This window comes from Actinomadura hibisca NBRC 15177 (assembly GCF_001552635.1).
Lineage (GTDB): Bacteria > Actinomycetota > Actinomycetes > Streptosporangiales > Streptosporangiaceae > Spirillospora > Spirillospora hibisca.
Genome location: NZ_BCRO01000010.1, coordinates 54,885 through 110,645, shown reverse-complemented (window position 1 = coordinate 110,645; position 55,761 = coordinate 54,885). Strand labels below are relative to the sequence as shown.

Here is a 55,761-nt window from a genome sequence, read left to right as displayed (position 1 = left end):
CCCTGCTGAGAGCGGCCCTCGCCCCACTCATCGACGTCGCGACACCGGTTCCGGTTCCCTGTGGCCGCGCAGCCGCCCGGATCCACCCGCACACCGAACACTTGGCGCGCGGACGCTGAGCCCGCACCTCCCGCGACGACGGCCCCGACTGATTTCCGCGGCCGACCAACTCGCTCACCGCAGCGGCATACTCCTCTTCAGGCCGCGCCACTACTCCGCCCGGCGCGACGACCACGAACCCGCAGCACAGCGTCACCTTATGCTCGGTGCCTGGTGTGAGGGCAGCAGGCCGGTGCCTCACCTCGGGGTTCGGTGCGTCAACTCCAGCGGACTCACGGCCAGGGTTCGCAGCCTGACATCTCGAGGAGGGATGACGGGCACTGCGGTCCTGCACGGCCGGGTCACCTAGGAAGATCGCTGACCATGGGTGCATGAGGTCGGATGAGTACTACCTTCTCAACGCCGTCAAAGTCCGGATCGACGACGGCACGGCGATCTGCGCCGCCGCCAATGACGAGTTGAACGCCCTCCGGCGCACCCATGGCCAGGAGCCAGACCTACAGCCGTTCCTGGACGCCCCGCCCAGCAGCCCGGCAGCGGCCCTGATCTGGTTGACCAGCGCCGTCCGGCTCAAGTACCTCTATGCCGGACTGGAGATCCGAGCCGACGGCAGGTTCTTCGCCCGAGCCGATGTCCTCACCTCGTTCCCTCCCGACGACCCGCTGGAAGCCTTCTGGGCTCAGGCCGGTGAACGGCTTGACCACGATGAACCGTTCTCAGGCAGCCCTGCGATGCGGCGGGTCGGCGTGGCCCAAGACGACGAGAGCTTCACCGTCGGCCTGGCCGAGCACGCTGACGGCACTGGCGCGGCCCTGCTGTTCAGTCACGGACTTGCCCCAGCTCCAGCCCGCCCCGGCAGGAAGGCTGCCCCTAGCGAGCCCTACAGCTTGTCCACCCACACTGGAGCCACCTACTACGGTGGCGTGCGTACATGCGTTCTGCGCGAAGGCACGCTGCACATCACCCTGTCGCGAACCGCCTCCCAGCGACTCGGTGTCAGCCCCGAACTGGTTCTGCCAGTGCACGTCAGCGAAGACGACCTCGACGTACTTCGGAACGGCTTGCGCCAAGTCCTCACCTCTGGGCCTCGCCGCAGCAGGCCCCACACGTTGGAACTCTAGGAGTCCTGCCCTGCCGGGCTAGCGACCCATTCAGCAGGGGCGGGCTGCTTACTTGCTTTGGATCTGGCCCAGCGGGTGGGGGTCTTTCTCCAGCGTCGCGCGCGCTTCGTGCCAGGCGGGGTCTTCGGGGTGGAGAGCGCTGCGCAGGTAGGCCCAGGTCAGTTGCTGGAGCAGGGCGACTCGTTCGGGGCTTTCGTCGGTCGTCTCCGCGACGTTGTGTCCGGGGATGCCGCCGAGCGCGTGTTCCGCTCCGAACAGGGTGAGCAGGCTCTTGTCCCCCGGGCTCAGGAAGTACGGGTCGGTGAACCAGTCCGGGCCTCGGACCGACAGCGGGGAATCGTCCTTGTCGCCCGCGACCACCAGAGCCGGTGCGGTCATGCCGTCGAAGGACGGATTCATGAACGGGAAGTGCTCGGCCGCGAACGGGGACAGGTCGTCCCCGCCCCGGCCCGTCAGGGCGAGCAGCACGCCCGCCGTGACGCGCGGGTCGGACATGTCCTCCCCCGGCACGCCCTCGGCGTCGAGGACACGCGCGCCGAGCAGCATGCTCGCCGTCTGGGCGCCCCAGGAGTGTCCGGCCACGGCGATGCGGCTTCGGTCGAGGCGTCCGGCGAGGCCGGGGACGGCGGCTTCCAGGAGGTCCAGCCCGTCGATGACGCGCTTCAGGTCCTCGACGCGGATGCGCCAGATCAGCGGCGTGCGAGGGTCGTCGGCGGGCAGGCCGAGCGTCCTGGAGTCGAGGTGGGTGGGCTGCAGGACGACGAAGCCGTGCGCGGCCCAGTAGTCCGCCAGCGGGGCATAGCCGTCCATCGACCAGCCGAAGCCGTGCGAGAAGACGACGATGGGCAGGTCGTGGCCGGTCGTGGGGGCGGACACGCGGACCTGGAGGTCCTCGCCACGGCCCGGGGCGGGCAGGACTACCGGCTTCACGGAGACGACCGGGGAGGTCGTCCGGGTGTTCACCATGGTTGCTTCGGACATGAGGGTGACTTCCGTTCAGTGGATGGTTGTGCGGTGGCCGCGTTCGCCTGCGGGACGTCGAACTCCGTCCCGGCACCACGAATAAGCGGAGCCGTGTTCCGGTAAATATACGGAGCGAGGTTCCGCTTGGCAAGCCCGGCAGCGAAGAGCCCCGATCCGCGTCGCGAACGCCGGGACTCCGGGACAAAATCCGTCGCCCCGCTCCCGGGGGCGAGAGGCGTACCGCGCCAGCACAGAGACCCACCGCCCAGGTCGCCCTCCAAGGAGCAGGGTTTTCTTGCATTTGAAGTCGTCTAGATGCTGCGGGGCACGGCGTTGTTGCCGTTCGACCGGCGTTCCCATCCGCGTGGACGCCAGATATCGAGATATCGTGGTGTGTCGGAGTGTCTGGTGAGAGAGGTGGCTCATGACCGCGACGGCGGGACCGGGTTCGGATGATCTGATCGAGGTGTTCAAGGCCCTCGGCAACCCCGCCCGCTTGCAGATCATGCAGTGGCTCAAGGATCCCGAGGCGCACTTCGGCGAGTACGCGCCGATCGCGGACCGGCAGGCGGTCGGCGTGTGCGTCACGCACATCCAGGCGAAGGCCAGCCTCGCGCAGTCGACCGTTTCCAGCTACATGAGCACGCTGGAGCGGGCCGGGCTCGTGCACGCCACCCGGGTGGGCAAGTGGACCCACTACCGGCGCGATGACGAGCGGCTGGCGCAGGTGGCGCGGTCGATCGGCACCACCCTCTGATTGACACATCGCAATATGTCGATATGATCTTTTCATGTCGACCTTCGATGCAGCCCCCACCGCCCTGATCGTCCACGCCCACCCCGAGCCCCACTCCTTCAGCACGGCCCAGATGGCCACCGCGGCCCAGGCCCTGCGCGACGCCGGGTACCGGGTCGAGGTCCTCGACCTCTACTCCGACGCCTGGGCCCCGGTCCTCGCCCGCGAGGAGTTCGCACCGGTGCAGGGCCACTTCAAACCGCAGGCCGAGCAGCAGCGCGCGGTCAAGGACGGGACGCTCGACGCGACCGTCAAGGCCCACCTCGACCGGCTGCTCGCCGCCGACCTGCTCGTGTTGTCGTTCCCGCTGTGGTGGTTCTCGCTGCCCGCCATCCTCAAGGGATGGGTGGACCGGGTGTTCGTGATGGGCGCCACCTTCGGCGGGGACTACGGACTCTTCGACGACGCGGCGCTCGCCGGGAAGCGGGCGATGTTGCTGTTCACCACCGGCGGCTCCGATGAGTCGTTCCGGCCCGGCGGCGCCTTCGGCGCGATGGACGACTTCCTGTTCCACATCCACCGCGGGATGCTGGAGTTCGTCGGCTACCAGGTCCTCGACCCCGTGATCACCTACGGACCGGCCCGCATGACCGACCAGGAAAGGGCAGCGGCGCTGGACACCGTCAGGGAGTCCGTCGCGCTCATCGCGGCGGAACCGCACCCCGCTGTTGCTTGACCTCGGCGTCGAAAGCCAGGACCCCGGTCATGCAGACGCCGTCCGGGTCGAGCGCGGCGGCTACATCCACCTCCACTCCGCCATCGGCGGTCATCGTCCGTCGGCGGAAGTGGCGGTGTCGTGGAGCAGGTCGCGGACGGCCTGGACGGCCGGGGTCACGTGGCGGGTCAGGACCTCGATCCCGCGAGCTAGGGAAAGGTCGGCGACGGGGCGGAACACCAGGTCCGCTGCGGCGTTGCCGATACCGCCTTCCGGGACGAGAGCCACGCCCAAGCCATGGCGCACCATGTGCAGGATCAGCGCGTAGTCGTCTGCGGTGTGGCTGATGTCCGGGTGAAAGCCCGCCAGCGCGGCGGCGCGTTCGATGAGCTGGTGGTCCCCTGTGCCGCGTGAACCCGCGATCCACTGCTCTTCGGCCAAGTCCCGCAGGTCCACCTCGGCGCGGGCGGCCGGGTGGTCGGACGGCAGCGCCACCAGGAAAGGTTCCTCGCACAGGTGCTGCCTGTTCAAGCCTGCGGGAGACGGCTCGGGCAGCAGGTTGTAGGTGTAGGTGATCGCCATGTCGCAACGTCCGGCGCGCAGGGCGGCGATCGCTTCGGCGGGTTCGGCCTCGTGGACGACGATGCGGAGTTGCGGGTGGCGGGCCTTGGCCGTGCCGACGGCAGGCAGCAGGTATCGGGCGACGGCCGTCGCGAAGCTCGCCACATGGACCGGGCCTCGCGGAACGTCGGCCTCGCGTAGATCCTTCTCCGCCGCTTCCAGGGCGTTCAGCACCGTGTGCGCATGGCCCACCAGCCGGTGTCCCTCCGCCGTCAACTCGACGCGGCGGCCGACTCGGCGGAACAGGCGGACGCCGGTCTCCTGTTCGAGCCTCGCCAGGTGCTGGGAGACCGCCGAGGACGACATGCCGGCGACCTCTCCGACGGCGGTCATCGTCCCATGCTCGGCGAGGTCGCGGAGCAGGCGCAGGCGTACCGGATCCAACATCAAGCGAAGCTTACAGATTCTCGCAGGAACGCTAAGTGGACTTGATTGTTCCGGTGGGCGACACTGCTACCTCGCCGTTCGGGGAGGTAGCAGCCGTGTTCACCGTCATCGAGGTGCCGCAGTGGCAGGGGTCGTCGTCGCCCACGGCGTCGAGGCTGGTCGAGGGCGCGGCGCGGCTGGCGGCGATGGTCGGCGGGGATGACCATGTGCAGGTCGTCCCCGGAGCCACGCTGGCCGAGACCGCCGCGCGGGTTCGGGACGTGCTGCCTGAAGAGGGTCTGGTCGTCACCGTCGGCGGGGACTGCGGTGTGGAGTTGGAGCCGATCGCCGCGGCGGCCCGCCGGTACGGCGATCGGCTGGCGGTCGTCTGGTTCGACGCGCACGGCGACCTCAACACCCCGGAGTCGTCGCCTTCGGGCGCTTTCCACGGCATGGTGCTGCGGACGCTGCTTGGAGAAGGCCCGCCGGAGCTGGTCCCGCCGACGCCGTTGCGTCCTTCCCAGGTCGTGTTGTCCGGTGTGCGCGCTCTGGACGCAGGTGAGATCGACTATCTGGATGGCGCGCAGTTCGGCGATCTGGCCTCGCTCGATGAGGACACCGTCCTCTATCTGCATCTCGACCTGGACGTGCTGGACGCCATCACCTCGGTCGGCTTCCCTGAGCCCGGCGGCCTGTCGGCCGAGCAGTTGTTGGCGCAGATCTCCGAGCTGGCCTCCCGGCACAAGATCGTCGGGCTGGGCATCACCGAGTACGCGCCCGCCAGTCCGGAGGATGACGTCTTGCTCGCCCGGCTTGTCCCCGAGGTCGTCCACCTGTGCACGGACGACAGGCAGACCTTGCGCTTGACGGTGCTGGGCAGCGCGACGCCGTATCCCAGCGCGGACAACCCCTGCTCCGGCTACCTACTCTCCTACGGTGACACCCGCGTATGGGTGGACGCAGGCACCGGCACGCTGGGCCCACTCCAGCAGTACGCGCGCCTGGACGAGCTGGACGCCATCTGGATCTCGCACCTGCACGCCGACCACAGCGCCGACCTGCTCACCGCCTACTACGGCGCGCTGTACGCCGACATCCAGCTCGCCGCCCCAATTCCTCTCTACGGCCCGCCCGGCATCGCCGATCGTCTAGCGGGTTTCCTCACCAATACGTCAAAGCGCAGCCCGATCGAGTCCGCCTTCGCTGTCACCGAACTCCACGACGGACACCAGGTCGATGTCGGTCCCCTTCGGCTGACCAGTGGAGCGGTGGAACACGACATGCCGGCCTTCGCCCTGCGCGTCGAGGCCGCAGGAACGACCCTCGTCTACTCCGGTGACTCGGCACCGTGCGAGGGCCTGACGAGCCTGGCCGATGGATGCGATGTCCTACTTTGCGAGGCTGAAAGCGCCCAACGGCCGGAAGGCAAGCCGGTGCATCACACGCCCGAAGATGCCGGTGACACTGCCAAGGCGGCTCGCGCGGAACGGCTGATCGTCACGCACGTCGGCAGGTTCCTCACGCCGCAGCAGGCCCTGGAACGCGCCGCGACGCGCTTCGACGGTCCCATCGACTACGCCGCGCCCGGCACCACCTTCGAGATCAGCCCGCATCAGCCCGCCTTCTGATCGAGCACGAACTCCGCCAAGTCCCGCGCCGCCAGCGCCGGATGCGCGTCGGGGCGGGTCAGAGCGTGCGCGAGCAGCCCGTCGATGAGCACGAGGATCTGGTCGGCACCCGCGTCGGGCGTCGGGTGGCCGTGGCGCTGCAACTCGTCCGCGAACAGGCGGTGCAGCCTGTCCTTGTACGCGCGCACCTCGGCATGCGCGGGGTGCTCCGGGTCGGTGAGGGAAAGTTCGGCGGCCGTGTAGCGGCACCCGCGGAATGACGGCGCGGTGGTGATCTCCTCCAGCCGGTCGAAGACGGCCAGGATCCGGTCCCGGGGACGGCCGCCCGCCTCGTCCATGGCCCGCCGGTAACGGTCGTAGACGTCGGCCTGCCGCAGCGTCTCGGCGATCAGCTCGTCCTTGCCGCCGAAGTGCTGGTAGAGCGAGCGCCGCGCGACGTCGGCGCGCTTGAGGATCGCGTCCACCCCCACGTGGACGCCCTGCTCGTAGGTCAGGTCGCTGGCGGCTTCGAGGAGCCGTTCGCGGGGTCCCGGTCTGCTCATCACAACACCCGATCCTGGCACGCGGTTGACAGTAGACCACCCATTCTATCTCATGAGCCCGCGTATACCGACCGTTCTATCTACCGGAGTCGCCATGCCTCGCGCGGGCACCCTGCCCCTCGTCCTGACCGGCGTGTTCATCACGATCCTGGACTTCTTCATCGTCAACGTCGCCATCCCCTCCCTCCAGCGCGACCTGCACGCCGGAGCGGCGGCGGTCGAGTGGGTCGTCGCCGGGTACGGCCTCGCCTACGGGTCCGGGCTCGTCCTCGGCGGGCGGCTCGGCGACATTCTCGGCCGCCGCCGCATGTTCGCCCTCGGCATGGCCCTGTTCACGCTCACCTCGATCGTGTGCGGCCTGGCCCCCGACGCGGGCACGCTGGTCGCCGCCCGCATCGCTCAGGGGCTCGCCGCGGCGCTGCTCACCCCGCAGGTCCTGGCCATCCTGCGGACCGTCTACAGCGGTCCCGCCCAGGCCAGGGCCCTCAACGCCTACGCGATGACGATGGGGCTGGCCGCCGTCTTCGGCCAGCTCGTCGGCGGCGTGCTGATCCAGGCCGACCTGTTCGGGCTCGGCTGGCGGGCCTGCTTCCTGATCAACGTGCCGATCGGGGTGGCCGCGCTCGCCCTGACCCGCCGCCTGGTCCCCGAGAGCCGCCCCGCCACGGCGGCCCGGCTCGACGTGGGCGGTACCGTCCTGGTCACGCTGGCGCTGGTCGCGATCCTGCTGCCGCTGATCGAGGGGCGCGAGCAGGGCTGGCCGCTGTGGTCCTGGTTGTCGCCGGTCGCCGCCGTCGTGCTCTTCGTCGCCTACGCCCGGCGGCGGCACGAGTCGCCGCTGGTCGACCTGACGCTGTTCCGCGAGCGGGGCTTCACGGTGGGGCTGCTCATCCAGCTCGCCTTCACCATGGGCATGGCCGCCTACTTCCTGATCTTCGCCCTGTACGTGCAGGGCGGCGTCGGGCTCGACGCGCTGGGCGCCGGGCTGATCTTCATGCCGATGGGCGCGGGCTATCTGACGGCCTCGCTGCTGGCGCCCCGGTTCGTCGCCCGGCTCGGCCGCCAGGCGATCGCCCTCGGCGGGCTGCTCCGGGCCGTCGGACTGGCGTCGCTGCTCGCCCTGGTGGCCTCGGGAGCGGCGCTCGGCTGGCTGGTCCCGGCGCTGGTCGTCGACGGGTTCGGCATGGGCCTGGCGCTCGCACCGATCATGGGTACCGTCCTGGCTCGGGTCGCGCCGCACCACGCCGGATCCGCGGCCGGGGTGCTGACGACGACGCAGCAACTCGGGTCGGCGCTGGGCGTCGGCATCGTCGGGATCGTGTTCTACGGCAGCCTGCCGGACGGGCCGAGCCAGGCGTTCCAGCACGGGCTGGTCTACCTGATCGCCGTCGCGCTGACCATCGCCGGGCTGGTGCAGCTGTTGCCGCGCGCCGTCGCCGCCAGCCCGCGCGTCGAGGCGGCCGTGAAGGAGCCCGTCGCGTGACGCTCGTCAGGGGGCGGGGCGGCGGCCCGGGACGATGATGCCGTGTTCGTAGGCCAGGACGACGGCCTGGACCCGGTCGCGCAGGTGGAGCTTGGCGAACATGCTGCCGATGTGGCTCTTGACGGTGGCCTCGGTGACGACGAGCCGGGCGGCGATCTCCTGGTTCGACAGGCCCTGCGCCACCAGGAGCAACATCTCGCGTTCGCGCGGCGTCAGTCCGGCCAGCAGGTCGGGCGACGGCGTGACCGGGTCGGTGCGCTCGGCGTAGTCCTCGATCAGGCGGCGGGTGATCGACGGGGACAGCAGCGCCTGGCCCTCGTGGACGACGTGGATCGCCTCCAGCAGCCGTTCGCGGGAGGCGTCCTTCAGCAGGAACCCCGACGCCCCGGCGCGCAGCGCGCCGAACACGTATTCGTCCAGGTCGTAGGTGGTCAGGATCAGCACGCGCGGCGGGCGGTCCGCGCCGGTGAGGCGGGCGGTGGCCTCGACGCCGTCCATGCGGGGCATCCGGACGTCCATCAGCACGACGTCGGGGCGCAGCTCGTCGGCCCGGGCGAGCGCCTCGACGCCGTCGGCGGCCTCGCCGACGACCTCCAGGTCGGGCTGGGTCTGGAGGAACAGCCGGAACCCGATCCGGATCAGCTCCTGGTCGTCCACGATCAGTATCCGGATCGTCATGCGCCCTCCCCGACCGGCAGGCGCGCCGCCACCTGGAACCCGCCTTCGGGGGCCGGGCCCGCCTCCAGCTCGCCGCCGAGCACCGCGACGCGTTCCCGCATCCCGACCAGGCCGTGCCCGCTTGGCCCGGCCTCGCCGTTCCCCGTGCCGTCGTCGCGCACCCGCACCTCCAGATCAGACCCGCCGAAACGCAGCGACACCGTGACCATCGTCGCCCGAGCGTGTTTCAGCGCGTTGGTCAGAGCCTCTTCGACGATCCGGTACGCCGACAACTCCACCCCGCTCGGCAGCTCCCGCCGGTCCCCGACGATCTCCACCTCGACCGGCAGCCCCGCCGCGCCGTACCCGGCGACCAGGTCGTCCAGGTCCGCCAGCGACGGTTGCGGCCGCGTGCCCGGCGCGTCCAGCCCGCGCAGCAGGACGAGGATGCGGCGCAGCTCGGTCAGGCTCTGCTCGGCGGTGGTCTCCACCCGCGCCAGCGTCCGCGCGGCCACGTCGGGTTCCGTCGCCAGGACGTCGCGGGCCCCGCGCACGCCGATCAGCATCACCGTCACCGAATGCGCGACGATGTCGTGCAGCTCCCGCGCGATGGCCGTCCGCTCCCGCTGCGCCGCGATCAGGTCGAGCTGCTCCCGCTCGCGTTCGAGGGTGGCGGCCCGCTCCTCCACCGCCCGGACGTAGCGGCGGCGCGTCTGCATGTAGACGCCCAGCATCCACGCCCCGATCGGCGGCACTGGGGAGGAAATGCTCTCCACCTGCAGGAACACCACCACCGGGGCCAGCACCGCCAGCGACACGCGGCGGTCCCGCGCTTCGGCGAGCGACCACACCGCGACGACGACCGGCGCGCCGCCGGGCGAGAACCCGGCCGCGACCAGCACGGCCGACGTCGCGACCGTCACCGCGATCACCGTCACCGGGAACCGGCGGCGGAACAGGAGCGCCACTCCCGACAGGGCGGTCACCACGATCGGCAGGGGCACCGGCTGGGTGGAGTCGTTGAACAACAACCCCACCTCCACCACGGCCGTCGCCACGGCGAGCGCGATGTCGAACAGCGCCCGGCGGCGCGAAGCCGACAGGCCCCGCACCGCCTGGATGCTTGCTGCGATCTTCACGCCAGGTCACGCCGTCGTTCGCACCACACCGCGATCAGCACCGCGACGGCCGTCCAGGCCGCGAACACCGCTCCGGCCTGCGGCATCGACAGGGTCGTGTCGTGGGTGCCGCCGGTCAGCACCCCCGCCGCGCCGAACGGCGTGAGGTTCGCGCCCGACTCCCACGCCCCGCTCACCAGGGGCAGCACCACCAGGTTCAGGATCAGCAGGACCACCGCGCCGACGACCGGGCTGCGGATCAGCGCGCCGAACGCCGCGCCCATCATCGCCGCCAGCACGAGCGCCGCGACGTTGCCCGCCACGACCTCGGCCACGTCACCGGACGTCAGGTCCGGGCCGGGGTGGTGCGCCAGCAGCGGCAGCGCCACGCCGACCGCGACGGCGTTGATCACCAGCGCGAGCACCAGGCCCGTCAGCGTGTACGCCGCGATCCGCACTCCCAGGACGGTCCCACGGCCGTGCCGGGCCACCATCGCCGCAGGCGCGGCCGTCCGGTGCCGGTACTCCCCCGCCGCGCCGACCAGCCCCCACAGCAGGAGCAGGACCGGAAGCGCCGACAGCGCCTCCCGCTTCTCCGTCACCTCGCCGAGCGAGCCCGACGCGACGGCGATGATCACCGCGTTCAGGACGGCGAAGGCGACCCCGCCGGCCGTGAACCCCCACAGGGCGCGGGTCGTCAACGACTTCAGCAGTTCCCCGCGCAGCAGGCCGATCATCGCTCCGACCCCCCGGTGAGCTCCAAGAACACGTCCTCCAGCGACTCCACTGCGCCGATCGGCCCCGCGTGCACGAGCCTGCCGCGGTCGATGACGACCACGTCGTCGACGGTCTGGGCGGCCTCGGCGAGCAGGTGGCTGGACAGCAGCACCGTGCCGCCGCTGGCCACCCGGTCCCGCAACATCTTCCGCAACCAGCGGATTCCTTGCGGATCGAGCCCGTTGACCGGTTCGTCCAGCACCAGTATCTCCGGGTCGCCCAGCAGCGCGGCGGCCAGGCCGAGCCGCTGCCGCATCCCGAGCGAGAAGGTGCCGACCCGGCGGCCCGCCACGTCCGCCAGTTCGACCAACTCCAGGACCTCCGCGACGCGGCGGCGCGGCAGGCCCGCCAGCAGGGCCAGCGCGCGCAGATGGGCACGGGCCGTCCGGCCGGGGTGCGCGCCGCACGGCTCGATGTGGACGCCGAGGCGGCCCGCGTACGGCACCCGCGCCGCCACCGGCACGCCCTGCACCGACACCTCGCCCGCCGACGGCCGCGACAGGCCCGCGATCACCTTCATCGCCGTGGTCTTGCCCGCGCCGTTCGGGCCGAAGAAGCCCGTGACCGCGCCCGGCCGGACGGTGAACGACAGATCGTCGACCACCGTCCGGCGGCCGTACCGTTTCGTCAGTCCCTCGACCTTGATGGCCGGGGCGACGTTCGCCTTCGTTGTCATGCCCGATAGCTTCGGCGGCCCGCGTCTCGGGGTCATCCGACCACGGTCGAGATCCGTTCTCCGACCGTGGGGGGAAGGCGACGGCCGCCGGGCGTCTTCGACGGATTCACGGGGCCCGGCGGCCGTGCTCAGGCGAACAGCTCAGCGAGCAGTTCGGGGCCGATGGGGATGGGGGCGGGACGGTAGGCGGGCGGCTGCTCGCCCATCAGCTCGCGCACCAGGAAGTCCCAGCCGCGCTTGCGGACGTAGGTCAGGCAGTCGATGAACGTGTGCTCGGCCCCGGGCACGATGAGCAGCTCGAAGTCCTTGCCCGCCGCGACGAGCCGGGCGGCCAGGCGCAGCGTCTGGGCGGCGTGGACCTGGTCGTCCATCTCGCCGTGGACGACCAGCAGCTTGCCCACCAGGCGGTCCGCGAGGCCCAGGTTGGAGGTGCGGGCCCACGCGTCGGGGTTGTCCGCGCCGTCGTAGGTCTCGACGAAGCTCGCGTTGAAGGTGGGGGCGTCGTGCGAGCCGGAGAGGGCGACGCCGACCTTGTAGACGTCGGGGAAGTCCAGCATCGCGCGCACGGTGGCGAACCCGCCGCCGGAGTGGCCGAACGCGCCGACCCGGTCCAGATCCATCCACGGCCGGGTCCGGGCGAGCTGCTCCAGCGCCGCGACGTGGTCGGCCAGGCAGCCCGCGTCGGCCAGGCGGCCGTAGGAGGCGTCGTGGAAGGACTTGCTGCGCCCCGGAGTGCCCCGGCCGTCCACCGCGATCACCACGAAGCCGAGTGCCGCGAGGGGTTCCGCGTCCAGGCCCATGCCGCCGGGGTCGAAGCCCGGCTCGACCCGGTTGACCTGCGGGCCGGGGTAGAGGGTGTCCACCACCGGGTAGCGGCGGGCGGGGTCGAAGCCGCGCGGGTGGTACAGGACGCCGTAGATGTCGGTCGTCCCGTCGGCCGCCTTGACGCGGAAGCGCTCCGGGGGCGTCCAGCCGGTGGCGGTGAGCTTGGTGATGTCGGCGCGCTCCAGCTCGACCAGCACGCGGCCGGTCCAGTCGCGGACGCTGGAGACCGGCGGGGTGTCGACGGTGGACGCGGAGTCGATGAAGTACTGCTTGTTCTCCGCGAGGGTGACGACGTGGTCCAGGCCGTCGTCGGTGAGTTCGGCGAAGCCGGAGCCGTCCAGGCCGACGCGGCACACGGTGCGTCGGTAGGGATCCTCCTCGACCAGGCCGGAGGCGGTGAAGTACACCACCCGCTCGGCCTCGTCGACGTGCAGGATCTTCCGCACCGCCCATTGGCCGGAGGTGACCTGGCCGAGCAGCGCGCCGGTGCGCAGGTCGTAGCGGTAGAGGTGGCCCCAACCGTCCCGCTGCGAGTACCAGAGCACCTCGTCGGCGAGCACGCGCACGATCGGCGGCTCGTACAGCCACTGGTTGGGCTCCACGCGGGTGTCCCCGGATTCGCTGAGGACGGCGGTGACGCGGCCGGTGGCCGGGTCCAGCCGGTAGAGGGTGAGGGTGCGCAGGTCGCGGGGCTGGCCGAGGTAGTACACCGCGGAGCCGTCCTGCGCCCACCACGCCCAGCCGAGCATGATCGGGGAGAGCTGCGGCGTCATCAGCGGCCCGGTCTGCGCGCGGACCGCGGTTCCGGAGGCGACGTTCAGGACGACCAGCTCGGCGAGCGGCAACGTCTCGTCCCCGGCGAAGGCGTACCGCTGGGTGTGCAGCGCGGGCGCGCCGCCGTCGGCGGGCCTGGCCTCCACCAGGGGGGCCTGCCGGACGCGGCGCTCGTCGATCCGGTGCGCGAGGACCTTCGTCGAGTCGGGCGACCAGGCCACGGCGGGCGGCAGGTGCGGGAGGCCGACCTTGCGCAGGAGGGTGGGGTTGCCCATGCTGCTGGGGCCGGGGCCGTACCGGAAGTCGGGCTCGCCGTCGATGGTCAGCGGCCACTCGCGGCCGTCGGACAGGGAGCGTGCCCAGAGGTCGTACCCGCGCTGGGAGACCGCGACCTTTCCGTCGGGCGACGGCACGTCCAGCGGGCTGCCGGGCGGGGTGAACTCGGCGCGCTCGCAGGTGTAAGCGTCCAGGTCGCAGCGCCAGTACTCGCCGAACGCGTCGAACTCCACGGCGTTCCCTGTGGGCGCGATGGCCGTGATCGGCAGCGCTTCGGGGTCGACCTGCTGGCCGGAGACGGCGGTGAGCGCGGCGGCGAGCCGGGCGTGGTCGAAGGCCGGTTCGCGGGTGCCCGCAGCCGGGTCGACCAGCACGAACCGCTTGCCGGCTCCGGTGTTGACCGCGTACCAGAAGCGGGTGCCGCCATCGAGCCACTGGGGCCTGACCTTGTCGCCGGTGACGAGCTCGCCGGGGCGGGCGGGGCGGCGCAGGAGTTGTTCTGCGGCCTGGTAGTCCTCGGTGGTGCTCATGCGTCGTGTCCTTCGCGGGGTCGGTTTTGGGCATGGAGATGCGTCACGGCGCGGGAAATGAGGGAAGGGGTGCGCAGCGACCGTCTTATGGACGGGGCTGGGAAGCCGGTTCGACCGTCCGAACCGGTTTCCGTGACGTGCTCAAGCATCCGTTCCGACCGCCGCCGGGGGCAACGACGGATCTCGAAAGGAGTGTTAACCCGGCGCTAATGATGGAGGCCGCGACCGGGCCCGTTGGGGTGTCGGCGTCAGGCGGGCCCGCTGCTCCTGCTGAACTCCGACTTCCAGAGCGGGTCCGCGGCGGTCTCAAGGACGGCCTTGACGAACTCGCGGATGACGACGGTCTCGCCCGAGGTCAGCCACTGGAGCCCGAAGTCGATGGTCGGGGCGTCCCGGAACGGCACGATGGCGATGTCGGGGCGGCTGTAGTACTCGCGGGCGCGGGTGGAGGTCGGGAAGACGCCCTTCCCCATCCCCACCAGGGAGAGGACGTCGGGGAAGGCGACCGTCGCCGGGCCGCGCGGGATGGGCCGGCCGGACGGGGTGCGGAGCGGGAAGTGGTGGTCGAGGAAGCTCTGCGGCGGCCCGGTGAGCGTGATCAGTCTGGTGTCGGCGTAGTCCTCGTACGTCAGGAACTCGCGGCTCGCGAGAGGGTGGTCGGCGGGGACGACCAGCGCGCGGGGCTCGCGGAACAGGACCGGGCCGACGGTGATGCCGGGCTCGTCGATGGGCAGCTCGGTGAGCTGGAGGTCCAGCTCGCGGGTCCGCAGTTTCCCGGCGCGGTCGCGCAGCGGGACCTCCTCCGTCCGGACCTCGCAGTCGGGATGGCGTTCCTGGAACCGGTCGGCGGCCTTGACGATCAGGTTGCCGCACCAGGCCGCCGCCCAGCCGATCCGCAACACCCCGGTGAACCCGCGCCCGGCCGCGGCGGCCTTCGCGACGGCGTCCTGGATCTGCCGGTAGGCGGGGAGCAGGTCGTCGCGGAACTCCCAGCCGATGGGGGTCAGCGCGACGTGCCGGTTGGAACGTTCGAACAGGTCGGCGCCGATGGCGCGCTCCTGCTTCTTGATGGCCTGGCTGACGCGGGCGGGGCTGACGTGCAGCCGCTCGGCGGTCCGGCCGAAGTGCAGCTCCTCGGCCAGGGTCAGGAAGATCTCGATATCCCGCAGCTCCACACGACCCCAATTCACCCAAATACGTCGCAAAAGTGTGCCATGACCTGCGGCTACGGGACAACCGGCGGCCTCGTTCACACGGGGATGGGCGAGGGCGGCGGCGCGGCGGGCGCGATGAGCGAATGAGGATGCGTTCTCGCAGCTCAGGGCATGCCCACGTTTCAGGCGATCTTGAAATGGAGACCTAGAGCAATGATTCGCTACTTACCGCAACAAGAGGGGGTTTCTGTGAGCAGTCGCCGTTATCGGGCCGAGGATGGACACCGCGCCGCCCGCACCCTTCGCGTCCTCGCGGGCACGGCACCGGCCGCCGCCGGGAACGGGGCGCCCCTTGCGCGCGCCACCCGGCCCACCGCCGAACCGGTGATCCGTCAACAGCGGCGTGCTCGTGAGGCGGATCCGTCAAAGTGGCGCCCGACCTTCTGAACGGGTGTCTCGCCTTGCTTGCCGAAAGACCGCGCCCGTGAGCTTCCGGGGTGTGCTCCGCTGGCTGGCCGTCCTGACGGCGGTCGGCTTGGCGGCGGTCGTCATCGCCGTCTGGGGAGACCTGCGGATAGCGGCCGTCTCGGGCTTCGCCGTCGCACTGTTCACCTGGGCGGCCCGCAAGATGGTCGCCAGATGCCGCGAACCGGCGGGCGCAAGGCCACCACTGCGGCGGCCACGGCCAGACCGCCGGTGATCCAGTCAGCGGCACCTGAATTGGCACGCCGGACCTTCACCCTCAACGGCGCTATGGCCGGGACGAACGGCCCGCGTTTCTGACCAGCCTGATGTTCAAGGGGCGTCAGCTAATCATTCGAGACTCTCCCGTTGCAGTCCCTCGACCCAGAAGGAGGTCGTGCGCAGTGAGCGATGGGCGATTCGATATACGGCGCGCAGTCGCTCCACATCCTCGTTCAACTCTTGGAGGATCTCGAAGCACAACACGGCCGTGCGCTTGTGCCGTCCTGACAGGATCTCCGCATAGAACAGCCAGGTTCCGGGCCGGATAATCGCTTCACATTCATCGACCAGATCCCTTCGCCCACCGACACGGATCGACGTCGTGGTCGCCGCGACGATGGTGCAGAGCAGATCGACGAACGCGTCCCTGGCCGGTGGAGCGATGTCGTCGGCCAAGGCGGCCAGACAGATCCTGGCGACGGGAACCGCTGGAGTGTGGAGCCACTCGATCTCGTAGACGTGTCCTTCGAAATAGCCGGCGTCCACCGTGTCCCACTCGGTTGCCTGAGCCATGCGGAGGAGTTCCTCACGAAGGTGCGTCACCGGCTGCCCGCATGCGCAGGCGTCCTCTGGCCGCAACTGACGGACCAGCTCATCCTCGAAGAGTTCCAACACCGTGCCGAACTTCCTCCTGCACCCCCAGATCACCGTGTGCTCTGAGAACCGAAATGATCATCGGTACGGTACCGGCCGGTCACTTCCAGAACAGCATGGTTTTTTGATCGGGATTCACCTCTGATCCGGGAAAGGCCTGGCCAGTGGATGTCCATCCGATCTCGCATTGCAGGGGCCTCTTCCTGGCTGGAGGCGGCACCGACGTGCTTGTCAGCCAGGTCTGCCAGAGTGGTGATCAACCCTCCGGACAGATGTTTCACCTTCCCGAAAGACCGCACCTGTGAGCCTCCGCGACGTGTTCCATTGGCTGGCCTTCCTGACGGTGATCGGCTTGGCGGTGATCGCGCTCGTCGTCTGGGAGCCCTTGCGGATGGCGGCCGTCCCAGGCTGCATCGTCGTGCTGTCCGGGTGGGCGGCCGACAAGGTCGAGAAGGCGGTCGCCAGACGCCGTAAAGCCGCCGGCGTCGGGTGGGACGAAGAAGATCCCCCGGATGGAGAGGACGGGAACCGATCGGCGCGAGGTTGCCACTGCGATGGCCACGGCCAGGCCGCCGGACGCTGGTGCCCGCCTTGCCGCATCGAACACGACGCCTACGGCATCAGCGTCGAGGCCGTCTTCACCGATGACCTGGAACCGGCACTGCTCGTCAACGGCGCTCAGATCCTGCTGGTGGACGAGGCAGAGGTATGGATTGCCCCAAGTACGTCACTGGCCCACCTGTGGATCGGCACCGACGACGCACACGAATGGCTGCTCACCCGCCAGACTGCCGCCGACGGAAATCCGAGTGACACCAGATGGTGGCTCCTGGACTGGCGCGACCGCGACCGTTGCATCGCTTCCGACATCTCCTGAATCAGACCGTCATCGGCGCTGCGGCTTCACCGCCGTTCCGATGAGGGCGTGGTGTTGCCTTCCGCCAGGTCAAGCGGTGATCGTGCGCTCCCTCCTTCGTGTGCTCGTGTTCGGTGCAGCACTTCACGTCTCGGCCTGCTCTTCCTCGCCCCCAGGTTCCCGCCAGGCCTGTGGCGTCACCGGTCTCCCCGACCTCCCCGGTTCCCTCCGTGGTCCTGGTTCAGTTGGCTGCACGCGCTGACCGCCCTCAGCACGTGTTCCCGGCCTCGCTGCGGTCCTGGTCTCCTGTCGGCTGATGCCGTTCGTCGCACCGCAACCGCCGTCCGTCGAGCACGGGTGCGGGTTGCCGTCCTGCTGGGCGCGCGGTCGCTAGTCTTTGGTGTTGTCGGCTGCTGAGTCCGACGCGGGCGCCCGAGCTGGGGGGTGAGGGCGCACCTCCGTGTCGTCGAACCGCATCCGACTCTCGTAGGGCCCCGGGGCGCGGCCGGTCTCATTTTGGCGGTTGTGTCCCGGGGTCGCACGAAGCCGTTGGGCGGTGGAGCCGCAGGCAAGTCATCGTTCTGGGCCCGGTTCCGGTGTGACGGCGTCCCGGTAGGTCTGCAGCGCCCTGGCGCGGGCTCTGCACTCGTGTGAGATCGCGACGGCGGAGTACTCGATCGGCCCGAAACTGCGCTCCGCGGAGTAGTGCGTTCTGGGGAAGTTGTCGATCTCGACGCCGAGGATTCGCGCGATCCGGTCGACCTCGGCCCGCTCCTGCTCCTCGGTCCCGTCGTCGAGCCGGGCGAAAATCATAGTCGAGGTGGGCTCCGGGAGTTCCGGATGGGCTTCCAGGAAATCGGCGAGCTCGCGTAGACCATTGCAGATCGCCTCTCGGTCCTCTGGGGGGCCGGGCTCTTCTGGTGTGTCGGTCATGGCGGTCTCGGACGGATCAGGAGTGACGGCATCGTCGTAGCTCATCCACGCCATGTATCGAGCCATATGCTCGCGCGTAATTGCGGTGGCCTTGTATTCGATCGCTCCGAAATCGCGGCTCGCGCTGTAGTGGCCGTCGACAGGGCTGGTGGCCTCGACGCCGAGGATTCGTGCGATCCGATCGACCTCCGCTCGCTTCTGCTCCTCATCCTCCCCGCTGATGTGGGGGCCGACGTATTCGGAGCTTTTAGGCCCCGGGAGGTCCGGGTGGGATTCTAGGAAGCCGGCGAGGTCGCGCAGGCCCTTGAGGGCCGCGTTCCGCGTCTTCTCTGCGAAGTCGTCGCTCGGCGCGGTCATCGCGGTGGCGTAGTACTCGATCGATCCGGGGTTGTCGTGCAGGCCGAAATAGCGGCTCGCGTTGTAGTGACCGTTGGCGGAGTCGGTGGTCTCGACGCCGAGGATGCCCGCGATCCGGTCGACCTCGGCCCGCTTCTCCTCGTCGGTCTTCTGGCGCAGGTGGGGGCCGGCCATCGTCGCGTAGGGGGCCGGGAGGTCGGGATGGGCCTCCAGGAAGTCGGCGAGTTCGCGGAAGCCTGCGATGATCGATTCCCGGGTCTCCTCCGGGGGTTCGTCCCTGAGGAGCTCGTAGGGATCCAGGGTGGCCGTATCGTCCTCGTCCGTCACGGCGTCGGGGCGATTCACGACCTCGTCCGTGAATGCGGTGGCACAGTATTCGACCGACCCGAAATAGCGGCACGCACTGTACTGCTTCGTCCCATGACCGGTGGTTTCGACGTCGAGGACCAAGGCGATCCGATCGACCTCGGCGCACTGCCTTTCGTCGTCCCCACCGCGGATGAAAGGGCTGAACGTCGTCAGGGTGGGTTCCGGCAGGTCGGGGTGGGCCTCCAGGAAGTCGGCGAGCTCGCGCAGTCCCTTGAGGGTCGCCTTCCGAATGTCCTGTAGCTCGTCTTGCGACATGTCGGTCATGGTCGTTCTCCAGGCGCAGGGGGCGGCGTCGAGGCCCTCAGACCGCACCGTAGTGGCGGGCGGCGGCGGATCAGTACCGGGTTTCGTCCGGCCTGCCGCCCGCCGACGTCGCGGAGGTCCCGGTTGCGCCGGGTTCGGACGGTGCGAGACGACTCCGGCCACGAAAGTCCCCAAAGAAAAATCGGGCGGCGATGTCGAGAACCCGTGACCGGCTTCGTCCCCGCGGTGAAGGCGACCACAATGGGTCGCACCAGCATCGAGGAGCAACACCATGGCCAAGTACCTGCTGCTCAAGCACTACCGCGGCGCTCCGGCCCCGGCCAACGACGTACCCATGGCCCAGTGGACGCCGGAGGAGATCTCGGCGCACGTGCAGTACATGAACGACTTCGCGGCCCGCCTCCAGGAGACCGGCGAGTACGTCGACAGCCAGGCGCTCGCCCCGGAGGGGACGTTCGTCCGCTACGACGGCGAGGGCCGGCCGCCGGTCACCGACGGCCCGTTCGCCGAGACCAAGGACCTCGTCGCGGGCTGGATGGTGATCGACGTCGACGGCTACGAGCGCGCCGTCGAACTGGCCGGGGAGCTGTCGGCCGCTCCCGGGGCGGGCGGAAAGCCCATCCACGAGTGGCTGGAGCTGCGTCCCTTCCTGACCGAGCCGCCCACCATCACCGAATGAACGAGGCCCTCCTCCGGAGCCTCACGCCACAGGTGCTCGCCATCCTCGTCCGCCGCGGAGCCGACTTCGCGGCGGCCGAGGACGCGGTGCAGGACGCGCTGGTCCAGGCGATCCGCGTCTGGCCCGACGATCCGCCGCGCGACCCCAAGGGCTGGCTGATCACCGTCGCCTGGCACCGGTTCCTCGACGCGACCCGGGCGGACGCCGCCCGCCGCCGACGCGAGGACGTCGTGGACGAGGAACCGGCGCCCGGCCCCGCGCTCGCGGTGGACGACACGCTCCAGCTCTACTTCCTGTGCGCCCACCCGTCGCTGACGCCGTCGTCGGCGGTCGCGCTGACACTGCGCGCCGTCGGCGGGCTGACCACCCGTCAGATCGCCCGCGCCTACCTGGTGCCCGAGGCGACCATGGCGCAGCGCATCAGCCGCGCCAAGCGCACCGTCTCCGGCGTGCGGTTCGACCAGCCCGGGGACGTCGCGACCGTGCTGCGCGTCCTCTACCTGGTCTTCAACGAGGGCCACTCCGGCGACGTCGACCTCGCCGCGGAGGCCATCCGGCTCGCCCGGCAGCTCGCGGCCGCGATCGACCATCCCGAGGTGGCGGGGCTGCTCGCCCTGATGCTGCTGCACCATGCCCGGCGCGCCGCCCGGACGGCTCCCGACGGCGGCCGGGTGCCGCTCGCCGAACAGGACCGGAGCCTGTGGGACACCGGGTTGATCGCCGAGGGCGTCGAGATCCTGCAGGCGGCCCTCGCCCGCGACCGGCTGGGCGAGTTCCAGGCCCAGGCCGCCGTCGCGGCGCTCCACGCCGACGCGCCGACGGCCGAGGAGACCGACTGGGTGCAGATCGTCGAGTGGTACGACGAACTCGCCCTCCTGACGGACAACCCCGTCGTCCGACTCAACCGCGCGGTGGCGGTCGGCGAGGCCGACGGACCGCGCGCCGGGCTGGCGGAGCTGGCGAAGCTGGACGACTCGTTGCCCCGCTACGCCGCAGTGGCGGCATACCTGCACGAGCGCGACGGCGACCTGGCGATGGCGGCGCGCCTGTACGCCGAGGCGTCAGAAAAAGCGTCTGACCTAGCTGAACGTGTCCACCTAACGCGCCAGGCGGCGCGGCTCAACGCCCGCCGGGAGCGCTGAGCAGGACGACCTCGTCGTCGACGCACCCCGCGCGTTGTGAGCGGAAAGGCTCCAGCTCGTGGCAACCGCACCGGCCAGCGAGCCGGACGCGCCGTCCACCCGGCTGCGGTAGACCATTGCGCCCAGCAGACCGAACAGCGCGAAGCCAAGCGAGTCACCGGTGAACTGGCAGGTCGCCCAGATCGCGATGGCCCGCCCGCGCCGCGATCAGCATCAGCGTGCCGGTCGCGAACGCGGCCACGCCCGACAACACCGCGAATGCCCCTGCCGATCCGGTCGCTGAGCGTGCCCATGGTGATGACCAGCCCGGCCACCATGAGCCTGTAGCCGTGTCGCGAAGCACGAGGCGCACATGATGGAAAGCCTGATCAGCATGCGCTTCGGTCGGCCGTCGAGCACGTCCGGCAGGGGGAACGCGGGAGACTTCCGGTCATGATCACTGCTGAGGTCGTCGTGGAGACTCTCGTTCTGCCGGACTTCACCGCCTGGCCGATCGCGGAGCGGCCAGACGACCTTCTCCTGGCGCTGTCAGGGCAGATGTCCCTGGACCAGGTCGGCACCGTTATGGCGGAGCTGTTCTCCCGCTCCGGCATCCCCGTCGAACCGCTCTCCGAGCTGCACCACCTGCTGGACCGGCATCTGGTCGAAGCCGAATGCCTGACGATGAGCGGCGGTCTGCGTCTGCACGACACCACCACGCGAGCCCAGATCGTGCCGGGGTGTTGCTGCGGTTTGGAGGACTGGCGGGACTGGGCCCAGCTGCTGCAGGGCGACGACGAATTGTGGCTGGGGCACGACCCCCACACCCGAGTGCGGATCGAGCAGAACAAGGTCCGCCTTGACCAGAACGCCCGTGCTCTGAACCCGGCCTTTCCCTCTAGCGTTCTGGAGATCAGCCTCAACGAGCTGCCCGATCTGCTGAAGGCCGCACATCGCCAGCTCCAGGGGTTCCTTGACTCAGTCGACCGGTGGGCCGGCGCCCTCTCACCGCAGGCCGCTTCCCGGCTGGTGCAGATCTTCGACGAGAACTTCCAGATCAGTGACCCGCTCCTGCTCGACTGAACACAGCGCGATGGCCGTCGGGACAGCGGGCAGCAGGCGCGTATTCACGGCGACCGCTCCCTCTGGAACAGCCGTTGCGGGGTGATGCCTGGATGCGGTGCCACCTCCGTGGACCTCTGGCTGCCCAGCGTCCACGCACCGTTCGCAGCAACCACCTCCGACAATTCTTGATCTCCCTGCATGGGCGTTGGGCCGGGAGGAGCAGCCGGGGCGTCGGATGTGGGGCGCGGTTGGGCGCGGACGGCGGCGGTGCACGTAGAGGTGTACTGGCCGAAACCTCACGCAGCGGTCGGCGGTGCGGGTGTGGGATGCGCCGGGGCGGGGTCGTACCGGCGCGGTGCGGGTCGATCGGTTCTGGAGGTTGTTGGCGGAGAGTTGCCGCTCCCCACCGAGGTTCGTGCTCTTCCGCTGGTCATGGTGGTGCGTTCCCTCTTTGAAGCTGCGCTCGTTCACGGAGCCGGATGCAGGATGCGAGCACACCCTCGATGGCTATCGCCGGTAGGCGGTCGCGTTGGTCGTCTGGAGCGGGCTTGGCGCGGGGCAGTGACGAAGACCACGGGAACAAAAACCGGGCTGAAGATCAATATATGTCGAGAGGTGTTCGATGATCATGAGGGTGGATCACGGGGGGACAGATGAACTTCATGGCGGAGTATTCCAAGGCACTGGCCGCCGCCCTGTTCGGCAAGCGGCGGACGACGCCTCGGGACGTCCGTTACGGCGGAACGGCTGAGGCGCAATCCGGCATCGCCCCGCCGGCCCGGGAGCGTATGCCGCAGCGGTGACGGCTGGGCAGGGCGACGCTGCTGTCTGGCGCAATCCGTGCGGGTCAGCGGTGCGAGGAAGCCGGTACTGCGGCCGGCTCGTGGGCCGGGGTGGTGCACCGGGTCGTCGTCTGTGCTCGGCGGGACGTGCCCCTCAGGGCCAGTGCGATCAGCGGTAGCAGCGTGAGGGCGGCGGAGATGGCGCCGACCAGGGCTGGTCCGGTCAAGCCCAGGGAAGAGGCCAGGGCCCGGCCCGCGATCGCTGAGCCTGCGGCGATGCCTGTGTTGTAGGCGGAGGTCGTCAGCGCCGACGTCAGGGTGGGCGCGTCGTCGGCGAGGCGTACCGCCAGCGACGTGAGGACCGGCGGGACCGCGAATCCGGCCAGCGCCATCAGGAAGACCAGGACGACGGTCGCCACGGCGCCGGTCGACAGCGGGATCAGCAGGAGCAGGGTCAGCGCGGTGGCCACGACGGCGGTGATGGTCGTCGCCATGGGACGCTGACCGCCCAGGCGGCCGCCGATGGTGTTCCCGCCCAGCGCGCCCACCCCGAACGCGATCAGCACCAGCGGGACGGCCCCCTCCGCGATGCCGGTGCGGCCGGTCAGCAGCGGGGTGATGTAGGTGTAGGTCGCCAGGACCCCGCCCATGATCAGCATCGCGGCGGTCAGTGCCAGCCACAGCCGCCCCTGCCGCAACGCACCGATCTCGGCGCGCACCGATCCCCCGGCGCGCTGCCGGACCGTCGGGACGAAGCGGCCGACGACCGTCGCGGCCAGGCCGGACAGGACGGCCAGGGCCCAGAACGTGCCGCGCCAGCCGGTGAACTGGCCGACGAGCGAGCCGATCGGCACGCCCACGACGTTGGCCAGGGTCAGGCCGCCCATCATGACGCTGACGGCCCGGGTCGCGTTGCCAGGGCCTGCGGCGGCGGTCGCGATCACGAATCCGACGGCCCAGAACGCCCCGGTCGCCAGCGCGGTGACGACGCGGGCGGCGAGCACGACGGTGAAGGAGCCGCTGGTGGCCGCCACGACGTGCCCGAGGGCGAAGACGGCCAGGGCCAGCACCAGCGTCTGTCGCCGGGGCAGCCGCAGCGTCGCCATCGCCATGGCCGGACCGCCGACGATCATGCCGACGGCGAAGGCGGTGATCAGCAGCCCGGCCTGGGAGACGCCGACGCCGAGGTCGGCGGCCATCTGCGGCAGCAGCCCGGCGATGACGAACTCGGTGGTGCCCATCAGGAACGTGCCGGCGGCGAGGACCCAGACGACGACGGGCAGCTTGCCGGGTGCGGAGGACATGGGTGGCGTTTCTCCTTACGAAGGGCGGGTCAGGAGGCGGCTTCGATGGTGATCCGGTCCGCCGTGGCGAGCCGCTCGATGTCGCCGTCGGCGACCCGGCCGAGGATGACCAGGCCGGAGGACAGGTCGAAGTCGCGGTAGAACAGGGCCAGGTTGCCCCAGGGCGCGTAGTAGGCCAGGTCACCGGCCTTGGGCTCGGCCGCGTCCGGCGCTCCGGAGGTGTCCAGCTTGCGGGGCGGGTAGGCGATCCGTTCGGTCTGGTGGAAGTCCTCCAGGTCGAGGGTGAGCGGGAGCAGGGCGGCGAGGTCGCGGGCCGTGGCGCTGTCGTTCAAGGTGGCGGCGGCGGGGTGGCCGTCGATGGTGAGCCGGATGTTCATGGTTTTCCCTTCTGCCGGTGCGGTGTGCGGACCGGGTGAGACGCCGGAGCAGGCGGCCAGGATCAGCAGCACGGCGACGATCAGAGGCACCCGTGTCAGGAGCCGGGAACGGACGGATTCCATGGGCGTCGTTTCTGGGATCAGGCGGGCGAGGACGCGGCGTCAGGGCTTGAGCAGGGCCTTGATGGCGCGGCGCTCGTCCATGGCCTGGTAGCCGTCTGCGGCCTGCTCCAGGGGCAGGGTCAGGTCGAAGACCTTGCCGGGGTCGATCCGCCGCTCCCAGATGAGGTCGATCAGCTCGGGCAGGAAGCGGCGCACCGGGGCCGGGCCGCCGTGCAGGTGGACGCCAGAGAAGAACAGTTCGTCACCGGGGATCTGCACATCGTGGGTCACGCCGACGTACCCGACGTGCCCGCCGGGACGGGTCGCGCGGATGGCCTGCATCATCGACTCCTGGGTGCCGACCGCCTCGATCACCGAGTGCGCGCCCAGCTCGCCGGTGAGCTCCTTGAGCTGGGCCACGCCCTCATCGCCGCGCTCGGCGATGACGTCGGTCGCGCCGAACTCGGCGGCCAGCTTCTGCCGGTCGGCGTGCCGGCTGAAGATGACGATCCGCTCGGCGCCCAGTTGCTCGGCGGCCAGCACGCCCATCAGGCCGACCGCGCCGTCGCCGACCACCGCGACGGTCTTGCCGGGTCCGGCCGCGGCGGCGACGGCGGCGAACCAGCCGGTGCCCAGCACGTCGGAGGCGGCCAGCAGGCCGGACACCAGGTCGTCGGACGGGAGTTCCGGGGTGGCGACCAGGGTGCCGTCGGCCAGCGGGATGCGGGCGTACTGCGCCTGGGTGCCGATCGCGCCCATCGGCACGGCGTGCACGCAGCGGGACTGGTACCCGGCCCGGCAGATCTCGCAGGTGTTGTCGGAGGCGAAGAACGACCCGACCGCGAACTGCCCCGGCCGGACCGTGGTGACCTGGTCGCCCACCGCCTCCACCACGCCGACGTACTCGTGCCCCATGGGAGCGGGGCCGTCGACCGCCTCGACGCCCCGGTAGGGCCACAGGTCCGACCCGCACACGCAGGCCGCCGTCACCCGGATGACCGCGTCGGTCGGCTCGATGATCTCCGGGTCGGCGCGGTCCTCGACGCGCACGTCTCCCGGGGCGTTCAGAACTACTCCACGCATGGGCGGAACTCCTTGTGGCGAACGGGCGGCGTCCGGTCGGGCGCCGCGATGGGCGGACGGCTTCGTGCGGCCCTAGACGACCTGTTTGCGGCCTATGCGGCGTCTACCCGGCCGGACGTGCTCGCGCCCGTCGCCGGTGACCGCCCGGAAGGCTCTTGACCGAGGCTTGGCCGTTGGACGGCCTCACCTCTGCCATGAAACCCCTGCTCGCGGGCGCCTGAAAGGGACTGTTGTTCCAGGTAACGGCAGTACCCCCCTCGTCCGGAGGGCAGCGCATAGCGTGGAGGGCATGGACAGCAGGAACGAGATCCGCGACTTTCTGGCCACCCGACGCGCCAGGATCACCCCGCAGCAGGCCGGGCTCCCGGTCTACGGGGGCAACCGGCGTGTTCCCGGCCTGCGCCGCGAGGAGGTCGCCCTGCTGGCGGGCGTCAGCGTCGACTACTACATCCGCCTGGAGCGCGGGAACCTGTCCGGCGTCTCCGACAACGTCCTGGACGCCCTGGCGCGCGCCCTCCAGCTGAACGACGCCGAGCGCGCCCACCTGTTCGACCTGGCCCACGCCGCCGGTTCCGGGGCCCGCCGCCGTCCCCATCGCCGTTCGCGCGCCAAGGTCCGTCCCGGCCTGCAGCAGATGCTGGACGCCATGACCGACGCCGCCGCCATCATCCGCAACGGCCGGATGGACCTGGTGGCCGCCAACCACCTCGGCCGCGCCATGTACTGGCCGGTATTCCAGTCCCCCAGACCGGCCGCCTCCCAGCCGCCGAACATCGCGCGCTTCCAGTTCCTGGACCCGGCCGGAGCCGACTTCTTCCCCGACTGGGACACCGCCGCCGACATCACCGTGGCACTGCTGCGCACCGAAGCCGGACGCGACCCCTACGACAAGGACCTCACCGACCTGGTCGGCGAGCTGTCCACCCGCAGCGACGACTTCCGCACCCGCTGGGCGCAGCACGACGTCCGCCGTCACCACGCCGGGAGCAAGACCTTCCACCACCCGGCCGTCGGCGACCTGACCCTGGACTACGAGTCCATCGACCTGCACGCCGACCACGACTTCAACCTGACCGTCTACACCGCCGCGCCCAACACCCCCGGCCACGACGCCCTCCGCCTGCTCGCCAGCTGGGCGGCCACCCTCGACGACGGCCGATCCTCCGACGTCGTGGAGAACCAGTAACGACGAGACGGCATGCCGGAAAGTGGCCGAATCCGGCGGTCACGACCAAGAGGCTCGCCGTCGTCTCGTCCGCGCCCACTTACGGGCAGGTGCGGACGAGGCGACGGCGAGCCTCCGGACGGTTTCTTGCGTATTAGCTCGCCGCTTGCAGGATCGTGCCGATGGCCGCGGCGGTCGTCACGCGGCGGCGGTACTCCGGCTGGCGCAGTTCGCCGCCCATGTACGGGCGCGGGTTGCGGTGCACGGCCGGGCTCGGCTCGTCGGTCAGGGCCGCGAAGTGCACCTCGCGGACGCCGGTCGCCTCCAGGATGCGGCCGATGTTGCGGGAGGTCACGCCGCCGCCCGGCATCACGATGATGCGGTCGCCCGCGCGCTCGACCAGTTCGGCGATCAGCGGCGCGCCCTCCAGCACGCTCACCTCCTGCCCCGAGGTCAGCACCCGGTCCACGCCCAGCTCGATGAGGGTCTCCAGGGCCGCGAATGGGTCGGCGGCCATGTCGAACGCCCGGTGGAAGGTCACCGGCAGGCCGCCCGCGGCGGCGATGAGGCGTTCGGTGACGGCGCGGTCGATCTCCCCGTCGGCGGTGAGCGCGCCGATCACGATGCCGTGCGCGCCCGCCTCGCGGGCCAGGGCCACGTCGTGCTCCATGGCCGCGACCTCGTGCTCGTCGTAGATGAAGTCGCCGCCGCGCGGGCGGATGATGACGTTCACCCGGATCGTCGACACCGCGGCGAGGGCGGCGCGGACGGTGCCCAGGCTCGGGGTGAGCCCGCCCTCGAACAGCGCCGAGCACAGCTCCACGCGGTGCGCGCCGGCCTGCTCGGCGGCGATGGCGCCCGCGACGCTGTCGATGCAGATCTCGTAGGTGAGGCTCACTGGGTTCCTTCCGTGGTGGTGCGGATCTCGCCCACCGGGCGGCCGCCGCCGAGGACCGGGACGGTGCCCAGCGCGGCCGCCGGGGCGGTGTCGGCGCCGAGCGCGGCGAGCGCGCGCAGCGCGATGGCGGTGGTGGCGCGGGGGCTGCCGTCGATGACCTTGACGGCGACGGCGTGGCCCTCGGCGGTGGCGGCGACGAGCACGCCCTCCGCGCCGCCCTTGGCCACCACGCCGGGCAGCGCCCGCATGATCTCGGTGTTGACGTGGCCGGTGCCGCCGACGTACTCGGGGTGGGCGCGCATCGCGTCGGCGACGGCGCGGGACGGCCCGTCCTGCGCGGCGGTCAGCGAGCGGGCCGCGCGCGCCAGCCCGACGAGGGTCAGCCCGAACAGCGGCGCGCCGCACCCGTCCACCGCGACGGGCGAGGGGTTCTCGCCCGCGCAGTCGGCCATCGTGGTGCGGACGCCCTGCTGGAGCGGGTGGCCCGGGTCGAGGTAGGTGTCCAGCGGCCAGTCGTTGGCGACGCAGGCGGCGAGCATCGCGGCGTGCTTGCCCGAGCAGTTCATGCGCTCGCGCGACTCGCCGAGGCCCGCGCGGACCAGCGCGTCCCGCGTCGGCTCGTCCTCGGGCCAGGTGGCCGGGCACCGCAGGGCGCCCCCGTGGAGCCCTGCGTCGGCCAGGATCGCCTCGACGGTCTTGACGTGGAAGTCCTCGCCGGTGTGGCTGCCCGCCGCGATGGCCAGGCGCTCGCCGGTCAGCGGCGCGCCCGCCGCCAGGCACGCCGCCGCCTGGAACGGCTTGGTCGTGGAGCGCGGCAGCACGGTCTCCTGCGGGTTGCCGCGCGTGTAGGCGAGCGTGCCGTCCGGGGCGAGCCCGGCGACGCTGCCGTAGTGGCGGCTCTCGACGAAGCCGTTGCGGACGACCTCGGCCAGCACTTCGTACATCTGGGTCCTCAGGTGGTGGGTTGGGCGGCCGGCACGGCGTCGGCGACGGCGCGGGACGGACGGGTCCGCTGCCGCGCCTCCAGCGTCCGCGCGACCTTCGACAGCGTCGCGTTGATCACCAGGTAGACGAGCGCGACCACCAGGTAGGTCTGGATGAGCAGGTGGTTGTAGTTGGCCAGGACCTTGCCGCTGTAGAGCAGCTCGGCGAAGCTGACGACGTAGCCGAGCGAGGTGTCCTTCAGCAGCCCGGCCGACTGGCTGACCAGCGACGGCAGCACGCGCCGCGCCGCCTGCGGCAGCACGACCAGCCGCATCGCGCGGCCCCGGGTCAGGCCGAGCGCGAGCCCGGCCTCCAGCTGGCCGCGCTCCACCGAGCGGATACCCGCCCGGAAGATCTCGGCGAACGCGGCGGCGTTGGACACCGACAGCGGCACGACCAGCTTCCAGAACAGCGGCAGATCCAGGCCGTAGCGCGGCAGCGCGAACAGCACGATGTAGACCAGCAGCAGCGCCGGGACCGTCCGGACGATCTCGACGTAGGCCGCGCACGGCAGCCGCAACCACCGGCTGGGCGACAACCGTCCCAGCGCCAGCGCGACGCCCGCCGCCGCGGAGATCGCGATGGACACCGCGGCGGCCGCGAGCGTCGAGCGCAGCCCTTCCAGCAGGTAGCGCCACATCGGCCAGGTGCCGTAGGGGCGCCAGCGCTCGGCGGCGAGCTGGCCGTTGTCGGCGAACTGCCGCAGCGCCAGCCCGACCAGGGCTAGCGCCGCCACGACGGCGAGGACGGTGGCGATCCGGATGCGGCGGCGGGCGCGCGGGCCCGGCTCGTCGAACAGCAGGCGTGAGGCGCTCATCGCAGGATCGCCAGCTTCCGTTCCAGGGTCCCGGTGGCCAGCCCGACGACGCCCGACAGGGCCATGTAGGCCAGGCCCGCGGCGACGAAGATCCAGATGGGCTGCGCCTCGGCCAGGTTGACGCGGTTGGCGGCGGCGGTCAGCTCCACCACGCCGACCGCGGCGGCCAGCGCGGTGTTCATCAACGTCATGATCGCGATGTTGCCGAGCGGCTGGACCACCGTGCGCAGCGCCTGCGGCAGGATGACCAGCCGCAGCGACTGGGTGAAGGTGAGCCCGAGCGCGCGGGCGGCCTCGCCCTGCCCCGCCGGCACCGCGTTGATGCCGGACCGGACCGCCTCGGCGGTGTAGGCCCCCTGGTACAGGGAGATCACCACGACCGCGGTGGTGAACAGGCCCGCCTTGACGCCGATCTCGGGCAGCCCGAAGACGGCGAGGACGAGCCACACCAGCAGCGGGATGTTCTGCAGCGTCTCGACGTAGGCCATCCCGGCGGCGCGCAGCACGCCGACCGGGCTGACCCGCATCGCGGCGACGACGATCCCGGCGACCAGCGCGCCGGCCAGGGACAGCAGGGTCAGCTCGACCGTCAGCAGCAGGCCGGAGCCGAACTCCGGGAGGTGGTCGGTGATGACGTTCATGGCAGGGCGGGGCTCCCGGTCATTCGGAGCCCGGCGCGGACCCGAGCGCGGGCGGCTGCGGGGCCTCGCCCTGCACGACCGTCCCGATGGAGTTCTTCCAGGTCTTGGCCCACAGGCCGGACGCCTGGATCTGCTTGAGCCAGTCGTTGACGAACGTCTTCATCTGCGCGTCGCCGTGCTTGAGGCCGATGCCGTAGGGGTCGCTGGTGAACGGCTTGCCCTGGATCTGGATGGTGGGGTCCTGCTTGGCGGTGGCCAGCAGCAGCGCCTCGTCCTGCACGTACGCCTGGCCGCGGCCCTGCTTGAGCGCCTGGACGCACTCGGGGTCGCTGCCGAACGTGACGATCTTGGCGTCCGGGGCGGCCTTCTTGATGGCGGGGATGGCCGGGGTGTTGGCGCCCGCGATGACCGTCTTGCCCTTGAGGTCGGCCGGGGTCGCGATGCCGGTCTCGCCCTTCTTGGTGGCGATGACCAGGCCGGAGCTGTAGTACGGCCCGGCGAAGGCGACCTGCTTGGCGCGCTCGGGGGTGATGCTGTAGGTCTGGAACACCACGTCCACGGTGCCGTTGGACAGCAGCGCCTCGCGGGTCTCGGACGCCGAGTTGACGATCTTCACGTTCGGCTTGCCGATGATGTACTTGGCGAGCAGCCGCCCGAAGTCGGCGTCCAGGCCCTCGACCTGCTTGGTGGCCGGGTTCTGCTGGGACAGCAGCGGGGCGTCCAGCGAGCCGCCGACGATGAGCTCGCCGCGCTTCTTGATCTTCTCCATGGTGGAGCCGGCGGGCAGGCTCGCGGCGACGGGGGCCGCGGCGGCCAGGTCCTCCTTGCCGCCGGCGGGGCCGCCGCCGGGCACCGCCGAGCCGCCGTCGTCGCTGGAGCAGGCGGTCAGGCCGGCCAGCGCCAGCGCGGCGGCCGCGGCCGCCGTCGCCCACCGCGTCGCGGGGGTACGCACCATGATCGTCAACCTTTCTCGGGTGGCGCGCCGTGGCGGTCGCGCCGGGGGTGTGGCTCAGCCGGGGTGCGGCTAGTGGTCGAGGACCTTGGCCAGGAAGTCCCGGGCCCGGTCGGTGGCGGGTGAGTCGAAGAAGGCGGCGGGGGCGCCGGTCTCCACGACCTCGCCGTCGGCCATGAAGACCACGCGGTCGGCGACCCGGCGGGCGAAGCCCATCTCGTGGGTGACGACCACCATGGTCATGCCGTCGTGGGCGAGGCCGGTCATGACGTCCAGGACCTCGCCGATCATCTCGGGGTCGAGCGCGGAGGTCGGCTCGTCGAACAGCAGCGCCTTGGGCCGCATGGCGAGTGCGCGGGCGATCGCGGCGCGCTGCTGCTGGCCGCCGGAGAGCTGGGCGGGCAGCTTGTCGGCCTGCGCGCCGATGCCGACGCGGTCCAGCAGCTCACGGGCGCGCTGCTGCGCCTCGGCGCGGGACAGGCCGCGCACCTTGACCGGCGCGAGCGTCACGTTCTCCAGCACGGTCTTGTGCTGGAAGAGGTTGAACGACTGGAAGACCATGCCCACGTCGGCGCGCAGCCGGGCGAGCGCGCGGCCCTCGGCGGGCAGCTCCGCGCCGTCGACGCGGACGCTCCCGGCGTCCGGCGTCTCCAGCCGGTTCAGGCACCGGCACAACGTGGACTTGCCCGACCCGGATGGGCCGATCACCACGACGACCTCGCCCTTGGCCACGTCCAGATCCACGTCACGCAGCGCGGTGTGCGCACCGAAACGCTTGTGCAGCCCGCGAACCTCGATCATTCGGTCACCCACGCTCTAACTTTCTTCGAAATCGAAGCTTGGCAGGACGATAGAACCCAAAATCAACGCAAGTCAACACATTGATGGATCAAGTTCGCGCGTGCTATCAATCTGGGGTGCGCAACAGCAGAGACGACGGACCCGCGGCGCTGGTGCGCCTGGTGGCGACCGGCCGGGCCGAGTCACGAGCCGAACTCGCCCGGCTCTCCGGCCTCGCCGCCTCCAGCGTCTCGTTGCGCGTGGAGCAGCTCATCGAGGCGGGCCTGTTCGTGGAGGAGGGCGCGGGGGCCTCGCGCGGCGGGCGCCGCCCGCGGCGGTTGCGGCTCGCCCGCACCGCGGGCGTCTACCTGGCCGCCGACCTCGGCGCGCACCACGCGCGGCTCGCGGTCGTGGACCTGGCGGGCGCGCCGCTCGCGCTGGCGGACCTGGCGTGCGACATCGCGGCCGGTCCGGAGGAGACGCTGAGCGCCGTCATCGACGAGTTGCGCGCGCTCGCGCGCGATCGCGGGCTGAGCGACCTGCCGGTGCGGGGCATCGGCGTCGGGCTGCCCGGTCCCGTCGATCCGGCGACCGGGCAGGTGGTGTCACCTTCGCGGATGCCGGGCTGGAACGACTTCCCCGTCCGCGACTTCACCGCCGACCGCGCGGGGGTGCCCGCGCTGGTCGAGAACGACGCCAACCTGATGGCGGTCGGCGAGCACCGGAGTTTCTGGCCGGGACTGGACAACCTCATGGTGATCAAGCTGGGCACCGGCATCGGCTGCGGCGTCATCGTGGACGGGCAGCTGCACCGGGGGCGCGGCGCGGCGGGCGACATCAGCCACGTCCGGATCCTGTCGGAGGCCAGCGTCGACTGCTCCTGCGGCCATCCCGACTGCCTGGAGGCGCACGCCAGCGGGGCCGCGCTCGCCGCGTCGCTGGCCGGGCAGGGCATCGCGGTGGAGCACCCGTCGCGCATCGTGGAACTGGTGACCGACGGCGTGCCGCAGGCGACCAGCGCCGTACGGACGGCGGGCCGCCTCATCGGCGACGTGCTGACCGCGCTGGTGAACTTCTTCAACCCCGACGCGCTGGTGATCGGCGGCAGCCTGTCGGAGGCCGAGCCGCTGGTGGCGACCGTGCGCGGCGCGATCTACGAACGCTGCCTGCCGCTCGCCACCCGCAACCTGGAGATCTCCACCTCGCGCGCGGGGCGGGACGCCAGCATCCTCGGAGCGGGGCACCTGCTGCTGGACACGTCGGGCGACTGGATCGACCGGGCGCTCGCCCGCTGACCACTCCCCTGCCGCTCCAGCTCGATCGTTACACAATGTCATAATTATGTAACCAATCGTGATGGCAGGTCATTGGGGGAGATGTGGCCGGAGGGGTTCTGGACGGGCTGGACACGATGAAGGACGATCTGGCCTCGTTCTACAAGGATCTGCACGCGCATCCGGAGACGGCGTTCGACGAGCACCGGACGGCGGGGAAGGTCGCCGACCGCCTGCGGAAGGCCGAGCTGGAGGTGACCACGGAGGTGGGCCGGACCGGCGTCGTCGGGATGCTCCGCAACGGCGACGGCCCCACGGTGCTGCTGCGCGCGGACATGGACGCCCTCCCCGTCACCGAGCAGACCGGGTTGCCGTATGCCAGCACGGTCGAGGGGAAGATGCACGCCTGCGGGCACGACGTGCACGTGACCTGCCTGCTGGGCGCGCTGGAACTGCTGGCCGGAGCGCGTCAGGGGTGGTCGGGCACCGTCATGGCGGTGTTCCAGCCCGCCGAGGAGGCGGGCGGGGGCGCGCAGGCGATGGTCGACGACGGGCTGTACGACCGGTTCGGGAAGCCCGACGTGGTGCTCGGCCAGCACGTCGCGCCGTTCCCGGCCGGGAAGGTCGCCTGCCACACCGGGCCCGCGTTCGCGGCTCAGGACATGTTGAAGGTCACCCTGCACGGGCGGGGCGGCCACGGCTCGATGCCCGCGACGACGATCGACCCGGTGGTGATGGCCGCCGCGACGGTGATGCGGTTGCAGACCGTCGTGTCCCGCGAGCTGGGCGGCGACGAGAAGGCGGTGGTGACGGTGGGGTCGCTCCGGGCGGGCACGGAGGCCAACGTCATCCCGGACAACGCGGAGCTGCTGCTGAGCATCCGCACGTTCACCGAGCCGGTGCGGGACAAGGTGCTGGCGGCCATCGACCGGATCGTCAAGGGCGAGGCGGTCACGGCCGGTGCCGACCGGACGCCCGACGTCGCGGAGCTGGACCGGTTCCCGCTGCTGGTGAACGACGCCGACGCGACGGCGCGCACGGCCGCGGCGTTCCGGTCCCGGTTCGGGGACGGCGACGTCATCGACGCGGGGCAGATGACGGGGAGCGAGGACGTCGGGGTGTTCGCGACCGCCGCCGATGTCCCGATCTGCTACTGGCTGCTGGGCGGCGTCGATCCCGAGACGTTCGCGGCGGCGGCGAAGGCGGGCACGGTCGAGCGGGACATCCCGTCGAACCACTCCCCCAAGTTCGCGCCGGTCGTCGAGCCGACGCTGAGCATGGGCGTCACCGCGCTGGTGACGGCGGCCACGACGTGGCTGGGCGGGGCTGGGTGACGGGGCGTGCCCCCGCCGCCGCGCGTTAGGAGCGCGGCGGCGGGGACGGTCGTTCGGTCAGTCTCCGAGCGAACGAAGGATGTCCTGCACGCGCTGATTGGCCAGCGCGCTGTGCCTTTCCTGGTCGCTCAGCTCGTCGTACAGGCGGCGCAAGGTCGCGGCGGTCGCCTCGGGGATGGCCTCCGTGTCGGCGAGGTACATCTCGACGCGCTTGCGCGCCGTCGCCCATTCGACGGCACCACGCAGCGTCCCCATCCCGACCTTCACGAACAGTTCGGCGATGGTCTGCGGCTCGGCTGGCATGGGGGCCTCCGCGATCCTGACGGCCGGGCCTCCATCAGATCACTTCGGCGGGGGCGTCACACGACGGCGACGGCGTCGACCTCGACGAGGACGCCGGAGGCCAGGCCCGCGACGACGTGGACGGTGATGGCGGGCGGCGGGTCGTTCCGGTTCCACACCTTCTGGAAGGCGGCCGCGCCCTCGTCGAAGGAGTGGCCGTCCGCCACGGCGATGGTCCAGTGCACGATGTTGGCGAGGCTCGCGCCCTCGCTCTCCAGGATGACCCGGAGGTTGTCGAAGATCTTGGCGGCCTGCTCCCCCACCGTCGGGCCGACCACCCTGCCGTCGGCGCCGACGCCGTTCTGCCCGCCGATGTAGATGGTCTTCGCCGGCTGCTCGACCACGACGGCCTGGCTGAAGGCGGGGCTGCGGTGGAGTCCCTCGGGGTTGATGTGCCGTACGCCCATGTGGGCCTCCTCTACTCGGGACACCGGTTTAAGCGGTGTCGGGTACGACACCCGTTATACTGGTTTCATGCGAGCGAGCACAAGTGGCCGGACCCTGCACGACCCGCGCGGCGGGTCGTTCTGGTTCGACGCCGGCGCCGTCTGCCTGGACTTCGCCCACACGGGCGGCGAGGGTCAGTACGCGATCTTCGAGACCCTGCACGAGCCCTCCGACCTGGCCGGATGGCTGGCCGAACCGCCACTGTCCGCCGCCGTGACGGCCCCGGCGACGGCCCACGAGCTGGCCACGGCCAAGACCCTCCGGCAGGCGATCTGGGACACCGCCCACGCCCGCGCGGCGGGCCGCCCGCTGCCCGCCGGGGCGGTGGCGACGATCAACGAGGTGGCCGCCACGGCGTCGCTGGTCCCCCGGCTGGCCGATGACGGCACGACCTCGGCATGGGCGTCGCCGGTGCGGGCCGCGCAGGCGTTGTCGAGCATGGCGCGGGAGATGATCGAGCTGCTGTCCGGTCCGCTCGCCGAGCGCGTCCGGGAGTGCGCGAGCGACGACTGCCCGCTGGTGTTCGTCGACTCCTCGCGCCCGGGGGCCCGGCGCTGGTGCTCGATGGAACGTTGCGGCAACCGCCACAAACTCCGCGCGCTGCGCGCCCGACGGTCGACGGATTCGCCGGGATAGGGCTTGCTCAGTGGGCGAGCAGGTCGTCCAGTTCGGCCGCGAAGAGCAGGTCGGCGTCGAAGCCCATTCCGGTGAAGTGGCCCGCGAGTTCCAGGGACAGGACGCCGTGCAGGCGGGTCCAGAACGTCAGGGCCTTGTGGAGGATCGCGGTCGAGGCGGGGTGGTCGCGCGCCCAGTCCCGGTGGTCTTCCAGGTGCGCGTCGAACGGTGTCGCGGGGCTGTCCGGGGTTGACGCCGTGCAGGCGTCGAGCAGGATCGCCATGATCTCGTTGGAGATGACGCGGGTGTCCTCGGGGGCGTGGTAGCCGGGGATCGGGGTGCCGTAGATGAGGAAGTACCGCTGGGGGTCGGCCAGCGCCCAGGCGCGCATGGCGTGCGCCAGTGCGGCCAGGTCCGGGGCGGCGGCCGAGGCGCCGTGGAGGGCGTTGGCGAGGCTCCGGTAGGCGTCCCTGATCAGCTCGGTGACCAGGTCGTCGCGGCTGGCGTAGTAGCGGTAGAGGGCGGGGCCGCTCATGCCCATCTGCTTGGCGATCGCGTTGAGGGACAGCGCGGACGCGCCCGCGGTGGCGATCTGCTCCCACGCGCGCTCTTTGATCTCCGCGCGCACCTGGGCGCGGTAGCGCTCGCGCGGGGTCTGCGCGCCTGGCTTGGTGCCCGCGTCCGCCATGACCTGCGGCTCCTTCTCCTGGTGGCTACAGCTTTGAGGTTTAGTTAGAAGCTATCACGATTCTTGTTGACACTCCCGCCGCCGTAGAGTTATAACTTCTAACGTAAGCATGAAGGCGTAGCGCACTTGCGGTCGCCTCGGTCGAGTGAAGGGAACACCATGACCATCACGTCGCAGCCGTCCGTCCACGCGGGTCGGCGCATTCCACTGCCGGTGGCCGTCGCGTCCTGGACTGTCCCGGTGATGGTTCTCGGGCAGTTCGCGCTGCTGGCGGGCATCCCGGCGGTGGTCGCGCTGGTCGGGGCCTTCCGTTACGCCGGTGATCGAGCGGTGCGTTGGGCGGCCGTGCTGGTCGCCGTCGCGTACGCGGTTCCGCTGGTCGTTTGGCTGGTGCGGCCGGACGGCGCGCAGAGCCTGTCCAAGGACATCCACCCGGGCTTCGTCGGGCTGATCGTCGCCGCGTCCGTCGCGCTCATCGTGAGCGTGCATCGAGCCCGCCGGAGCTGAACCGGGCGACTGCCATCCGAATTGAGTTAGACCCTATAACGAACATGATCACACGTAATTTCCTGGAGGTCGGCATGAACACCGAAGAGCTCGTCGAGATCGTCCTGCCGGGCAAGGTCGAGCCGGAAGGGCTCCAGATCCGGCACGGCGAGGTCCCCGTCCCCGGTCCGGGCCAGGTCGTGGTCCGGATGGAGGCGACCGGCGTCTCCTTCGCCGAGCAGCAGATGCGCCGGGGCCGCTACTACGACCAGCCCGCGTTCCCGTTCGTGCCCGGCTACGACCTGGTCGGCACGGTGCAGGCCGTCGGCGCGGGGGTCGGGCCGGGGCTGGCCGGCGCTCGCGTCGCGGCGCTGACGAAGGTCGGCGGCTGGGCCAGCCACGTGCTCGTCGACGCCGCCGACGTGGTGCCGGTGCCCGCCGGGGTGAGCGCGGCGGAAGCGGAGACGCTGGTGCTCAACGGCATCACCGCCTGGCAGATGTTGCACCGCAAGGCGCGCGTGCGCGCCGGGCAGACCGTCGTGGTGCACGGCGCGAACGGCGGCGTCGGGTCGATCCTGGTGCAGCTCGCGCAACTCGCGGGCGTGAAGGTGATCGGCACGGCGTCGGCGCGCCACCACGACGCCCTGCGGGAACGGGGCGTTCGGCCCGTCGACTACCGCGCCGACGACGTCGCCGCACGGATCCGCGAACTCGCCCCCGGCGGGGTGGACGCCGTCTTCGACCACGTCGGCGGGCGCGGCATCGTCGACTCCTGGCGCCTGCTGGCCCCCGGCGGCACGCTCGTCTCCTACGGCAGCGCCTCCACCCTCGACGACGAGGGGTCCAAGCGGTGGCCCGTCGTCAAGCTGCTGGGCCGGGTGTGGTCGTGGAACGCCCTGCCCAACCGGCGTCACGCCTACTTCTACAACGTCCTGGCCGGACGGGCCCTGGCCAAGGACCGGTTCCGGACCCGGCTGCGCGCCGACCTCACCCAGGTCTTCGCGGCTCTCCAGCGCGGCGACATCACCGCCCAGGTCGCGGCCGAGCTGCCGCTCGCCCGCGTCGCCGACGCCGTGCGGCTGGCCGAGTCCGGCACGGTCACCGGGAAGGTCGTGCTGACGCCGTAGGCGCGTCGCGCGACCCCGAGCCTTCCATCCCCCCGAACGAGAGGCCCACCATGTTCAGCAACGGTCCGTCGATCATCCGCACCTCCGCGCTCACGCTCTCGCTCGCCGTCGCGGGCATCCTCGCCGGCAATGTCCCCGCCGCCCAGGCCGCCGCCCCCGCGCAGCCGCAGTGCCGTGGGGAGGGCGTCGACGGCTCGGCGCAGGTCCGCTACGGGTCCGACGTCTTGATCAAGGCGCCGCTGAGCACCGTCTTCGAGCTCCAGACCGACGTGGAGCGCTGGCCGACCTGGCAGTCCCCCGTCCTGACGATGAAGCGCCTCGACCACGGCCCCCTCCGCAAGGGCTCGCGGTTCCGGTGGACCACCCCGGCGCCGCCCACCCCCACGACTCCGGCGACCACGATGACCATCACGTCCACCGTCCGGCAACTCCAGCGCAACACCTGCATCCTGTGGCGCGGCCCGGCGGTCGGCCAGGGGGTGCGCATCGACGAGGGCGTGCACCTGTGGACGTTCACCAAGGTGCGGGGCGGCGTGCGCGTGCACACCGAGGAGACCTGGACCGGCGCGCAGGTCGAGGCGGACGTCCCCAGCGCGACCAGGATCCTGGGCGGTGGCCTCGACGCCTGGTTGCGCGACCTGAAGACGACCGCCGAAACCCGCAGGCCGTGCCACTCCCGTTGATACCGGCTCCCATCGCCGCCTTCCTCATGCCGGGCATGAGGAAGGCGGCGAACTGTCCGGACAAATACCTGCTCGCGTTGCCTTGAGAGCGACGACAGATGACCTCTACAGCCGGGCCGCTTTTCTGAAGACTTGCCGTCCACCGGAGGTCCTGGCCGCACGTTGCCAATAGACCATAAAGGTAACAGCGCCTTAGCGGACATTTCCGTTCTTACTGGTCACGCGGGCCTGACGAGCGACCCTTATTGCAAATCTTACGCAATAGCAATCTCTATGCATCTTGTCGCGGCACCAATCCTTCCGCGCCGCTCGGCCGAATAAACCTCGAAATCCCCGACGGTCGGTCCGCTCCCGGTACACACCAGGAGCGAAATCCCCTTAAAGGCGGTATTCGTCCGCTTCGGGGTTCCATCGGAAGGAATCCGCGACACCGTGACCAGAATCAAACGGCCGGCCGTGGTGGCCGCCGGTACCGGCCTGCTGGCCGCGGCGGGCATGCTCGCCGCGCTCGGGCCCGGCACCTCCGGCGCCTCCAGCCACCGCGAGGCGCCGCTCATCGCCGGCGACCCCCAGGCCGACAACACCGACCTGTACGCCTTCACCAGCCCGGACGCCCCCGACAGCGTCTCCCTGGTCGCCAACTGGCATCCGTTCCAGGAGCCGAACGGGGGGCCGAACTTCTACCCGTTCGCGACCGACACCCGCTACAACATCAAGATCGACAACGACGGTGACGCCAGGGCCGACATCGTCTACCGGTGGACCTTCCGCAACGAGGACCGCCGCGGGAACAAAACCTTCCTGTACAACAACGGGCCGGTGCGGTCGCTGACCGACCCGACGCTGCTGTTCCGCCAGCGCTACACCCTCCAGGAGGTGACCCGCAAGGGCACCCGGACGCTGGTCAAGGACGCCATCGCCGCGCCCTCCAACACCGGCCCGGCGTCGATGCCCGACTACGGGACGCTGCGCAGGCAGGCGGTCCGGCAGGTCGCCGGCGGCGGCCGGGCCTACGCCGGCCAGGCCGACGACTCCTTCTTCCTGGACCTGCGGGTCTTCGACCTGCTCTACGGCGCCAACCTCAAGGAGGTCGGGCAGGACACCCTCCGGGGCTACAACGTCAACACCCTGGCGCTCCAGGTGCCCAAGAAGGCCCTGGCCCTGAAGGGCAACGCGGGCCGCAACCCGGTGGTGGGCATCTGGTCGACCACCGAGCGCAAGGGCGCCGTCCTCGGCTCCCGGGTCGGCGGCTACCGGCAGGTCTCGCGGCTGGGCAACCCCCTGGTCAACGAGGTCGTCTCCCCCGCCGGGCTGAAGGGCGCCTTCAACCGGCTGGACCCGGCCAAGGACCACACCGTCAAGCCGCTGGTGGACCGGGTCCTCAAGCCCGAGGTCCCGGCGCTGATCGAGAAGATCTACGGGGTGAAGGCCCCGGCGACGCCGCGCCGCGACCTGTCGCAGATCTTCCTGACCGGCATCTCCAAGAAGTCCGGCGGCCCGATCCAGGCCGACCTGAACTCCCAGCTCCTCAACAAGGACGTCAACCCCAGGAAGTTCACGCCCGCCGAGATGTTGCGGCTCAACATGGCCGTCCCGGTGTCGCGGCAGCCCAACCGGCTGGGCGTCCTGGCGGGGGACCTCCAGGGGTTCCCCAACGGCCGCCGCCTGGGCGACGACGTGCTCGACATCGGCCTGCAGGCGCTGGAGGGCGCCGCGCAGACCGGCAGGCTCGTCCCGGCCCTGGCCAACGGGGACGGGGTGAACGGCAACGAGTCGCCGTTCGCGTCGACGTTCCCCTACGTGGCGCTGCCGCACAACAGCGCCGTCAACCGGGCCGGCTGATCCGGCCGGTGGACGCCGCCTCCGATCGAGGCCGCTGAGAACCGAACGCGGGCAGGACACCAGCGGACGCGGCCGCACCCCGGCGGGAGCCGGGGCGGCGACCGGGTGGCGCGGTCCGGGCGTCCTGCCCGCGTTCCCCAGGACGGAGGAAACCCGTGCAGATCGACCGTGTTCCCCGGCGTCCGCTGTACGCGGCGGTCGCCGCCCTCGCAGCCGCGGTGGTCGCGGTCGTGGGCGTCGGCGCGCTCCGGGACGCGCCCGGCCCGCCCGCTCCGATCGACGGCGCAGCACCCGGAACGATCGGCCGCTACCAGCAGGCCCTGCGGGCGGCACCCGACGACCACCGCACCTGGGCGGCGCTGGGCGCCGCCTACGTCCAGCAGGCCCGCACCACCCTCGACCCCTCCTACTATCCACGGGCGCAGGGCGCGCTGGAGCGATCGCTACGACTGGCCCCCACCGGCAACGACCAGGCCATGACCGGGATGGGCGCCCTGGCCAACGCCCGGCACGAGTTCGCCTCGGCCGCCCAGTGGGGCCGACGCGCCGCGCGGGCCAATCCCGCCAGCCCCGACGCGCAGGGCGTGCTCGCCGACGCCTACACCCAGCTCGGCGACTACCCTGCCGCGACCCGCGCCGTGACGCGCATGAACGAACTGGCACCCGGCGTACCGGCCTTCACCCGCGCCTCCTACGAACGCCAACAGCGCGGCGACGTCGCCGGAGCGCGCGCCCTGCTGCGCCAAGCGCTGGGGGCCGCCTACCTGCCCGCCGACGTCGCCTTCTGCCGCTACTACCTGGGCGAACTGGCCTTCCAAGCCGGGGATCTGGCAGAGGCCGAAGAGCACTACCGGGCCGCCGCCACCGCCGACGCCTCGTTCGCTCCGGCGGTCCAGGGCGTCGCCAAGACCGCGGCGCTGCGCGGTGACACCCCGGCGGCCCTGCGCGGCTACCAGACCCTGGTCGCCCGCGCCCCGCTGCCGCAGTACCTGACCGAATACGCCCAGCTGCTGCACTCGGCGGGCCAGCGTGACCAGGCCGCCGCGCAGGAACGGCTGCTCGCCACGCAGGAGCGGCTCCAGGCCGCCAACGGCCTGGTCGACGACCTGGCCGCCTCCGAGCACGCGGCCGACACCGGCGACAAGGTGCGCGCGCTGCGGCACGCCGAGGCCGAATGGAAACGGCGGCGCAGCGTCCTGGTCGCCGACGCGCTCGCCTGGGCCCTGCACCTCAACGGACGCGACGCCGAGGCTCTCGGCTACGCCCGGCAGGCCACCCGGCTGGGCTGGCGCAACGCCGCGCTCTACCACCACCGCGCCGAGATCCACCAAGCGCTCGGCGACCGCGCCGCAGCGGCCGCCGACCGCGCCACCGCGCACGCCATCAATCCCCGCTTCACCCCCGAGATCCCAGCGATCGGCAGACCCTCATGACCCGACGCCGCCGTTCCGACTCACGCCCGCCCGCCCCGGGCGGAATGCCCGCAAGCACCCAGCCACCGCAGGCGATCGCCCGGCGGCATGACCGGACGTGTTCGCCGTCCCGGCTGCCATCGCGGTCGGTCGTGGTCACGCTGCTGATGGCGGCCATCCTGATCGGCCTGGCCTCCCTCCACGACGCGCGCGCCGCGACGCCGCCCCGGCACCCGCTGGGCAACTTCACCGTCAACCACTACAACGGCCTGCGGCTGTCGCCCGACCGGATCGACAACACCGCGATCGTCGACTCGGCCGAGATCCCCACCCTCCAGGAACAACCGCTCGTCGACACCGACCACGACTCCCGGGTGAGCGCCGCCGAGGCCGCCGCCTACGCCCGCGCGCAGTGCGCGGGCTTCTCCTCGGCGGTGACCACGACGGTCGCGGGCCGGGCGGTGGCCTGGCGGGTCTCCGGCTCGGCCTACGCGCTGGTGCCGGGGACGGCGGGACTGCGCACCAGCAGGCTGACGTGCTCGTTCACCGCACCCGTGCGGCTGTCGGCCCCCGCCGTGGTCGAGTTCGCCGACCGGTTCCGCGCCGACCGCGTCGGCTGGCACGAGATCACCGCCGTCGGCGCGGGCGTCCGGTTGGACAAAGCGCCGGTGCCGCAGCGCAGCGTCAGCGACGAGCTGCGCCGCTACCCCGGCGATCTGCTGACCTCGCCGCTGGACGTCCGCACGGCCACGCTGCGCACCGCCCCCGGCTTCGGCTCGACCACCGGCGTCCTCCCCGCGCTGCCGTCGGCCGGATGGTTCGCCACCGCGGTCAACCGGCTCACCGGACACTTCAACTCCCTGGTCGCGACCCCGCACCTGTCGGTGGGCGTGGGGGCGCTGGCACTGCTGCTGGCCATCGTGCTGGGCGCCTCGCACGCCGCGATGCCCGGCCACGGCAAGACGGTGATGGCCGCCTACATCGCCGGACGCCGCGGCCGGGCCCGCGACGCGCTGATCGTCGGCGCGACCGTCACCCTCACCCACACCGGCGGCGTCATGGTCCTGGGACTGCTGCTCAGCGCATCGGCCACGCTGGCCGGGGAATCGTTGCTGTCCTGGCTCGGGGTGGCCAGCGGCCTGCTGGTCGCCGCCATCGGTTTGGGGCTGCTGCGTTCGGCGTGGCGCTCACACCGCTTCAGCCGACGCGCGTTGCCCGCCGAGCCTGTCCTGCAGTTGGTGGGAGTCGCTTCGACCTCGCACGGCATACCGTCCCCACCACCTCCACCGTCACACGGCCACGGCCACGGGCACGGCCACGGGCACGGCCACGGGCACGGCCACGGGCACGGCCACAGCCACGGGCACGGGCACGGAGAAGGGCGATTCGGGCGTGCCGGTCTGATCGGGCTGGGGATCACCGGCGGGCTGGTGCCGAGCCCTTCGGCGCTGGTCGTCCTGCTGGGCGCGATCGCCCTGGGACGGACACTGTTCGGCGCCGCGCTCGTGCTGGCCTACGGGGTCGGCATGGCGGCCACCCTGACCGCCGCCGGCCTCCTGCTGGTGCGGTTCCACGACCTGATCGAACGCCTTCCCTTCACCGGCCGGGCCGCTCGCCTCACCCTCTACACCCCCATGCTCACCGCGGGCCTGGTGGTCGTCGTCGGCGTCGGCCTGACGCTCCGCGGCCTCAACGGATCCGTCTAGGAAGGACCACTCGCATGCTTTCGACGGCCAGGTACATCGCCCTCGTCGCGGTCATCGGAGCCACCACCGCCACCGCCGGCCTCGCCGCCGCCACCGTCCTCGATGACGACCACGGCCCCTTCCAGCCCGGCACCGCGACCGCACCGCAGACGTGCATGGAGCACCAGCGGCACACCCCCGAGGAGTCCTTCGCCTCCGACAGCGCCCGCAACCTGACCCTGCTGCGCTACTACACCGCCAACGGCAACCGTCCCTACTGCGACCGCCAGGCGCCGACCAGCGCCGATGCGCAGTGGGCCCGCCTCCACCTCAAGCTGGGAGGAAACCCCGAGTCGGTCCGCGCCATCCTCGCCCCCGGGTGACCGGCCGACCGGTGGCTCGAAGCAGGAGACGGTTCCAGCCAGGTGGACCACGGCTGCCTCTACTCCCGGTGCAAGAACGCCTACCCGCCCCAGGCCGTGAGCGAGCACTTCTTCTGCGGCGGCGGCACGCCCGGCAAGGGTGACGCCTGCGACGGCGACACCGGGTCCCCGCTGACCATGCAGAACCGGGTCGTGGGCATCGTCAACTGGGGCCGAGGGTGCGCCCAGTTGGGCAAGGCGATCCTGTACACCCACCTCGCCACCATCCGCGACTTCATCGACCAGTCCGCCGCCGCTCCCCAGTACTCTCCCAGCGGAGCGGCGAAACGTTCGTCGTCATGCTCCAGGTCCGACGCTGCCGAGGTCGATCACCGTCCCCGGGTGACTTCCAGGACGATCGGGACCCTGCCGGGGACGACGCCGCGCAGATCGGCGAGCAACTGCTCGGTCGGTGGCAGTCCGGCGGGGGGGTGCGGACCGAGGTGTGGAACGTCGCCGACTCCCGGCGGACGCCGACGACCGAGGCCCCAGGCTCGTCCGCCACCCACCGGGCCGCGGTGTCCCGGATCCGGCTCTCCCACACGGCGAACGCGTAGTTGGCGGCGGTGCGGAGAAGCAACGGGGCACCACCAGCACCCCGAGCCCGCCGAACGCGAACACGGCCCGTCGGCGCGATGCCCCGGCGGGGACATCCACGTAGCCGAGGGCGGCGAACACGAACGTCCCGACCAGCACCAGCGACAACATGTTGGACAGGAACAACACCAGCGCGCCGAACGCGAGGGCCGGGGCGCCGGCGCCGAGGCAGACGCCCGACACCACCAGCGGCGGCACCAGCGAGATCGAGATCGCGACCCCGGGCAGGACCGCGGCGACGTCGCGGCGGGCGAGGGCCCCGGCGAGCCCAGTGGCGACGGCGGCTACCAGGTCGGCCAGGCCGGGCGAGGTGCGTCCGGAGATCTGGCCGTTGGCCAGCAACCGGTAGGAGCCCGGCAGGGCGAGCGAGGTCAGCAGCCCGACGGCGACGACCGCCGCCACGCCGTCTAGGACGAACCGGCCGGCACCCGTCCGGGAGCGTTTCACCACCCCCAGCGCCATCCCCATGATGGGCGTCGACAGCGGAGTGATGATTATCGTTGCGGTTGAGTCGGCCAGTACGCCAGCGGCTGCGATCATTACGAAGAGGGGATTATTTTACAACCAAGGTGCTTTACATAGTAAGGCAAGATCAAAGAAGCCTACGCACCCGTTCCACCGCACTGCAGCTTTCATCCTCGAGATTTCCGCGATCACAAGATTCCTGAGCGTTCAAACCAATGGGGCCGACGACGGCTCCACATCTACCCGATTGAACACGCCGCTAACTAAGGCATCGACAGGTGAACCCCCTGCTGTCAGACCGGTAGTCGCAACTTCACCACCGCCTCCCACCAGGCGACGGAGCGCACCCTAACTAGCTGATGCCCCGCCACCCACTCCGATGCTTTCAATCACCAGGCGATAGCCCTCCCCTCGCCAGGCCATAAGCTATGGCTATGTCACAGCCACCCTCGACTAGCAGGTCACAAATCGGTAATGCCCCTCAATAAGTGCAGGTCGGCAAGGGTTCTCTCCGCGCGAGCGGAGGTGGTCCGTCCACCGACCCGGTATCGACGCTGGTGAGGTCGTTCTCTCCGCGCGAGCGGAGGTGGTCCGTCCTTCCAGGACAGGTGGCCAGCGCCGTACTCGTTCTCTCCGCGCGAGCGGAGGTGGTCCACGCGGAAGGCGCGCGGCCGGACCGGCGCCCCCGTTCTCTCCGCGCGAGCGGAGGTGGTCCGATCGCCGCCGAGCTGGCCGAGGCCTCGGGTCAGTTCTCTCCGCGCGAGCGGAGGTGGTCCGCTCACGGTGGAGATGACCCCGGACGAACACGAGTTCTCTCCGCGCGAGCGGAGGTGGTCCGATCAGGACGAATGACTGTGCGGCCAGGTACAAGGGTTCGGTTCTCTCCGCGCGAGCGGAGGTGGTCCGCACCTGGAGACCGGCCCCCCGCCCCTGCCCCTGTTCTCTCCGCGCGAGCGGAGGTGGTCCGGCCCAGTTCCAGTACAGCCTGGTCGGCGAGTAGTTCTCTCCGCGCGAGCGGAGGTGGTCCGGCGCTGCTCCGCGGCCTGCTCGCCGAGCGGCTGTTTTCTCCGCGCGAGCGGAAGTGAGCCTGCTCTGTCGGGAGGCTACTTGTTGATTTGCGGCGACTTATGGTTTTGCTGATTCATCGTCTGGTTCAGCAGGGTTGAGGGCGATGAGGGTGAGGCCGTCGAAGTCGATGGGGATGCGGCGGCGCTGGCCCGCCGTATGGATGGTGAATCCCTGTTCGTTGGCGTCGGGGTGTAGCAGTATCGCTGCTCCGTCGTTGATGGATGCGGCGACGGCTGTCCATAGTTCGGTGCGGACGCGGGCCGAGAGGGTGCCGACGTAGAGGCCCGGCATGGGTTCGGTCATCCAGCGTGTCAGCGCGCCGCGCAGGTGGTCCGGAACGGCGGTTGTCGCGATGACGGTCATCGTCGCCATGTCAGTCCTGGCTGTAGTTGGTGCCGCCGGCGAGTCTTCCGAGGTCGGGATCCCAGAGGTCGACGAGTTCTTCGGACGCCTCTTCGGCGTCTTCCTCGCGGGTGCCGTCATCAGGATCTAGAAGCGTCTGGATGTCGGCGACGATGCGTGGAAGGAGGCGGAACAGCTTCAGGCCGTCGCGGAAAGATCGGCGGGCTTGGCCGTCAGGGTCGGTTGCGTCGTGCAGGGAGAAGGCCAGCGGGATGGTGAGTTCGGCCTTGTACAGGTCGGCGATGTCGTAGACGAACGAGTGCGAGGTTCCGGTGTGTACGAAGCCCAGGCCCGGCGAACAGCCGATGGCGCTGATGGCCGCGTGGACGATGCCGTACAGGCAGGTGTTCGCCGCTGACAGGGCGCGGTTGACGGGGTCTTGTCCGTCCCAGTCCTCCGGGGCGTAGGAGCGCCTGAACGGGCGCAATCCGTTCTGCTGGGCCAGCAGGCGATAGATCGCCTTCATGCGCTGGCCCTCCAGACCGCGTAGTTGCGCGATGGTGGCGGTCGCGGGTGCCGTGTCGCCGAAACGGCGCAGGTACATGCGGTGGGCGACGGCCTTGTGCTCGGCGTCGTCGGCCCATGCGCGGGCTTGGGTTTCCAGCCAGCGTGTCGGTAGCGAGTCGGGGACGTTGGCCGCGTAGCAGCGGACGCCAGCTGCTCCTGTGCAGATCACGGTGGTGCCGTGGCGCGCCAGCGTGGACAGGGCCCGGGTGGTGATGGACACGCCGGGGCCGAGCAGCAGGCAGCCGAGGGCCGCGGTGGGCAGTGCGACGCGGCGCACGTCGTCGCCGAGCTGGAAGAACGCTTTGACGCCGGTGTCGTCCTGGACGATGCGGGCCACGTCGATGTACAGGAACGACAGCGAGTCCCCGATGCGGGGCAGCATCGCAGCGGTGGGGGCGGCCAGGCGCTGCCGCGCGGGTCGGCTCATGCGACCGGCGCGATGGTGAGCAGTCCGCAGCCGTAGGGCTTGCCGCGGCCGATGCCCGCCTTCATCCGTTCGACCAGCGCCGCCGGATCGGTGACGGTGGCGGTGCCGTCGAAACGAGTGCGAGCGTGGGTCATGCGCCCTGGGCCGCGTTGGCTGCTGACGCTGCTGAGCTGGCTGCTGATCAGGGTGTTCACCAGCAGGCCGGCGCTCTCGGCCTGGCGCTGCCACCAACGATCGGCGTCAGCGCCCTGGAGAGGGACGACCTGTTTGGGACGGCCTGCCGTGGTGTTCTTGCCCAGCTTGCTGGTCGCGTTGCCGATGATCCGGTAGTGGACGGGGGCACCGGCGCGCAGGCTGTCCAGCAGCGGGGCCAGCGATCTGCAGCGGGGCACGCCGTAGCCGGTGGGCAGCTTGTCCAGGTCGGGCTTGAGTGCGCTTTGGATCAGGACTGCTGTTCCACTGGCGAGTTCGTCGAGGCGGAACAACACGGCGGCCTGTTGGCGGGGCTGTGCTCCCAGGCCGTTGGGGAACAGTTTCATGATGCGCTGGTGCAGCTTGCCGATATCCCGCAGGTCGTTGAGTACTCCCCTGTGCCCCAGGTCCAAGGCGATGTGGGTGATGAACAGTTCGGTGCTCATGAGGGGGTGCTCCCGTTGGGTGGTGCGGCAGCAAGGTGTTCGTGGAGCTTGCGGAGGTAGGCGGTTCCGTAGTCGGCGCACTGGTCGGCGGGCAGGTCGAGATGGCACCGGTAAACGGGACGGGTGCGGTACTGGCGCCGGTGCGGGGAGAAGGAGATCGGTTCGTCCTGGGCCTCGGTGTAGATCTGTTCGGTGACGGGCAGACCGGGCCAGGGGGCGGTGTCGAACGGTGTGTCGCTGCGGAATTCGACGGAGATGGTCGACTCGTTCGCCGGGTGCTTGCGAGGCAGGGGCAAGGCGATCAGCGGCGGCACCGGGTCGTGTTCGAGCGTGCTCAGCAGGATCGGTCCACTGGGCGGGCAGGACCTGCGCCCCAGGTAGGGCGGCCAGCGCGGCTCGCGCAGCGCGGCGGCGCAGGTGTCCAGCAGCTGCGGGTCGGGGGCGGTGACGGCGACAGTGAACGCGGCGTCGGCCAGGTAGTAGCGGTCGGAGATCAGCGTCGCGGTCTCGGCGCTGCGGCGCTTGCCCTCGGCGGTGATCACGGTGAGCCGACGCGGCATCCCGCCGCCGACGGTGTGGAAATCGCGCAGCAGGGTGCCCGGCCGGTCGATCCGGATGGTGAAGCTCAACGCGGTCAAGTCGCCGATGTCCTCGTCGCGGCGGCGGCCGAGGGCGGCGGCGATCAGGCCGATGAGTCCTGAGCGCGTCGGTGCGGTGTTGGTGTCGCGTTCGTTGAAGCGCGACCGCTCTCCCCAGGATTGGAGTGGCCCGCTCAGACGCAGGAGGAGTCCTGCGGTGCTCACGCCAGTTCCTTGGCGGGCAGTGCCGCGGCCAGGGCCCCGGTGATGAGGTCGTCGAAGGCGTCGACGCGCTCACCGAGATGGGCGATCGCGGTCGGCGCCAGCGTCGCGTGGGCGCTGTAGCGCAGGCCGTTGCCGCCGAGAAGCTTCTGGACGGCGCCGGCGTAGTCGTCCAGCGCCTTGGTCGAGGGGCCGGTGTGCCCGCTGTGGCCCTTGGCGCGGACCGGCTCCTCGAAGGCGGCGGCGTAGGAGACGGGCCGGTCGGCGCGGACGGTCACGTGCGCCAGGTGCGGGATGGTGTTGGGGGCGGTGGAGTTCTTCTTCGCCTGCGGCAGCGACAGGAGGACGGCGCGGATCAGCTCGGCCGCGAGTTCGCGCACGTCGTCCAGGTCACCGCCGATGTTGGCGTGCAGGTCGGCCAGGTCGAGCACGACGTAGCGGTAGAGCACTCCGGCGCTGTGCTCGGTGTTGCCCATGTGGGCGCTGCCGGTGGTGTCCTTCCAAGCGGCGGTGACGTCGTCGACGGCGCTGAAGTAGTCGATCTCGACGTCGGTGGCGTGCGTGGTGAAGCAGTGCGCGACCTGCACGGCGCCATCGACATGGGCGTCGTCCACCTGGGCGAGCATGCGGCCGAACAGGTTGATGACGCCGTTGCGGCGGGTCAGGATCGTGTCGATCTCGGCGGTGGGGACGACCGCGTGCTTGCGCTCGAACTTGGCGGGCTCCTTGGCCTGCTCCAGCTCGTCCCGGTACCGGATCGCCAGCTCGGCCAGGTCGGCGACCGCGGCGGCGGGGATGTAGACCATCGCCGCCGTGGACCAGCTCTCGCGGGTGTCGCCGGTGTCATCCCCCTTCTTCTTGGGGGGTTCCGCGCCGACGCTGCTGGCGACCACGATGTGGCGGCCCGCGCGCTCGGCCAGGTCTGCGGGCCAACCGTACTCCTGCTCCAGATGCGCGGCGACGTGCTCGGCCAGGCGGCGCGTGCGCAGCGCCTCCTCCCCGATGGCTTGCTGGAGGTGGAGTCGGATGGCGCGCTTCCAGCACTGGCTGCTGACTCGGGTGCGCGTGACGCCGCCCCATGTGACCGTCTTCACCGAGTTGGTGTCGTCGCGGTTCAGGTTCGCGAACGGGATGGGCTGGATGGCGTGGATCTCGAGGAAGCGCCCGGGGAAGTCGGTCATCAGTTCTCCTCGTTCGGGGTGGCGTCGTCGGGGCGGTCGGCGAGTTCTTCGGATTTGAAGCGGGTGCGGTAGAAGTCCTGCAGCCAGCGGCGCGTGATCCGGTCGCGGCGGTCGTCCCAGTCGCGCAGGTCGAGTAGGAGCTGCGCCCAGTCGACGTCGGCGGGACGCTGCGCCAGTACCAGCGCGGCGGACGGCAGATGGCGGTGCACGCCCTCGGTGCTCTGCCGGGTGAGCAGGTTGATGCGCGCCTCGGCGGCGGACTCGCGCAGCGTTCCCCGGTCGACGCCCTGGGCGAGGCAGACACCGAAGTTCCGCCTTTGGGATTCGGCGGATGCCCCGCGCGCCTGTGGCGGAAGCGCCGCGATCATCGCGGCGATCGCGTAGTAGGCGCGTTCGCGGTTGCTGTTCCGGGCGGTTCGGACGTGCGGAGCGATCAGGGCGTGCATCCGCTTGCAGTCGTCGAGGGGACGCCGCAGCCCACTGCGGAGCGCGGCCTGTTTGCCGGGGTCCTCGCACAGCCGGTGAACGCGCGCGATGAAGTCCCGGGCGTCGTCGTAGGAGGTCGAGGGGGAAGCCTGTGTGCTCATGGCGTCCTGCCGAAGGGGGTCGGGGTTCAGTCGGTGCGCTACTTCTTCTTGCTGCGGCCGCCGAACAGTTCCAGTCGGGCCTGCTCGACGGCGCGTGCGCTGCGCGTGTCACGGACGTGCCGGTGGGTGACGTCGTCGAAGGCTCGGATTGCGGCGGCGCGGAAGGTCTTCCAGGGCTCGGTGAAGTCATCGTCGCGCACCCGCTGCCAGAAGATCTCTTCGGCTTCCGGCCAGTACGCGGCGGCGGCTTGCTCGCCCCAGGCGCAACGGCCGAGCTTGTTGCCCGTCAGCGTCGCCCATGCCTTCTTCGCGGCGAAGTCGAGCCGCGAGCCGTAGACGCTGCCGTAGGCGCGTAGGTCGCCGATGCGCTTGGCACGTCTGGGGTCGGTTTCCTGGACCCTGATGGGCAGTGGCGGAGTGACGGCCGAGACGAACTGGACGTCCTTGGTCTTGCCGTCCTGCTCGAAGCCCAGAGCGCGGACCTTGTACTCCGCCATCTCCGCGATGTTGCCGAACACCTCCGGACGTTGCGGCCGCGCGGCGTTGTTGGTGTCGAGCTGGAGCAGCCCGTCCAGATCGCGCCACAGTGCCCGGCCGGCGTCCGCAGGGCGGGCGTAGCGGTTGCCCTGCTTGCTGATCTGGTGGATGACGTAGGGATCGTTCGTCGGGGGTTGTTTGGTCCGGCGACCCCAGGTGATGTAGGCGTCGGTGACCTGCTGTCCCGTCTCGTCGGGGACGAGCAGGAGTGCGTGCTGCCAACCGCCGGTGAGTCTTGAGCGCGGTCCGTTGTAGGGCCGGGTGCCGTGGGGGGCTTGGAGGGGGTCGGGCAGGTCGGGGAGTTCCCAGGGGCAGAGGTCCTGGTCGCCGCGTACGTCGGGGTCCGGGATGAGCAGACCGGCGAGCAAGGTGTCCAGGAGCGAGTCGCCTTCGAGGTGGTAGGACAGGCTGGATCGCAGCGGACCGGCCGAGACGTCGGCGGCGCTCGTGCCGTCGTGGACCCGTGTCGCGCAGCGCCCGGACGGGCCGTAGTAGAGCCAGATGAGCAGGGAGGCGAACGCCTCCGCCGTGGGGATCGGCACTGGGGAGGCGTCCCAGTGGTGGCCGAACCAGACGGCGTTGTTGCCCGCGGGGCGGCCGAGGACGAGTTTGTTCACTCCGGCTGCTTTGGGGCAGACGGCCGGGTCGGCCAGACGTGGGTCTTGGAGGAAGGGGCGCTTGTCGTCGAAGAGGTCGAAGCGGCCGTCGAACTTGTTGAAGTAGGCGGCGACGGCATCGGGGTTGAGGCCCTGTTCCTGGATTTCCTCGCGGCGCTCGAACCAGTCCTCACCGTTTGGAGAGTCTTCGTCCAGACCGGCGATGCGGGCGACCATCGCGTACAGGAGACGGTAGACGGCGGAAAGGGCGGGCGCTGGGGTGATGGCCAGCGACTGGATCTCGTGTGCGTGCGTTAGCAGGTCACGGAAACCGAGCGCTGAGGGTTGGGTGGGGGTCGGGTTGCGCCAGATGACTCCGGCCCATGGCTCGCTTGCCAGGTCAAAGCCGGCTTTCGCCATTGCGGACGCCACCTTTCCCGACGGAACTACCGAGCAGTAGGCTGACTTTCCATGCCTGGTGGCAGCGCAAGTGCGCATCACCAGGCGTGTTCCCCGCGCGAGCGGAGGTGAGCCGCCCGTCAGGTGCAGTTCAGAACGCAGCGGACGTTTACTTCTTACGAAAGCGGAGGCTGCCCTTTCTTCGGGGCGATGATTCCTTGAAGGGGCGGCTCGACGTCCATCCGGCAATGTGATGTCACGCTCGGACAGAATGAATCCATCGCGAGGGGCGTCATCACGATTTTGACAAGTCCATCAGTTGCAGGCCGGTCATTTCCGTATAGATACAGGGATTTGACCGCATACGGCCAGTCCATACACCGATGCTGTCCGTGTGCATGGGCAGCAGTCGCCAGGTGCGCAGTACGGCATTGTTACTCCATGCCGGAGGAAGTTCCAGCAGCTCAGCGCCCTCTCGGACCCAGGTTCCCGGAACAGGGATCATCGACTGGGCGATGATCCGCGCCTGTGCGGCGGTGACCCGTCCCTCGCCGTGCAGGCCGGGAACGGGGACTTCGCCCTCCTCGTCCAGCGTCCAACGCCCCGGGGACTGCTCGTAGGCGCACACGATCCGATCCGAGTCGGCCCCCAGCCGCGTCACGATCAGCGACTCGTCCACCTTGGTCCTGGTTTCACTCAGCCGCCGCAGGTCACGCAGCTTCCGGTCGTTCGGAGCGTCGATCCAGACGAGATCGGCGAGCTGGGTCTGCGCGGCATGATCGGCCAAGCGCGCGCCGTCCGCACGCGCCAGGTCGTCGGTGGCTTCCTGCGTCATGGGGAAGCGTGCGACGAAGTCGCTGTCGTACACGGCGTCGACCAGGCCCTGCACCATGCCGGGAACAGCGATCGGCTCGTCGCTTCTTTCGTCCAGCAGCCGGCTGGTGCGGCGGAGCAGGGACTCGTCGTAGACAGTCCCCCAGCTCTTCGGGACCTCGAAAGCGCCATCGGGGCCGATCGGATCGAGCACGACGATGCGCGGGTCGGCATCGAGCCAGCTTGGCCGCAGCGCCTCGTGCAGGTCAGCCTGCCTGCCACGGTGGCGCTGGCACCGTCCGGAACGCTGGAGCAGCAGGGCGATCGGTGCGAGATCGGTGATCAGGAGATCGAAGTCCAGGTCGAGGGATTGCTCGACGATCTGCGTGGCGACCAGCACGGTACGCGGACGCTTGCCGTGCTTTCCGAAAGCGGCTTCGCACTCCTCGGTGATGCGGGCACGATCGCTGGCGCGGAACCGGGCGTGCAGTAGCTTCAATGCCGGTGGCTCGGTACCGGTCGCCTGCAGTTCGCTGAACCATCGGGCGAGATCGGCGTAGGTTTCCTGGGCTTCGAGGACCGTGGTGCAGCACACCAGGACGCAGCCTCGGTCTTCGGTGACCAGCGGCTGGAGCAGTTCGCGGATCACCGACAGCCGTTCGTCGGTCGGCGCTGCATCCGCGTCGCGCCGAACCTGCCTGGTCTCGAAACGCAGGTTGCGCTCGCGTTCGCTCGGCACGCTGTACGGCGGCGACACCACCCCGCTGACCGCATCGCCGAAGAGCCAACCGGGATAGCGAGTCTGGATCTCTCCGATTCCTGGGTGACCACTCCCCCGCATGTAAGCCTCGACCAGGGCTCGGGCGGACTCGCCGGTCAAGGTGGCCGAGAGCAGGACGACGGGCGCTTTGAGGGCTCCGAGCCATTCCAGCATCCGGATCAACAAGGCGTTCATCCACGCGTCGTAGGCGTGCGCCTCGTCCACGACCACGACCTTGCCCGCCAGGGCCGTGAGACGGAGCATGTTGTAGCGCACCGGCAACACGCCTCTGAGACCTTGATCAATGGTGAAGGTGCTCAGCGGTGCGAACAGGCCCCGCTGGCCAGCGCGGAGCCACTGTGTCGCGGCGATCGATGCGGCCGGATCGCTGATCACGGGGTCAGCGTCTGCGGCCGCCGCCGACGCGTCTGCTGCCGCATCCGAAGAGAGCCAGGCCATGCTGTGCACGCGCGTGAGCGCCGCGTCTCCTAGAAGTGCGCGCCCGGCGAACTTGGCGACGCGCTTGTGCATGGCGTCGGTCGTCGCCATCGTCGGCAGGCAGAACCCCAGGCCGCCGACCCCACATGCGCGGCTCAGCACACCTGCCGCGTGCAGGGCCACCTCCGTCTTGCCATCTCCCGGCGGCGCTGTGACCATCAGGATGCCGGGCCCTTGGACCAGACCAGGCAGGTTGTCGGCGACCGATGCCTGCAGCGCGTTCGGTGTGTCAAAGTCGAAGAGTTCACCGAAACTGCGATCGGCGAACTCTGCGCGTCCAAGGCCAGCTTCTCGCACGACGCCTGGCGCGTCAGCAACCGAGCACTCCCAGTGCGCCCGTATCGCGTCCGGCGTGGCCTCCCATCCTGGGGGCGGAAGGCGTTCACTGATGAACGCCTCCTGACTGGCCAGCCAGTCCGCCGTGATGATCATGCCGAGTACGACGACGATCACCGGAACAGGCAGATGCTCGACGAGGGGGTCCTGCGCTCCGGTCAACTGCTGAAGCACCGTGGCATGGGCACGGGATTGCGCTTCCCAGACCCCTTCGCCCAAACCGTCCTTCGACTGCCGGGGATGGGCCAACTCGCTCTTGTCCATCGCCGGGCAGAAGAGCCCGTGATGGCCTCCGAGCATCTGCGCGACCTGATGCGCGACGTCGCGTCGGTAGTTGGTACCGCTGAGGTACCCCGACTCCCGAAAGATCTCCACGAGCAGCCGGTGGCTTGCCTCGTTGTGACTGAGAGCCGACGCGGGTCCGCATACACCGTATTCGGGCGCCTCACGAAGCAATGCTTCGTAGGGCTTCTTGGCCAGCACCTGGAAGGAGGGCGACACCTTGCCGATGTCGTGCAAGCCGCCCCAGAAGCAGATCAGCCTCCGCATGTCCTCTTTGGCTCCGGTCGGCGTCGTCTGCGCCAAGGCTGGGATGCCGGGAGCCCACACGTCGTAGAGGGCGCCGACGATTGCTGCCGTGTCGATGAGGTGGCACAGCACCGGGTAGGGGCGGGGAAGACCGCATTCCTTGCCCCACAATCGTGCGTCTGGATCAGGCTGCTCGCGATCACTCTCAGACATCGCCGAACTCCTGGGATGAGGCTGAGGTTCCTGACCGTACCGACTACATCAGGGACCACTGACAGAATTGTTCTCCAGGTCTTAACCTCTCCGCATGTCATCTCCGATCGCCATCCCAGCATCAAGGTCTCAAATCGGTAACGCCCGGATATAAGCCCAGGTC

Annotated in this window: 54 protein-coding genes, 1 pseudogene and 1 CRISPR repeat array; of the genes and pseudogenes, 23 read left to right on the top strand and 32 right to left on the bottom strand. The window is 70.5% G+C overall.

The window, feature by feature from the left end:
* The first annotated feature begins 431 nt into the window (after positions 1–431).
* Positions 432–1,181 carry an Imm10 family immunity protein gene (locus tag AH6_RS03940; RefSeq protein WP_067473609.1) on the top strand — a complete coding sequence of 250 codons (750 nt, stop codon included), beginning with the start codon at positions 432–434 and terminating at the stop codon, positions 1,179–1,181.
* Between the two features lie 48 nt (positions 1,182–1,229).
* Here AH6_RS03940 and AH6_RS03935 read toward each other — a convergent pair whose 3' ends face one another.
* Positions 1,230–2,162, bottom strand: a complete 933-nt coding sequence (locus AH6_RS03935; RefSeq protein ID WP_067473606.1) for an alpha/beta hydrolase family protein — start codon at positions 2,160–2,162, stop codon at positions 1,230–1,232.
* Between the two features lie 406 nt (positions 2,163–2,568).
* Here AH6_RS03935 and AH6_RS03930 point away from each other — a divergent pair, with 406 nt between their 5' ends.
* Positions 2,569–2,901, top strand: coding sequence for an ArsR/SmtB family transcription factor (locus AH6_RS03930; protein ID WP_067473603.1), 333 nt, complete (start codon positions 2,569–2,571; stop codon positions 2,899–2,901).
* A 34-nt stretch (positions 2,902–2,935) separates the two neighbouring features.
* Positions 2,936–3,616 (top strand): NAD(P)H-dependent oxidoreductase, encoded by a 681-nt coding sequence (locus AH6_RS03925; RefSeq protein WP_067473600.1) that lies wholly within the window; start codon positions 2,936–2,938, stop codon positions 3,614–3,616.
* Between the two features lie 90 nt (positions 3,617–3,706).
* On the opposite strand, the gene AH6_RS03920 is transcribed toward AH6_RS03925, so the two are convergent.
* Entirely contained in the window at positions 3,707–4,603 is an 897-nt protein-coding gene (locus AH6_RS03920; protein WP_067473590.1) for a LysR family transcriptional regulator, read from the bottom strand.
* A gap of 95 nt (positions 4,604–4,698) precedes the next feature.
* On the opposite strand from AH6_RS03920, the gene AH6_RS45195 reads away from it, so the two are divergent.
* Entirely contained in the window at positions 4,699–6,210 is a 1,512-nt protein-coding gene (locus AH6_RS45195) for an arginase family protein (protein WP_218005699.1), read from the top strand.
* On the opposite strand, the gene AH6_RS03910 is transcribed toward AH6_RS45195, so the two are convergent.
* Positions 6,195–6,752, bottom strand: coding sequence for a TetR/AcrR family transcriptional regulator (locus tag AH6_RS03910; protein WP_067473587.1), 558 nt, complete (start codon positions 6,750–6,752; stop codon positions 6,195–6,197). The genes AH6_RS45195 and AH6_RS03910 overlap by 16 nt on opposite strands.
* 94 nt (positions 6,753–6,846) lie before the next feature.
* Here AH6_RS03910 and AH6_RS03905 point away from each other — a divergent pair, with 94 nt between their 5' ends.
* Positions 6,847–8,235 carry an MFS transporter gene (locus AH6_RS03905; protein ID WP_067473584.1) on the top strand — a complete coding sequence of 463 codons (1,389 nt, stop codon included), beginning with the start codon at positions 6,847–6,849 and terminating at the stop codon, positions 8,233–8,235.
* A gap of 6 nt (positions 8,236–8,241) precedes the next feature.
* Here the strand turns inward: AH6_RS03905 and AH6_RS03900 are convergent, their stop codons facing one another.
* The 6 genes from AH6_RS03900 to AH6_RS03875 all read right to left on the bottom strand — a co-directional run bounded on the left by AH6_RS03900 (position 8,242) and on the right by AH6_RS03875 (position 15,043).
* Positions 8,242–8,913: a response regulator gene (locus tag AH6_RS03900; protein ID WP_067473581.1), complete on the bottom strand. Its 672-nt coding sequence runs from the start codon at positions 8,911–8,913 to the stop codon at positions 8,242–8,244.
* Entirely contained in the window at positions 8,910–10,031 is a 1,122-nt protein-coding gene (locus AH6_RS03895; RefSeq protein ID WP_067473578.1) for a sensor histidine kinase, read from the bottom strand. Before AH6_RS03895 ends, AH6_RS03900 begins: the two co-directional genes overlap by 4 nt.
* Positions 10,028–10,747 (bottom strand): ABC transporter permease, encoded by a 720-nt coding sequence (locus tag AH6_RS03890; RefSeq protein ID WP_067473575.1) that lies wholly within the window; start codon positions 10,745–10,747, stop codon positions 10,028–10,030. The genes AH6_RS03895 and AH6_RS03890 overlap by 4 nt, the downstream gene beginning before the upstream one ends.
* Positions 10,744–11,463: an ABC transporter ATP-binding protein gene (locus tag AH6_RS03885; RefSeq protein WP_067473571.1), complete on the bottom strand. Its 720-nt coding sequence runs from the start codon at positions 11,461–11,463 to the stop codon at positions 10,744–10,746. The genes AH6_RS03890 and AH6_RS03885 overlap by 4 nt, the downstream gene beginning before the upstream one ends.
* A 128-nt stretch (positions 11,464–11,591) precedes the next feature.
* On the bottom strand, positions 11,592–13,868 hold the full coding sequence (locus AH6_RS03880) for a S9 family peptidase (protein WP_067473568.1): 2,277 nt from the start codon (positions 13,866–13,868) through the stop codon (positions 11,592–11,594).
* 248 nt (positions 13,869–14,116) lie between these two features.
* The gene (locus AH6_RS03875) at positions 14,117–15,043 is read right to left on the bottom strand and encodes a LysR family transcriptional regulator (protein ID WP_067473565.1); all 927 of its coding nucleotides are present in this window, start codon (positions 15,041–15,043) and stop codon (positions 14,117–14,119) included.
* Between the two features lie 463 nt (positions 15,044–15,506).
* Between AH6_RS03875 and AH6_RS43355 the strand changes: the two genes are divergently transcribed.
* Complete coding sequence (locus tag AH6_RS43355; RefSeq protein WP_157431246.1) at positions 15,507–15,722, top strand: hypothetical protein; 216 nt, start codon at positions 15,507–15,509, stop codon at positions 15,720–15,722.
* Positions 15,723–15,835: 113 nt separating this feature from the next.
* On the opposite strand, the gene AH6_RS03870 is transcribed toward AH6_RS43355, so the two are convergent.
* Positions 15,836–16,381, bottom strand: a complete 546-nt coding sequence (locus tag AH6_RS03870) for a hypothetical protein (RefSeq protein WP_157431245.1) — start codon at positions 16,379–16,381, stop codon at positions 15,836–15,838.
* 280 nt (positions 16,382–16,661) lie between these two features.
* On the opposite strand from AH6_RS03870, the gene AH6_RS03865 reads away from it, so the two are divergent.
* Positions 16,662–17,237 carry a hypothetical protein gene (locus AH6_RS03865; RefSeq protein ID WP_067473547.1) on the top strand — a complete coding sequence of 192 codons (576 nt, stop codon included), beginning with the start codon at positions 16,662–16,664 and terminating at the stop codon, positions 17,235–17,237.
* A 552-nt stretch (positions 17,238–17,789) separates the two neighbouring features.
* On the opposite strand, the gene AH6_RS03860 is transcribed toward AH6_RS03865, so the two are convergent.
* Positions 17,790–19,139 (bottom strand): hypothetical protein, encoded by a 1,350-nt coding sequence (locus AH6_RS03860; protein WP_067473545.1) that lies wholly within the window; start codon positions 19,137–19,139, stop codon positions 17,790–17,792.
* Positions 19,140–19,410: 271 nt separating this feature from the next.
* Here AH6_RS03860 and AH6_RS03855 point away from each other — a divergent pair, with 271 nt between their 5' ends.
* The 4 genes from AH6_RS03855 (at position 19,411) to AH6_RS43350 (ending at position 22,807) form a co-directional block, all read left to right on the top strand.
* Positions 19,411–19,818, top strand: coding sequence for a YciI family protein (locus tag AH6_RS03855; RefSeq protein WP_067473543.1), 408 nt, complete (start codon positions 19,411–19,413; stop codon positions 19,816–19,818).
* Positions 19,815–20,960: an RNA polymerase sigma factor gene (locus AH6_RS03850; RefSeq protein ID WP_067473542.1), complete on the top strand. Its 1,146-nt coding sequence runs from the start codon at positions 19,815–19,817 to the stop codon at positions 20,958–20,960. The genes AH6_RS03855 and AH6_RS03850 overlap by 4 nt, the downstream gene beginning before the upstream one ends.
* A gap of 432 nt (positions 20,961–21,392) precedes the next feature.
* Complete coding sequence (locus tag AH6_RS03845; RefSeq protein WP_067473539.1) at positions 21,393–22,022, top strand: hypothetical protein; 630 nt, start codon at positions 21,393–21,395, stop codon at positions 22,020–22,022.
* Between the two features lie 635 nt (positions 22,023–22,657).
* A complete protein-coding gene (locus AH6_RS43350) occupies positions 22,658–22,807 on the top strand; it encodes a hypothetical protein (protein WP_157431244.1) in 150 nt (49 codons plus the stop codon).
* 44 nt (positions 22,808–22,851) lie between these two features.
* Here AH6_RS43350 and AH6_RS03840 read toward each other — a convergent pair whose 3' ends face one another.
* From AH6_RS03840 to AH6_RS03830, 3 genes are all read right to left on the bottom strand, one after another.
* Positions 22,852–24,090, bottom strand: a complete 1,239-nt coding sequence (locus tag AH6_RS03840; protein WP_067473536.1) for an MFS transporter — start codon at positions 24,088–24,090, stop codon at positions 22,852–22,854.
* Between the two features lie 29 nt (positions 24,091–24,119).
* Positions 24,120–24,557, bottom strand: a complete 438-nt coding sequence (locus AH6_RS03835; RefSeq protein ID WP_245679167.1) for a cyclophilin-like fold protein — start codon at positions 24,555–24,557, stop codon at positions 24,120–24,122.
* A 72-nt stretch (positions 24,558–24,629) separates the two neighbouring features.
* Positions 24,630–25,652, bottom strand: a complete 1,023-nt coding sequence (locus tag AH6_RS03830) for a zinc-dependent alcohol dehydrogenase family protein (RefSeq protein WP_067473533.1) — start codon at positions 25,650–25,652, stop codon at positions 24,630–24,632.
* A 289-nt stretch (positions 25,653–25,941) separates the two neighbouring features.
* Here AH6_RS03830 and AH6_RS03825 point away from each other — a divergent pair, with 289 nt between their 5' ends.
* On the top strand, positions 25,942–26,838 hold the full coding sequence (locus AH6_RS03825; RefSeq protein WP_157431243.1) for a helix-turn-helix transcriptional regulator: 897 nt from the start codon (positions 25,942–25,944) through the stop codon (positions 26,836–26,838).
* Between the two features lie 133 nt (positions 26,839–26,971).
* On the opposite strand, the gene AH6_RS03820 is transcribed toward AH6_RS03825, so the two are convergent.
* The 6 genes from AH6_RS03820 to AH6_RS03795 all read right to left on the bottom strand — a co-directional run bounded on the left by AH6_RS03820 (position 26,972) and on the right by AH6_RS03795 (position 31,910).
* Positions 26,972–27,715, bottom strand: a complete 744-nt coding sequence (locus tag AH6_RS03820; RefSeq protein WP_067473527.1) for a copper homeostasis protein CutC — start codon at positions 27,713–27,715, stop codon at positions 26,972–26,974.
* Entirely contained in the window at positions 27,712–28,659 is a 948-nt protein-coding gene (locus AH6_RS03815; RefSeq protein ID WP_067473524.1) for an asparaginase, read from the bottom strand. Before AH6_RS03815 ends, AH6_RS03820 begins: the two co-directional genes overlap by 4 nt.
* An 8-nt stretch (positions 28,660–28,667) precedes the next feature.
* On the bottom strand, positions 28,668–29,516 hold the full coding sequence (locus tag AH6_RS03810) for an amino acid ABC transporter permease (protein ID WP_067473520.1): 849 nt from the start codon (positions 29,514–29,516) through the stop codon (positions 28,668–28,670).
* Positions 29,513–30,157, bottom strand: a complete 645-nt coding sequence (locus AH6_RS03805) for an amino acid ABC transporter permease (RefSeq protein WP_067473517.1) — start codon at positions 30,155–30,157, stop codon at positions 29,513–29,515. Before AH6_RS03805 ends, AH6_RS03810 begins: the two co-directional genes overlap by 4 nt.
* A 19-nt stretch (positions 30,158–30,176) precedes the next feature.
* On the bottom strand, positions 30,177–31,112 hold the full coding sequence (locus AH6_RS03800) for a glutamate ABC transporter substrate-binding protein (protein ID WP_067473515.1): 936 nt from the start codon (positions 31,110–31,112) through the stop codon (positions 30,177–30,179).
* Between the two features lie 69 nt (positions 31,113–31,181).
* Positions 31,182–31,910, bottom strand: coding sequence for an amino acid ABC transporter ATP-binding protein (locus tag AH6_RS03795; RefSeq protein WP_067473508.1), 729 nt, complete (start codon positions 31,908–31,910; stop codon positions 31,182–31,184).
* A gap of 116 nt (positions 31,911–32,026) precedes the next feature.
* Between AH6_RS03795 and AH6_RS03790 the strand changes: the two genes are divergently transcribed.
* Together AH6_RS03790 and AH6_RS03785 are read left to right on the top strand one after the other, a co-directional pair.
* On the top strand, positions 32,027–33,184 hold the full coding sequence (locus AH6_RS03790) for an ROK family protein (protein WP_067473505.1): 1,158 nt from the start codon (positions 32,027–32,029) through the stop codon (positions 33,182–33,184).
* Between the two features lie 83 nt (positions 33,185–33,267).
* Entirely contained in the window at positions 33,268–34,497 is a 1,230-nt protein-coding gene (locus tag AH6_RS03785) for an amidohydrolase (protein WP_245679166.1), read from the top strand.
* 57 nt (positions 34,498–34,554) lie between these two features.
* On the opposite strand, the gene AH6_RS03780 is transcribed toward AH6_RS03785, so the two are convergent.
* Positions 34,555–34,800, bottom strand: coding sequence for a hypothetical protein (locus tag AH6_RS03780; RefSeq protein WP_067473502.1), 246 nt, complete (start codon positions 34,798–34,800; stop codon positions 34,555–34,557).
* A gap of 56 nt (positions 34,801–34,856) precedes the next feature.
* Positions 34,857–35,246, bottom strand: coding sequence for a RidA family protein (locus AH6_RS03775; protein WP_067473498.1), 390 nt, complete (start codon positions 35,244–35,246; stop codon positions 34,857–34,859).
* A 67-nt stretch (positions 35,247–35,313) separates the two neighbouring features.
* On the opposite strand from AH6_RS03775, the gene AH6_RS03770 reads away from it, so the two are divergent.
* Positions 35,314–35,922 carry a CGNR zinc finger domain-containing protein gene (locus AH6_RS03770; protein ID WP_067473496.1) on the top strand — a complete coding sequence of 203 codons (609 nt, stop codon included), beginning with the start codon at positions 35,314–35,316 and terminating at the stop codon, positions 35,920–35,922.
* A gap of 7 nt (positions 35,923–35,929) precedes the next feature.
* On the opposite strand, the gene AH6_RS03765 is transcribed toward AH6_RS03770, so the two are convergent.
* Entirely contained in the window at positions 35,930–36,589 is a 660-nt protein-coding gene (locus AH6_RS03765; protein ID WP_067473492.1) for a TetR/AcrR family transcriptional regulator, read from the bottom strand.
* 159 nt (positions 36,590–36,748) lie between these two features.
* Here AH6_RS03765 and AH6_RS03760 point away from each other — a divergent pair, with 159 nt between their 5' ends.
* The 8 genes and pseudogenes from AH6_RS03760 to AH6_RS47000 all read left to right on the top strand — a co-directional run.
* Positions 36,749–37,096 (top strand): hypothetical protein, encoded by a 348-nt coding sequence (locus AH6_RS03760; protein ID WP_067473490.1) that lies wholly within the window; start codon positions 36,749–36,751, stop codon positions 37,094–37,096.
* Between the two features lie 44 nt (positions 37,097–37,140).
* The gene (locus AH6_RS03755; protein WP_245679165.1) at positions 37,141–38,202 is read left to right on the top strand and encodes a medium chain dehydrogenase/reductase family protein; all 1,062 of its coding nucleotides are present in this window, start codon (positions 37,141–37,143) and stop codon (positions 38,200–38,202) included.
* 50 nt (positions 38,203–38,252) lie between these two features.
* Entirely contained in the window at positions 38,253–38,885 is a 633-nt protein-coding gene (locus AH6_RS03750; protein ID WP_067473484.1) for an SRPBCC family protein, read from the top strand.
* A 432-nt stretch (positions 38,886–39,317) separates the two neighbouring features.
* Positions 39,318–40,727, top strand: a complete 1,410-nt coding sequence (locus AH6_RS03745) for a DUF4331 domain-containing protein (RefSeq protein ID WP_218005696.1) — start codon at positions 39,318–39,320, stop codon at positions 40,725–40,727.
* Positions 40,728–40,882: 155 nt separating this feature from the next.
* Positions 40,883–42,160, top strand: a complete 1,278-nt coding sequence (locus AH6_RS03740; RefSeq protein WP_067473482.1) for a tetratricopeptide repeat protein — start codon at positions 40,883–40,885, stop codon at positions 42,158–42,160.
* A gap of 131 nt (positions 42,161–42,291) precedes the next feature.
* The gene (locus tag AH6_RS03735; RefSeq protein ID WP_245679164.1) at positions 42,292–43,845 is read left to right on the top strand and encodes a HoxN/HupN/NixA family nickel/cobalt transporter; all 1,554 of its coding nucleotides are present in this window, start codon (positions 42,292–42,294) and stop codon (positions 43,843–43,845) included.
* 14 nt (positions 43,846–43,859) lie between these two features.
* Entirely contained in the window at positions 43,860–44,207 is a 348-nt protein-coding gene (locus tag AH6_RS03730; RefSeq protein WP_067473479.1) for a hypothetical protein, read from the top strand.
* A 42-nt stretch (positions 44,208–44,249) separates the two neighbouring features.
* A pseudogene (locus tag AH6_RS47000) lies at positions 44,250–44,474 on the top strand (trypsin-like serine protease); the annotation flags it as partial.
* A 69-nt stretch (positions 44,475–44,543) separates the two neighbouring features.
* Here AH6_RS47000 and AH6_RS42015 read toward each other — a convergent pair.
* The 9 genes from AH6_RS42015 to AH6_RS03675 form a co-directional block, all read right to left on the bottom strand.
* Positions 44,544–45,383: a DUF389 domain-containing protein gene (locus tag AH6_RS42015; RefSeq protein WP_083982193.1), complete on the bottom strand. Its 840-nt coding sequence runs from the start codon at positions 45,381–45,383 to the stop codon at positions 44,544–44,546.
* 429 nt (positions 45,384–45,812) lie between these two features.
* Positions 45,813–46,397: a CRISPR direct-repeat array (repeat unit 29 nt; unit sequence GTTCTCTCCGCGCGAGCGGAGGTGGTCCG).
* 36 nt (positions 46,398–46,433) lie between these two features.
* Positions 46,434–46,748, bottom strand: a complete 315-nt coding sequence (gene cas2e, locus AH6_RS03710; protein ID WP_067473458.1) for a type I-E CRISPR-associated endoribonuclease Cas2e — start codon at positions 46,746–46,748, stop codon at positions 46,434–46,436.
* Between the two features lies 1 nt (position 46,749).
* Positions 46,750–47,712 (bottom strand): type I-E CRISPR-associated endonuclease Cas1e, encoded by a 963-nt coding sequence (gene cas1e, locus AH6_RS03705; RefSeq protein ID WP_067473457.1) that lies wholly within the window; start codon positions 47,710–47,712, stop codon positions 46,750–46,752.
* Positions 47,709–48,350, bottom strand: a complete 642-nt coding sequence (gene cas6e / locus AH6_RS03700) for a type I-E CRISPR-associated protein Cas6/Cse3/CasE (protein ID WP_067473455.1) — start codon at positions 48,348–48,350, stop codon at positions 47,709–47,711. Before cas6e ends, cas1e begins: the two co-directional genes overlap by 4 nt.
* Positions 48,347–49,153 carry a type I-E CRISPR-associated protein Cas5/CasD gene (gene cas5e / locus AH6_RS03695; protein WP_067473453.1) on the bottom strand — a complete coding sequence of 269 codons (807 nt, stop codon included), beginning with the start codon at positions 49,151–49,153 and terminating at the stop codon, positions 48,347–48,349. Before cas5e ends, cas6e begins: the two co-directional genes overlap by 4 nt.
* Positions 49,150–50,331 carry a type I-E CRISPR-associated protein Cas7/Cse4/CasC gene (gene cas7e / locus AH6_RS03690; RefSeq protein WP_067473451.1) on the bottom strand — a complete coding sequence of 394 codons (1,182 nt, stop codon included), beginning with the start codon at positions 50,329–50,331 and terminating at the stop codon, positions 49,150–49,152. Before cas7e ends, cas5e begins: the two co-directional genes overlap by 4 nt.
* Positions 50,331–50,918, bottom strand: coding sequence for a type I-E CRISPR-associated protein Cse2/CasB (gene casB, locus AH6_RS03685; protein WP_067473447.1), 588 nt, complete (start codon positions 50,916–50,918; stop codon positions 50,331–50,333). The genes cas7e and casB overlap by 1 nt, the downstream gene beginning before the upstream one ends.
* A gap of 38 nt (positions 50,919–50,956) precedes the next feature.
* Positions 50,957–52,471: a type I-E CRISPR-associated protein Cse1/CasA gene (gene casA / locus AH6_RS03680; protein WP_067473445.1), complete on the bottom strand. Its 1,515-nt coding sequence runs from the start codon at positions 52,469–52,471 to the stop codon at positions 50,957–50,959.
* Between the two features lie 274 nt (positions 52,472–52,745).
* Positions 52,746–55,598 carry a CRISPR-associated helicase/endonuclease Cas3 gene (locus AH6_RS03675; RefSeq protein ID WP_067473442.1) on the bottom strand — a complete coding sequence of 951 codons (2,853 nt, stop codon included), beginning with the start codon at positions 55,596–55,598 and terminating at the stop codon, positions 52,746–52,748.
* Positions 55,599–55,761: the final 163 nt, after the last annotated feature.

Coding starts and splice junctions, on each gene's coding strand:
- AH6_RS03755 (WP_245679165.1), top strand. CDS start 37,141: ATGATCACACGTAATTTCCTGGAGGTCGGCATGAACACCGAAGAGCTC.
- AH6_RS03925 (WP_067473600.1), top strand. CDS start 2,936: ATGTCGACCTTCGATGCAGCCCCCACCGCCCTGATCGTCCACGCCCAC.
- casA (WP_067473445.1), bottom strand. CDS start 52,471: ATGGCGAAAGCCGGCTTTGACCTGGCAAGCGAGCCATGGGCCGGAGTC.
- casB (WP_067473447.1), bottom strand. CDS start 50,918: ATGAGCACACAGGCTTCCCCCTCGACCTCCTACGACGACGCCCGGGAC.
- AH6_RS03750 (WP_067473484.1), top strand. CDS start 38,253: ATGTTCAGCAACGGTCCGTCGATCATCCGCACCTCCGCGCTCACGCTC.
- AH6_RS03825 (WP_157431243.1), top strand. CDS start 25,942: ATGGACAGCAGGAACGAGATCCGCGACTTTCTGGCCACCCGACGCGCC.
- AH6_RS03730 (WP_067473479.1), top strand. CDS start 43,860: ATGCTTTCGACGGCCAGGTACATCGCCCTCGTCGCGGTCATCGGAGCC.
- AH6_RS42015 (WP_083982193.1), bottom strand. CDS start 45,383: ATGATCGCAGCCGCTGGCGTACTGGCCGACTCAACCGCAACGATAATC.
- AH6_RS03815 (WP_067473524.1), bottom strand. CDS start 28,659: ATGTACGAAGTGCTGGCCGAGGTCGTCCGCAACGGCTTCGTCGAGAGC.
- AH6_RS03795 (WP_067473508.1), bottom strand. CDS start 31,910: ATGATCGAGGTTCGCGGGCTGCACAAGCGTTTCGGTGCGCACACCGCG.
- AH6_RS03920 (WP_067473590.1), bottom strand. CDS start 4,603: ATGTTGGATCCGGTACGCCTGCGCCTGCTCCGCGACCTCGCCGAGCAT.
- AH6_RS03675 (WP_067473442.1), bottom strand. CDS start 55,598: ATGTCTGAGAGTGATCGCGAGCAGCCTGATCCAGACGCACGATTGTGG.
- AH6_RS03800 (WP_067473515.1), bottom strand. CDS start 31,112: ATGGTGCGTACCCCCGCGACGCGGTGGGCGACGGCGGCCGCGGCCGCC.
- AH6_RS03830 (WP_067473533.1), bottom strand. CDS start 25,652: ATGCGTGGAGTAGTTCTGAACGCCCCGGGAGACGTGCGCGTCGAGGAC.
- cas1e (WP_067473457.1), bottom strand. CDS start 47,712: ATGAGCCGACCCGCGCGGCAGCGCCTGGCCGCCCCCACCGCTGCGATG.
- AH6_RS03935 (WP_067473606.1), bottom strand. CDS start 2,162: ATGTCCGAAGCAACCATGGTGAACACCCGGACGACCTCCCCGGTCGTC.
- AH6_RS03855 (WP_067473543.1), top strand. CDS start 19,411: ATGGCCAAGTACCTGCTGCTCAAGCACTACCGCGGCGCTCCGGCCCCG.
- AH6_RS43350 (WP_157431244.1), top strand. CDS start 22,658: ATGAACTTCATGGCGGAGTATTCCAAGGCACTGGCCGCCGCCCTGTTC.
- AH6_RS03940 (WP_067473609.1), top strand. CDS start 432: ATGAGGTCGGATGAGTACTACCTTCTCAACGCCGTCAAAGTCCGGATC.
- AH6_RS03840 (WP_067473536.1), bottom strand. CDS start 24,090: ATGTCCTCCGCACCCGGCAAGCTGCCCGTCGTCGTCTGGGTCCTCGCC.
- AH6_RS03910 (WP_067473587.1), bottom strand. CDS start 6,752: ATGAGCAGACCGGGACCCCGCGAACGGCTCCTCGAAGCCGCCAGCGAC.
- AH6_RS03850 (WP_067473542.1), top strand. CDS start 19,815: ATGAACGAGGCCCTCCTCCGGAGCCTCACGCCACAGGTGCTCGCCATC.
- cas6e (WP_067473455.1), bottom strand. CDS start 48,350: ATGAGCACCGAACTGTTCATCACCCACATCGCCTTGGACCTGGGGCAC.
- AH6_RS03770 (WP_067473496.1), top strand. CDS start 35,314: ATGCGAGCGAGCACAAGTGGCCGGACCCTGCACGACCCGCGCGGCGGG.
- AH6_RS03775 (WP_067473498.1), bottom strand. CDS start 35,246: ATGGGCGTACGGCACATCAACCCCGAGGGACTCCACCGCAGCCCCGCC.
- AH6_RS03900 (WP_067473581.1), bottom strand. CDS start 8,913: ATGACGATCCGGATACTGATCGTGGACGACCAGGAGCTGATCCGGATC.
- cas2e (WP_067473458.1), bottom strand. CDS start 46,748: ATGGCGACGATGACCGTCATCGCGACAACCGCCGTTCCGGACCACCTG.
- AH6_RS03760 (WP_067473490.1), top strand. CDS start 36,749: ATGACCATCACGTCGCAGCCGTCCGTCCACGCGGGTCGGCGCATTCCA.
- AH6_RS03780 (WP_067473502.1), bottom strand. CDS start 34,800: ATGCCAGCCGAGCCGCAGACCATCGCCGAACTGTTCGTGAAGGTCGGG.
- AH6_RS03845 (WP_067473539.1), top strand. CDS start 21,393: ATGATCACTGCTGAGGTCGTCGTGGAGACTCTCGTTCTGCCGGACTTC.
- AH6_RS03930 (WP_067473603.1), top strand. CDS start 2,569: ATGACCGCGACGGCGGGACCGGGTTCGGATGATCTGATCGAGGTGTTC.
- AH6_RS03810 (WP_067473520.1), bottom strand. CDS start 29,516: ATGAGCGCCTCACGCCTGCTGTTCGACGAGCCGGGCCCGCGCGCCCGC.
- AH6_RS03890 (WP_067473575.1), bottom strand. CDS start 10,747: ATGATCGGCCTGCTGCGCGGGGAACTGCTGAAGTCGTTGACGACCCGC.
- AH6_RS03860 (WP_067473545.1), bottom strand. CDS start 19,139: ATGACCGACATGTCGCAAGACGAGCTACAGGACATTCGGAAGGCGACC.
- AH6_RS03765 (WP_067473492.1), bottom strand. CDS start 36,589: ATGGCGGACGCGGGCACCAAGCCAGGCGCGCAGACCCCGCGCGAGCGC.
- AH6_RS03880 (WP_067473568.1), bottom strand. CDS start 13,868: ATGAGCACCACCGAGGACTACCAGGCCGCAGAACAACTCCTGCGCCGC.
- cas7e (WP_067473451.1), bottom strand. CDS start 50,331: ATGACCGACTTCCCCGGGCGCTTCCTCGAGATCCACGCCATCCAGCCC.
- AH6_RS03805 (WP_067473517.1), bottom strand. CDS start 30,157: ATGAACGTCATCACCGACCACCTCCCGGAGTTCGGCTCCGGCCTGCTG.
- AH6_RS03885 (WP_067473571.1), bottom strand. CDS start 11,463: ATGACAACGAAGGCGAACGTCGCCCCGGCCATCAAGGTCGAGGGACTG.
- AH6_RS03905 (WP_067473584.1), top strand. CDS start 6,847: ATGCCTCGCGCGGGCACCCTGCCCCTCGTCCTGACCGGCGTGTTCATC.